Source organism: Epilithonimonas zeae, assembly GCF_900141765.1.
Lineage (GTDB): Bacteria > Bacteroidota > Bacteroidia > Flavobacteriales > Weeksellaceae > Epilithonimonas > Epilithonimonas zeae.
Window position 1 is genome coordinate 115,344 of sequence record NZ_FSRK01000002.1, and the last position, 57,671, is coordinate 173,014.

53 protein-coding genes and 2 tRNA genes (2 of these 55 cut by a window edge) are annotated in these 57,671 nt (G+C 35.9%); 25 read left to right on the forward strand and 30 right to left on the reverse strand.

Annotated elements, in window-relative coordinates; translation table 11 throughout:
- On the reverse strand, positions 1-1,666 hold the 5' portion of the coding sequence (locus BUR19_RS12300) for a DUF885 domain-containing protein (RefSeq protein WP_074236472.1). 131 nt of this gene lie to the left of the window's left edge; 1,666 of the gene's 1,797 nt are visible here — the first part of the coding sequence; the start codon lies at positions 1,664-1,666; its stop codon lies beyond the left edge, outside the window.
- Positions 1,667-1,881: 215 nt separating this feature from the next.
- On the opposite strand from BUR19_RS12300, the gene BUR19_RS12305 reads away from it, so the two are divergent.
- The 8 genes from BUR19_RS12305 to BUR19_RS12340 all read left to right on the forward strand — a co-directional run bounded on the left by BUR19_RS12305 (position 1,882) and on the right by BUR19_RS12340 (position 6,978).
- Positions 1,882-2,340 (forward strand): hypothetical protein, encoded by a 459-nt coding sequence (locus tag BUR19_RS12305; RefSeq protein WP_074235765.1) that lies wholly within the window; start codon positions 1,882-1,884, stop codon positions 2,338-2,340.
- A gap of 74 nt (positions 2,341-2,414) precedes the next feature.
- A complete protein-coding gene (locus tag BUR19_RS12310; RefSeq protein WP_245799077.1) occupies positions 2,415-3,344 on the forward strand; it encodes a ferric siderophore ABC transporter substrate-binding protein in 930 nt (309 codons plus the stop codon).
- 102 nt (positions 3,345-3,446) lie between these two features.
- Complete coding sequence (locus tag BUR19_RS12315; RefSeq protein WP_074235766.1) at positions 3,447-4,088, forward strand: MotA/TolQ/ExbB proton channel family protein; 642 nt, start codon at positions 3,447-3,449, stop codon at positions 4,086-4,088.
- 1 nt (position 4,089) lies between these two features.
- Positions 4,090-4,734, forward strand: coding sequence for a hypothetical protein (locus BUR19_RS12320; protein ID WP_074235767.1), 645 nt, complete (start codon positions 4,090-4,092; stop codon positions 4,732-4,734).
- A gap of 54 nt (positions 4,735-4,788) precedes the next feature.
- Entirely contained in the window at positions 4,789-6,021 is a 1,233-nt protein-coding gene (locus tag BUR19_RS12325) for a bifunctional folylpolyglutamate synthase/dihydrofolate synthase (RefSeq protein WP_074235768.1), read from the forward strand.
- Between the two features lie 50 nt (positions 6,022-6,071).
- Positions 6,072-6,146: transfer RNA gene (locus BUR19_RS12330), tRNA-Val, on the forward strand.
- 33 nt (positions 6,147-6,179) lie between these two features.
- Positions 6,180-6,254, forward strand: a tRNA-Val gene (locus BUR19_RS12335).
- Positions 6,255-6,525: 271 nt separating this feature from the next.
- Positions 6,526-6,978 (forward strand): VanZ family protein, encoded by a 453-nt coding sequence (locus BUR19_RS12340; RefSeq protein WP_083600778.1) that lies wholly within the window; start codon positions 6,526-6,528, stop codon positions 6,976-6,978.
- Here BUR19_RS12340 and BUR19_RS12345 read toward each other — a convergent pair.
- From BUR19_RS12345 to pepT, 4 genes are read right to left on the reverse strand one after another with little or no spacing between them, the layout of a single operon-like run.
- Positions 6,971-7,870, reverse strand: coding sequence for a glycosyltransferase family 2 protein (locus BUR19_RS12345; RefSeq protein WP_074235770.1), 900 nt, complete (start codon positions 7,868-7,870; stop codon positions 6,971-6,973). The two genes, BUR19_RS12340 and BUR19_RS12345, sit on opposite strands and share 8 nt — an antisense overlap.
- On the reverse strand, positions 7,867-8,832 hold the full coding sequence (locus BUR19_RS12350) for a glycosyltransferase family 9 protein (protein WP_245799078.1): 966 nt from the start codon (positions 8,830-8,832) through the stop codon (positions 7,867-7,869). The genes BUR19_RS12345 and BUR19_RS12350 overlap by 4 nt, the downstream gene beginning before the upstream one ends.
- The gene (locus BUR19_RS12355; protein ID WP_074235771.1) at positions 8,833-9,252 is read right to left on the reverse strand and encodes a SufE family protein; all 420 of its coding nucleotides are present in this window, start codon (positions 9,250-9,252) and stop codon (positions 8,833-8,835) included.
- Positions 9,253-9,279: 27 nt separating this feature from the next.
- Complete coding sequence (pepT, locus tag BUR19_RS12360) at positions 9,280-10,530, reverse strand: peptidase T (RefSeq protein ID WP_074235772.1); 1,251 nt, start codon at positions 10,528-10,530, stop codon at positions 9,280-9,282.
- Positions 10,531-10,785: 255 nt separating this feature from the next.
- Here pepT and BUR19_RS12365 point away from each other — a divergent pair, with 255 nt between their 5' ends.
- Both BUR19_RS12365 and BUR19_RS12370 read left to right on the forward strand, forming a co-directional pair.
- A complete protein-coding gene (locus tag BUR19_RS12365) occupies positions 10,786-11,634 on the forward strand; it encodes a beta/alpha barrel domain-containing protein (protein WP_074235773.1) in 849 nt (282 codons plus the stop codon).
- A gap of 117 nt (positions 11,635-11,751) precedes the next feature.
- Positions 11,752-12,156 carry an OsmC family protein gene (locus BUR19_RS12370; protein ID WP_074235774.1) on the forward strand — a complete coding sequence of 135 codons (405 nt, stop codon included), beginning with the start codon at positions 11,752-11,754 and terminating at the stop codon, positions 12,154-12,156.
- Between the two features lie 33 nt (positions 12,157-12,189).
- On the opposite strand, the gene BUR19_RS12375 is transcribed toward BUR19_RS12370, so the two are convergent.
- From BUR19_RS12375 to BUR19_RS12410, 8 genes are all read right to left on the reverse strand, one after another.
- Positions 12,190-12,516 (reverse strand): SUF system Fe-S cluster assembly protein, encoded by a 327-nt coding sequence (locus BUR19_RS12375; RefSeq protein WP_027383088.1) that lies wholly within the window; start codon positions 12,514-12,516, stop codon positions 12,190-12,192.
- Between the two features lies 1 nt (position 12,517).
- A complete protein-coding gene (locus BUR19_RS12380) occupies positions 12,518-13,213 on the reverse strand; it encodes a 3'-5' exonuclease (protein WP_074235775.1) in 696 nt (231 codons plus the stop codon).
- Between the two features lie 77 nt (positions 13,214-13,290).
- Complete coding sequence (locus BUR19_RS12385) at positions 13,291-14,625, reverse strand: quinol:cytochrome C oxidoreductase (RefSeq protein WP_074235776.1); 1,335 nt, start codon at positions 14,623-14,625, stop codon at positions 13,291-13,293.
- 12 nt (positions 14,626-14,637) lie between these two features.
- Positions 14,638-15,360, reverse strand: a complete 723-nt coding sequence (locus BUR19_RS12390; RefSeq protein ID WP_074235777.1) for a c-type cytochrome — start codon at positions 15,358-15,360, stop codon at positions 14,638-14,640.
- Positions 15,353-15,874 (reverse strand): DUF3341 domain-containing protein, encoded by a 522-nt coding sequence (locus BUR19_RS12395; protein ID WP_074235778.1) that lies wholly within the window; start codon positions 15,872-15,874, stop codon positions 15,353-15,355. Before BUR19_RS12395 ends, BUR19_RS12390 begins: the two co-directional genes overlap by 8 nt.
- The gene (gene nrfD / locus BUR19_RS12400; protein WP_074235779.1) at positions 15,861-17,258 is read right to left on the reverse strand and encodes an NrfD/PsrC family molybdoenzyme membrane anchor subunit; all 1,398 of its coding nucleotides are present in this window, start codon (positions 17,256-17,258) and stop codon (positions 15,861-15,863) included. The genes BUR19_RS12395 and nrfD overlap by 14 nt, the downstream gene beginning before the upstream one ends.
- Positions 17,259-17,265: 7 nt before the next feature.
- Positions 17,266-20,328 carry a TAT-variant-translocated molybdopterin oxidoreductase gene (locus BUR19_RS12405; protein ID WP_074235780.1) on the reverse strand — a complete coding sequence of 1,021 codons (3,063 nt, stop codon included), beginning with the start codon at positions 20,326-20,328 and terminating at the stop codon, positions 17,266-17,268.
- 20 nt (positions 20,329-20,348) lie between these two features.
- The gene (locus tag BUR19_RS12410) at positions 20,349-21,716 is read right to left on the reverse strand and encodes a c-type cytochrome (protein ID WP_074235781.1); all 1,368 of its coding nucleotides are present in this window, start codon (positions 21,714-21,716) and stop codon (positions 20,349-20,351) included.
- A gap of 187 nt (positions 21,717-21,903) precedes the next feature.
- Between BUR19_RS12410 and BUR19_RS12415 the strand changes: the two genes are divergently transcribed.
- Entirely contained in the window at positions 21,904-22,413 is a 510-nt protein-coding gene (locus tag BUR19_RS12415; protein ID WP_074235782.1) for a sporulation protein, read from the forward strand.
- Between the two features lie 54 nt (positions 22,414-22,467).
- Here BUR19_RS12415 and BUR19_RS12420 read toward each other — a convergent pair whose 3' ends face one another.
- The 5 genes from BUR19_RS12420 to BUR19_RS12440 form a co-directional block, all read right to left on the reverse strand.
- Complete coding sequence (locus BUR19_RS12420; RefSeq protein WP_245799079.1) at positions 22,468-23,745, reverse strand: DUF6080 domain-containing protein; 1,278 nt, start codon at positions 23,743-23,745, stop codon at positions 22,468-22,470.
- A 98-nt stretch (positions 23,746-23,843) separates the two neighbouring features.
- Entirely contained in the window at positions 23,844-25,379 is a 1,536-nt protein-coding gene (locus BUR19_RS12425) for a protein adenylyltransferase SelO (RefSeq protein ID WP_074235783.1), read from the reverse strand.
- A 33-nt stretch (positions 25,380-25,412) separates the two neighbouring features.
- Positions 25,413-27,770 (reverse strand): penicillin-binding protein 1A, encoded by a 2,358-nt coding sequence (locus BUR19_RS12430; RefSeq protein WP_074235784.1) that lies wholly within the window; start codon positions 27,768-27,770, stop codon positions 25,413-25,415.
- Between the two features lie 7 nt (positions 27,771-27,777).
- A complete protein-coding gene (locus tag BUR19_RS12435) occupies positions 27,778-28,239 on the reverse strand; it encodes a gliding motility lipoprotein GldH (protein ID WP_074236476.1) in 462 nt (153 codons plus the stop codon).
- Complete coding sequence (locus BUR19_RS12440; RefSeq protein ID WP_074235785.1) at positions 28,232-29,698, reverse strand: PSP1 domain-containing protein; 1,467 nt, start codon at positions 29,696-29,698, stop codon at positions 28,232-28,234. The genes BUR19_RS12435 and BUR19_RS12440 overlap by 8 nt, the downstream gene beginning before the upstream one ends.
- A 378-nt stretch (positions 29,699-30,076) precedes the next feature.
- Here BUR19_RS12440 and BUR19_RS12445 point away from each other — a divergent pair, with 378 nt between their 5' ends.
- From BUR19_RS12445 to BUR19_RS12460, 4 genes are all read left to right on the forward strand, one after another.
- On the forward strand, positions 30,077-31,315 hold the full coding sequence (locus tag BUR19_RS12445) for an OmpP1/FadL family transporter (protein WP_074235786.1): 1,239 nt from the start codon (positions 30,077-30,079) through the stop codon (positions 31,313-31,315).
- Positions 31,316-31,329: 14 nt separating this feature from the next.
- Complete coding sequence (locus BUR19_RS12450) at positions 31,330-32,877, forward strand: SGNH/GDSL hydrolase family protein (RefSeq protein WP_074235787.1); 1,548 nt, start codon at positions 31,330-31,332, stop codon at positions 32,875-32,877.
- Between the two features lie 101 nt (positions 32,878-32,978).
- A complete protein-coding gene (locus BUR19_RS12455; protein ID WP_074235788.1) occupies positions 32,979-33,404 on the forward strand; it encodes an RrF2 family transcriptional regulator in 426 nt (141 codons plus the stop codon).
- 4 nt (positions 33,405-33,408) lie between these two features.
- Entirely contained in the window at positions 33,409-33,840 is a 432-nt protein-coding gene (locus BUR19_RS12460) for a nucleoside deaminase (protein WP_074235789.1), read from the forward strand.
- Here BUR19_RS12460 and BUR19_RS12465 read toward each other — a convergent pair whose 3' ends face one another.
- The 3 genes from BUR19_RS12465 to BUR19_RS12475 all read right to left on the reverse strand — a co-directional run bounded on the left by BUR19_RS12465 (position 33,841) and on the right by BUR19_RS12475 (position 37,126).
- Positions 33,841-34,377 (reverse strand): GNAT family N-acetyltransferase, encoded by a 537-nt coding sequence (locus BUR19_RS12465; RefSeq protein ID WP_245799080.1) that lies wholly within the window; start codon positions 34,375-34,377, stop codon positions 33,841-33,843.
- A gap of 27 nt (positions 34,378-34,404) precedes the next feature.
- A complete protein-coding gene (locus BUR19_RS12470; protein WP_074235790.1) occupies positions 34,405-35,163 on the reverse strand; it encodes a type III pantothenate kinase in 759 nt (252 codons plus the stop codon).
- Between the two features lie 103 nt (positions 35,164-35,266).
- Positions 35,267-37,126 carry a M1 family metallopeptidase gene (locus BUR19_RS12475; protein ID WP_074235791.1) on the reverse strand — a complete coding sequence of 620 codons (1,860 nt, stop codon included), beginning with the start codon at positions 37,124-37,126 and terminating at the stop codon, positions 35,267-35,269.
- A gap of 139 nt (positions 37,127-37,265) precedes the next feature.
- On the opposite strand from BUR19_RS12475, the gene BUR19_RS12480 reads away from it, so the two are divergent.
- The 3 genes from BUR19_RS12480 to BUR19_RS12490 all read left to right on the forward strand — a co-directional run bounded on the left by BUR19_RS12480 (position 37,266) and on the right by BUR19_RS12490 (position 39,660).
- Positions 37,266-37,685, forward strand: coding sequence for a hypothetical protein (locus BUR19_RS12480; RefSeq protein ID WP_074235792.1), 420 nt, complete (start codon positions 37,266-37,268; stop codon positions 37,683-37,685).
- Positions 37,686-37,690: 5 nt separating this feature from the next.
- The gene (locus tag BUR19_RS12485) at positions 37,691-38,149 is read left to right on the forward strand and encodes a HEPN family nuclease (RefSeq protein ID WP_074235793.1); all 459 of its coding nucleotides are present in this window, start codon (positions 37,691-37,693) and stop codon (positions 38,147-38,149) included.
- A 383-nt stretch (positions 38,150-38,532) separates the two neighbouring features.
- The gene (locus BUR19_RS12490) at positions 38,533-39,660 is read left to right on the forward strand and encodes an endo-1,4-beta-xylanase (RefSeq protein WP_074235794.1); all 1,128 of its coding nucleotides are present in this window, start codon (positions 38,533-38,535) and stop codon (positions 39,658-39,660) included.
- Between the two features lie 110 nt (positions 39,661-39,770).
- Here the strand turns inward: BUR19_RS12490 and BUR19_RS12495 are convergent, their stop codons facing one another.
- The gene (locus BUR19_RS12495; RefSeq protein WP_074235795.1) at positions 39,771-41,483 is read right to left on the reverse strand and encodes a M14 family zinc carboxypeptidase; all 1,713 of its coding nucleotides are present in this window, start codon (positions 41,481-41,483) and stop codon (positions 39,771-39,773) included.
- Positions 41,484-41,580: 97 nt separating this feature from the next.
- Here BUR19_RS12495 and BUR19_RS12500 point away from each other — a divergent pair, with 97 nt between their 5' ends.
- Positions 41,581-42,336 carry a hypothetical protein gene (locus tag BUR19_RS12500; RefSeq protein WP_074235796.1) on the forward strand — a complete coding sequence of 252 codons (756 nt, stop codon included), beginning with the start codon at positions 41,581-41,583 and terminating at the stop codon, positions 42,334-42,336.
- A gap of 53 nt (positions 42,337-42,389) precedes the next feature.
- Positions 42,390-42,878: a YdeI/OmpD-associated family protein gene (locus BUR19_RS12505; protein WP_074235797.1), complete on the forward strand. Its 489-nt coding sequence runs from the start codon at positions 42,390-42,392 to the stop codon at positions 42,876-42,878.
- Positions 42,879-42,929: 51 nt separating this feature from the next.
- On the opposite strand, the gene lepA is transcribed toward BUR19_RS12505, so the two are convergent.
- On the reverse strand, positions 42,930-44,726 hold the full coding sequence (lepA, locus tag BUR19_RS12510) for a translation elongation factor 4 (RefSeq protein WP_074235798.1): 1,797 nt from the start codon (positions 44,724-44,726) through the stop codon (positions 42,930-42,932).
- A 214-nt stretch (positions 44,727-44,940) separates the two neighbouring features.
- Between lepA and bamD the strand changes: the two genes are divergently transcribed.
- From bamD to BUR19_RS12535, 5 genes are all read left to right on the forward strand, one after another.
- Positions 44,941-45,933 carry an outer membrane protein assembly factor BamD gene (gene bamD / locus BUR19_RS12515; protein ID WP_074235799.1) on the forward strand — a complete coding sequence of 331 codons (993 nt, stop codon included), beginning with the start codon at positions 44,941-44,943 and terminating at the stop codon, positions 45,931-45,933.
- Positions 45,934-45,971: 38 nt separating this feature from the next.
- Positions 45,972-46,295, forward strand: a complete 324-nt coding sequence (locus BUR19_RS12520) for a DNA-directed RNA polymerase subunit omega (protein WP_074235800.1) — start codon at positions 45,972-45,974, stop codon at positions 46,293-46,295.
- 102 nt (positions 46,296-46,397) lie between these two features.
- The gene (gene coaBC, locus BUR19_RS12525; protein ID WP_074236478.1) at positions 46,398-47,591 is read left to right on the forward strand and encodes a bifunctional phosphopantothenoylcysteine decarboxylase/phosphopantothenate--cysteine ligase CoaBC; all 1,194 of its coding nucleotides are present in this window, start codon (positions 46,398-46,400) and stop codon (positions 47,589-47,591) included.
- 92 nt (positions 47,592-47,683) lie between these two features.
- Positions 47,684-48,589: a type IX secretion system protein PorD gene (gene porD / locus BUR19_RS12530; RefSeq protein WP_074236479.1), complete on the forward strand. Its 906-nt coding sequence runs from the start codon at positions 47,684-47,686 to the stop codon at positions 48,587-48,589.
- Positions 48,590-48,624: 35 nt separating this feature from the next.
- The gene (locus BUR19_RS12535) at positions 48,625-50,274 is read left to right on the forward strand and encodes a DNA repair protein RecN (RefSeq protein WP_074235801.1); all 1,650 of its coding nucleotides are present in this window, start codon (positions 48,625-48,627) and stop codon (positions 50,272-50,274) included.
- A 1-nt stretch (position 50,275) separates the two neighbouring features.
- Here the strand turns inward: BUR19_RS12535 and BUR19_RS12540 are convergent, their stop codons facing one another.
- The 7 genes from BUR19_RS12540 to ftsA all read right to left on the reverse strand — a co-directional run.
- Positions 50,276-51,793 (reverse strand): GH3 auxin-responsive promoter family protein, encoded by a 1,518-nt coding sequence (locus BUR19_RS12540; protein WP_074235802.1) that lies wholly within the window; start codon positions 51,791-51,793, stop codon positions 50,276-50,278.
- A 110-nt stretch (positions 51,794-51,903) separates the two neighbouring features.
- Positions 51,904-52,545, reverse strand: coding sequence for a 50S ribosomal protein L25/general stress protein Ctc (locus BUR19_RS12545; RefSeq protein ID WP_074235803.1), 642 nt, complete (start codon positions 52,543-52,545; stop codon positions 51,904-51,906).
- A gap of 43 nt (positions 52,546-52,588) precedes the next feature.
- A complete protein-coding gene (locus BUR19_RS12550; protein WP_074235804.1) occupies positions 52,589-53,527 on the reverse strand; it encodes a ribose-phosphate pyrophosphokinase in 939 nt (312 codons plus the stop codon).
- Between the two features lie 193 nt (positions 53,528-53,720).
- Entirely contained in the window at positions 53,721-54,131 is a 411-nt protein-coding gene (locus BUR19_RS12555) for a BrxA/BrxB family bacilliredoxin (protein WP_074235805.1), read from the reverse strand.
- A gap of 265 nt (positions 54,132-54,396) precedes the next feature.
- Entirely contained in the window at positions 54,397-54,843 is a 447-nt protein-coding gene (locus BUR19_RS12560; RefSeq protein WP_074235806.1) for a GatB/YqeY domain-containing protein, read from the reverse strand.
- A gap of 95 nt (positions 54,844-54,938) precedes the next feature.
- Positions 54,939-56,810, reverse strand: coding sequence for a cell division protein FtsZ (gene ftsZ / locus BUR19_RS12565; RefSeq protein WP_074235807.1), 1,872 nt, complete (start codon positions 56,808-56,810; stop codon positions 54,939-54,941).
- Positions 56,811-56,916: 106 nt separating this feature from the next.
- Positions 56,917-57,671: the 3' portion of a cell division protein FtsA gene (ftsA, locus tag BUR19_RS12570; RefSeq protein WP_074235808.1), read on the reverse strand. 625 nt of this gene lie beyond the right edge of the window; only the last 755 of its 1,380 coding nucleotides appear in the window; its start codon lies off the right edge, out of view — the gene reads right to left on this strand; its stop codon occupies positions 56,917-56,919.

Here is a 57,671-nt window from a genome sequence, read left to right on the forward strand (position 1 = left end):
ACTCACGGATTTTCATTGCACCCGTTTTATAACTCAAAGCTTGTCCAGGCAAAGCCATATAACGCTCCACTTCTGCGGTTGCGCCTGCTTCATCATAAGCGACATTGCTCAAGAAATATTTAATCGCTTCTTCGCGAGACATTTGTCCTGTGTGAATTCCAGTATCAATCACGAGGCGAACTGCTCTCAGCATTTCATCACTCAAAGAACCCATTTTTTGATAAGGGTCGGTATAAAGTCCAAATTCTGAACCTAGCGATTCACAGTACAAAGCCCATCCTTCGCCGTAAGCACCGATCCAACCGAATCTCATAAACTTAGGCAACTTGGTATTTTCCTGTTGCAGAGAAACCTGATAATGATGTCCAGGAATCGCTTCGTGAAGGAAAAGAGATTCCATCCCGGAAGTCACATTGAATTTTGTTGGATCAGGAATCGGTATATAAAAAATCCCGGGACGTTTCCCGTCGGCACTTCCCTGAATGTATTCCGCACTGGCGCTGGCTTCACGGTATTTTTCGGTTTGACGAATTTCAAAAGGTGTTTTCGGCGTTACATTGAACATCGTTTTCAACTTCGGCGTGATTTTATCTAGGATGGATTGAAATCCTGCCAACACTTCTGCCGAAGTTTTATAAGGCATTGCTTTTGGGTCGGTTTTTACATAATTCAGGAAATCTTCCAAAGAACCTTTGAAGCCGACTTGAGCTTTCACTTTTTCCATATCATTTCTGAGTCTTTCAACTTCAGAAAGTCCGGTTTTATGGATTTCTTCTGGTGTTTTATTAGTTGTTGTCCAGCTTTTCACATAATAAGCATAGATATTATTTCCGTTTGGTAAAGCTCCATAACCATCTGTCGTTCTAGCTTTTGGCAAATATTCTTTTTCTAAGAAATCCGCCATTTTAAGATAAGCGGGAATCAATTTATTCTTAATCGCATCTTGGTAAAGCTTGGTATATTTGTTCGCAATAACAGGTTTGAAATCTTTCGGAAGGTTTTTTATAGGACCGTAGAAAATATTTTTATCGATTTCGAAAGTTGTGATTTCATCGGCTTTCATTTGTGGAATCATTTTTACAACCAAGGATTTTGGAAGAACAACATTATTTTTAATTCCTAACCTGAAATTCTGAATAGCAGAATCCATCCAAAGAGGAAATTCATCAACTCTTTTCAACCAATTATCATAATCTTTTTCGGTTTTAAAAGGCTGAATTCCGCTTCCACTTCCTAACATAGGAAAAGTCAGAGGCAAACCATCGAATTGTGTAAAAGGAATATATTCTGGATGATAAGCATAACGCTCTTGTTTGTCGATCAATGTATACTCAAGAACATCAAAAACTACTTTCCGATCATTATCCAAACTATTATAATCAATCGACTTTAATTGATTCTGAACCGAATTATAAAATGCAATTTCTTTTTTGATAAAATCCTGGCTCAGGTTATTCGGCAAAAGATCATTATATCTTTCGTCTCCTTGTGAAGTAGCTTCCAGAGGATATAATTTCAAATATTCTTCGTAATAATTAGCTGCGATAGAATCCAAATCAGAAGTACTGAATCCTTCATTCTTCACCATCGGAGAATCTCCTTTTTTACAGGATATAATATTGATAGACAATCCTATGAGCAGCAATATTTTGTAAAAAAATTTCATTTTGTCAATTTTGTAGTGTAAATATAATATTTTAAAGTCAGGAATCCACCCTCTCATTTGCAGGGCAAAGTCATCATATATTAACAAAACATCAACAGACACACCAATTCTTATGATTATTATCAAAAATAATTAATAAAAATTTTTCAAATTCATTCTATTTTTTATCTTTGTTCAGCACAATTAAAAATTTATAATAATCTATTATCCTTAAAATGAAAGGAATCTTAAAGATTTATCACCCAGAGGAAACTCTGAAATATTTCATCGATAGCACTTATTGCAAGTCCGTTTATATCAACTCGCAGAATTTTTTGGAAGTTGAGATTATCACAAACGACTCATTGGACCACGTGGACGATGATTCTTTACAATACAATTTCCCGCAATTATCTTTAGACATTATAGAATTTCCTGTTACAACATCTGAATTAGAAGGACAAACGTTCATTATTGAGGATACAGATGATGAAGTTTTCACAGAAGTTGACCTTTTTGATGATGAAGAGGCATTCTTGTTCGAGAATGAACTGAAGTTTGATAAAAATGAAACCGGTGACCTTCAGCTTTCTTGGACAGGACAAATCACTGATTTCTATACTGGTTCTGAAAACCCTATCCCTTTCAAATTAAAATGCCACTTCCGTCCGGATGAGATAGAAGTTGACGATTAATCCTTTCCGAAAATAATATTTATATTTACGAATCGTTATAAAAACAATATTATAACGCTAACAAGCCATTGCCAATGTATCAGGACCTGGATGATATTATTTTCGAAGAAAGACATAAAGCTTACGGCGCTTATGCATTCCGCAAACATTATGATTTTACGCTTACCAAGGCTTTGGTAGTCGGTATTTTCCTGTTCTCTGTTTTATTTTTTCTTCCGGCTTCTTTAATCAAAACTAAAAAAGCAACTGCTGTTAATAGTGAGAGTATTATTCCTGTAGAATTGACAGAAATGCGCATCAATTATGGCGATAACCGAAATGGAAAAGGTGCTGAAGAACCGAAAGAGGAAGAAGGAAGTCCAGCTCCAATCGTTGAAAAGAAAGAAGAAAAGGAAGTTGTAACAGAAGTTGCTAAAGCTTCAAAAGAAAAAGTAGAAAAAGACATTCCTGAAAATACAGTTCCTATCCCAACCAGAACCAAAAATCCACCGGTAGCAACTAAAAAAGCTAATGATAAGACCAACTCTCCTGCTGTTGCCAATTCTACGAAAACATTAACCGGAAAGACGAATACAAAAGGTGATATCAAAAAAGAAAATGCGACTGGAGACGGAAAAGGGAATGCTGCTATCGGGAATCTATTGAAAGGACGAGGAACAAAATCTGGCTCACAGGGCAACGGAACCGGACCTGGAAATTATGGCGACCCTCTTGGCGGAGACGGCGATGGAAATAGTTTAATCGGAATTGATAGAAAATTAACAGGTTTCATTCCTGGAACAATGGGAAGAGGCGGCGCACAACCAAATCACGATTGCTCTGCAAGTGGAAGTATTACAATTTCTTATACTGTCGACAAGTCCGGAAAAGTCACTTCCGCAAGGAGATTAAGCGGTGTTTCTGACCCTTGTGTAATGAATACGGCTGTAAGTTGGGTAAAACAATACGTGAAAGCCGAAGCGGCAAATGTCTCGTCCAAAGGAACTTATAAGATTACTTTTTAAAATTCCTATTAATAATCATTTTTCATAAATTCCTTCATAATCTATTCGGATTAATCATTAACTAATTCATAAATTTGAAACTATAAAATAACAGACAAAACTATGGCAAATCAAAATATTTCTATTTGGGAATTCCTTTTTGGTGGAGGCTTACTGAGCGTTTCTCTTATCATCATTTTAATGTTTTCGGGAATTGCAGCCATTGTTTTTTTTGGACAGAAATTATACGCTCTCAACAGAGAAAATCAAGTTGACCCTTATCTTCTGAAAAACGTCAATGATCTTCTGAATGATGGCAGAATCCAATCTGCTGTAGATTTTTGCAGAAGAGACAATTCGCCGGAATCCAGAAGTGTAGAAAAAGGACTTTCCAGATTGGGAAGACCTGTAAGCGAAATTGCCAACGCAATGGAAACACACGCTCAGATAGAACTTAACAAAGCAGAAAAGAATATCAATTATTTAGCAACACTCTCCGGTGCAGCACCAATGCTGGGACTTCTTGGTGGTGTTTTGATTTTGGCTTCGACTTTCGGAACTTTATCAAAAACTGAAGCTGTTATTGCTCAAAACCTTTTAGCTGCTGATTTTTACAAAGCTTTAGCGCCTTCTGTTGTTGGTCTTATCGTTGGATTTTTGTCTTATATTTTTCATAATATTTTGGTTGGAAAGGTTGATTATCTGTTGATGAAAATTCAGTATCACACCAATGAGTTTCTAGACATCATCAACAAACCTTCTTAAGATGAAATTCCGAAGAAGAACAAAAAAATTATCCGGTTTGCTAATTGCGTTTTACGTAGTTGCGCTCTTATTTTTTGTGCTTTTATTTTCATTCAATTCTCTTTATTACAAAGCTTCTGAGCAACCAAAATCTGTCATTATAGAAACTCCAAAACCAATAGAAGAACCGAAAGCAGATTCTGTTGCAGAACCAGAAATCTATGTTCCAGATGTGGAAGTTTTACCTCCCGATACAGTTGCTCTAGCAAAAGAAATACCTGCAGTAGTAAAAGAAGAAAAGAAGGAAACACCAAAAACTGAGAAAGAAGACAAGAAACTCGCCAAAAAAGACGAGAAAAAAGAGACTGCAACTCCAGATTCTAAGGATGATAAAATCACTAAAATAGGGAAAGACAGAATTCTTACAGGCTTCATTCCTGGAACAATGGGAAAAGCTGGAAAATTACCTTCTCACAATTGTAAAACCAAAGGTCAGTTGGTAATGTTCATCACGGTTGATAAAGCTGGAAATGTGACCAATGCAGGACGAAGCAGCGGAATCAAAGATGCTTGTAATATCACAGCCGCTGTGATTTGGACAAAACAATATGTGAAAGCCAAAAAATCTCAAAATATTTCTCAGGGAACTTACACTATTAATTTTTAGATTTTTATTCTTTTTAATTCTCCTTATTTTTAAATTTGTATTTCATTTTGAAATATGACTTCACAAGAATATCAGGAAGCTTTAGACTGGCTTTTTGTTCAGGTTCCAAACTACCAAATTGATGGCGAAAAAGCCTATAAACCAGGTCTGGATAACATCAAAAAGCTTTGTGATTTTTTCGGAAATCCACAGGATAAAATCAAAACAATCCATATTGGCGGAACCAATGGTAAAGGTTCAACGAGTAATATGCTGGCTTCGGTTCTTCAGGAATCTGGTTATAAAACCGGACTTTATAATTCGCCACATTTGATTGATTTCACAGAAAGAATCAAAATCAATGGAAAGAATTGTGATAAAAAATTTGTTTACGATTTTATCCTAAAACTTAAGCATTTACCAGAAGATATTCGGCCTTCTTTTTTTGAATTTACGACGATAATGGCTTTCGAATATTTTTATCAGCAAAATGTTGATTTTGCAATCATCGAAGTTGGCTTGGGCGGACGATTGGATTCTACAAACATCATCAAACCTTTGGTTTCAGCCATCACCAATGTTCAACTTGACCATCAGAATATTTTAGGCGACACGATTGAAAAAATTACTTTTGAGAAAGCTGGAATCATCAAAGAAAATATTGCAATAATTTCTGGAGATGAAAATCCCATTGTAAAGGAAATTATCCGACAAAAAGCAATTGAAGTCAAAGCTGATTTTATTGATGCAACAGAGATTAAAACAGATTTAGTTTCAGATTTAAAAGGTAACTATCAGAAGAAAAATATCAGAGTAGTTTTGGCTTTGGTTAATGAATTAAAGAAACAAGGACTTAACATTACTGATGAAAATCTAAAATCAGGACTTTTGAATGTTCATCAAAACACAAAATTCATCGGTCGTTGGTTTGAGTTTTCAAAACAACCTTTAACCATTTGTGATACAGGACACAATCAAGCTGGTTTGGAAGAAGTTTTCAAACAACTCAATGAATATTCACAACAAAAACATATTGTTTTAGGATTTGTGAATGACAAAAAAATCGATGAAGTCATTCCAATGTTGCCTTCGGAAGCTCGATTCTATTTTGTGAAACCAAGCGTTAGCAGAGGAAGACATCCAGAAGATTATGAAGATTTACTCAAAAAATCTAATTTGAATTATAAAATTTTCGATTCGGTTCAAACTGGCTATCTTGCTGCAAAACAGAATTGTAAAGAAGACGAAATGATTTTTGTAGGCGGAAGCAACTTTGTAGTGGGAGATTTTTTAGAAAAAAATTTGTGAATATAGTTATAAGTTGTATATTTGCACCACTCAAAACGGTAACACGTTGCGGGCTCTTAGCTCAGTTGGTTCAGAGCATCTGGTTTACACCCAGAGGGTCGGGGGTTCGAATCCCTCAGGGCCCACAAAAAGGAAACAACCTTTTTAAAAAAAATTAAGGGCTCTTAGCTCAGTTGGTTCAGAGCATCTGGTTTACACCCAGAGGGTCGGGGGTTCGAATCCCTCAGGGCCCACCCTTCAAAAGAAAATCTCAGAGAAATCTGAGATTTTTTTATTTATATCCTATTCTTCTTCAATTTCGATTTTTAAAAATCTTGTTCTTAAAATTTTGTTAATTTTCATTTTTCAGTTTAACGTAATGTTAAATTTCATATAAAAAGTTAATCAATCGTTTAATATTTAGATTTTGGAAAGATTTTTGATGAATACAGCAGATAAAATTGTTGCAACCTATTTTTCTGGTATAAAACTCTTTTAATTACTAATCCTCTCAAAAGGAAACCTATGAAAAGATATTATGCAGTGTTAATTCCCTTTTACACTATTTTTCTATTATATATGATGTTTTACGGTTGTGGACGTCATCCCGAATTTGGATTCTTACAGCTCAATCCGCTTCAAAGTATCACTTACTTTTTGCGATATAACAACTTCTTCTCAGAAAAATTTATGGTTAATATCGTTGGTAATATTTTGGTATTCATTCCATTCGGTGGACTTGGTTTATTAATCAGAAAACTCAATAATTTACCATTGTTATTCTTTTTATTTATCTGTGGAATTTCTACGATAGAACTTTTACAATATTACACAGCTAGAGGAACAGCCGATATTGATGATGTTTTCCTGAATACTTTTGGAATGCTGATTGGATATTTTGCTTTACAGGTAGCAAAATGGCTGAATATATCTGATATCAGACTAGAATTGAATTACGAAAAGCCACTTACTACTTAGACATATAATAAATAAGTTGCCCTAATTTATAAAAATCAAGAGCTTTTAGTGAGGCATTTCCTCCTAAAAGCTTTTTTTGTAAGTATGGTTTCGATAATTTATAAATCAATCTATAAAGAAAAATTCCGCCTGTTTTTTTCAATCTGGAATAAGCTTTTGCAAGCTTTATTTTAGAGATTCTTTCTATGTCTTTATCACTTTTAATCAATTGAGAAAGACTTTTTGCAGATTGGTCGGCTTTAGCAAGAAAAACCTCGTTGGTCTCAACATCATTATTGAAAATCGGATTATCGATATGGTCAATAAAAACTTTGTTTTTGAAAAGGTCTTTTGCAAAAATCAAATCTTCGTAACCATATTGCGTAATCGTTTCATTGAAAGGATTCTTTTCTAATACCGATTTTCTAACAATAAAATTATTAGTCTGAAAATCCAGATAAGGAGATTTCAAACGTTGTTTTAAAGGTAGATTCTCCCTTTCCACTGCGAATCTCCATCTAAGTCCATATTCCGCAGAAGGCTTTACATCACTCACTTTTCTGCCACCAAAAACGACGTCGGGATTTTTAGTATTAATAAAATCGATATAATTTTTGAGAAAATTCTGACTGATGATTTTTCCATCACAATCAAGAAAAAGTAAATATTCTGACTGAGTATATTTAAGAAATAGATTTCGGATTTTAGAACGTCCAATGTTTTTATTTAGGAAAATAAACCGACTGACAGTCTTTTCTAAATTTTTATTTTTATTAATAAATTCAGCTTTAGAAGCATCATCGATTATGATAATTTCAGCATTCAATTGATTTGAATTAATCTGATTCTGAAGGTCATTCACCAAATCATTCACATCGAAATTATAAACAGGAATACAAATACTGAGCTTCATACTTTGTCTATAATTTTCTGAATGTCTAATTCCTCAAGACAAGCATAATCGCCCCGGAAACATGCTTTATCACCAAAAACAGAGCAAGGTCTGCAGGACAAATCTTTAACGTGGACAATGTCATCTTCACTTTGTCCGTAGCCCAAAAAGCCTGCATAATGATGAGTAGAACCCCAAACGGAGATACATCTTGTTCCCATCAAACTGGCCAAATGCATATTCGCCGAGTCCATAGAAATCATCAATTCTAACTCGGATATTTTTTGCAATTCTTCCTTAAGTGTCAATTTCCCGGACAAGCTATGGGTGTTGGGAATTTGTTTTTCCCATTTTGTGAGAATTTCGTTTTCCTCTTTTCCACCACCAAAAAAATAGACTTTGTGAGTTCTTGCAAGAATTCTTGCCAATTCAAAAGATTTTTCTTCAGGCATCATTTTCCCTTTGTGTTGGGCAAAAGGTGCGAAACCAATATCTTTTTTATTATCAGATTGATTTCTTAGCTGATGAGATAATTCAACATTAAATCCCATTCTCCTGAAAACATCCGCATAACGTTCAACGGTTCTTTTCAAAGGAAATTTATCAAGATTCCAAACATCTGTCAGTCGCTCTTTCTCTTCCTTTCCTTTATCAATTTGAAAAATTTTGTAACCGTGCCTGAAGAAAATGGAATTAATCATTTTCGTTCTAATCACATCGTGAAGGTCGGCAACATAATCTGGATTAAATTGCTTGATTAAATGTTTTGTCAGTTTTCTGATTCCGAAAATACCTTTGTAGTCATCGAAACTGACTCCTTGGAATTTCAGTCGTGGATGTTTGTCAAAAAGGTCTTTGAAATTGTCCCTGCTGACGAATACAATTTCTACATCAGGATTCTGCTCTAGAAACTCCACACAGACAGGAACTGTCATTGCTACATCTCCGAATGCCGAAAAACGATATGCCAGAATTCTTTTCACCTATTTTTTTAGTTGAAATGCAACTGCGTAAAATTTGATTTGTTTCGTCATTGCCATCAAGCCATTCGCTCTTGACGGAGACAAAAATTCCTGTAACCCAATTTCTGAAATGAAATCAAAATCAGAATCCAAAATCTCTTGTGTAGAATGTCCGCTGTAGATTCTTACCAAAAGTGAAACAATTCCTTTTGGCAAAATCCCGTCAGAATCTGCATTGAAAAACAATTTCCCATCTGTAAATTCTGCATCAATCCAAACTTTGGATTGACAACCTCGGATAAGATTTTCATCTGTTTTTTTTTCCTCAGGAAGTCCTTTCAGCTCTTTCCCAAGGTCTATGATATATTCATATTTCTGCTCCCAATCGTCCAGAAAGGCGAATTCTTCTATTAATTCTTGTTGTTTTTCTTTGATTGTCATTCAGAATTGATTTGAATTAAAATTAAATTATTTTACCGATTGAGCAATATTTGCAATCACTTTAACAGCCGCCAACATACTTTCCAAAGGTACAAATTCGTAAGGTCCGTGGAAGTTATGTCCACCAGCAAAGATATTAGGACAAGGCAATCCCATATAAGATAGCTGCGCACCGTCTGTTCCCCCTCTAATTGCTTTGATTTTTGGCTCGATTCCGGAATCTTTCATTGCCTGTTCTGCAATATCTATAATGTGCATTTTGCCTTCGAACAGCTTTTTCATATTGAGATATTGCTGTTTGATTTCTATTTCAGCAGTCTTCTCGCCATACTTTTTGTTGATTGCTTCAACTTTTTCAGCAATCAGTTTTTTTCTGTCTTCAAATTTTTGGTCATCGTGGTCACGGATAATGTATTGAAGTTTAGCCTCTGAAACATCGCCTTCGAAATCTGTCAGATGGAAAAACCCTTCAAAACCTTTTGTCGTAGCAGGCGTTTCATTTTCTGGTAATGAATTGATGAACTCTGAAGCCACTAAACCAGCATTCAGCATTTTACCGAAAGAATAACCTGGATGAACAGACAATCCGTGGATTTTAACCACAGCTCCGGCAGCATTGAAGTTTTCATATTCCAATTCCCCAATTTCTCCGCCGTCCATTGTATATGCCCACTCAGCTCCAAATTTTTCTACATCAAAGTGATGTGCGCCTCTTCCAATCTCTTCATCCGGATTGAATCCAATAGATATTCTGCCGTGTTTGATTTGAGGATTTGTTAAAAGAAATTCGGCTGCTGTTACAATTTCTGCAACACCGGCTTTGTCATCAGCACTCAACAATGTTGTTCCGTCTGTTGTGATGATGGTTTGTCCGATATACTTTTTTAAGGATTCAAATTTGGTTGATGACAAAATGAATCCGGTTTCCTTATTCAGTAACAAGTCTTCGCCGTCATAATTTTCCCAAATCTGTGGATTCACATTCTCACCGTTGAAATCCGGAGACGAATCGTAATGTGCAATGAATCCAACTTGTGGAACTTTCTCTTCTTTATTAGAAGGAATAAATCCAAAAACGTATCCTTTTTCATCTATACTCACATCTTCCAATCCCAAATCCTGCAATTCTTTGTACAAGTAATTGGCAATATCCCACTGCCTTTCTGTAGAAGGTGTAGTCTCACTTTCTGCGTCGCTGGTTGAAAATATCTTAATGTATGTGATGAATCTGTTAAGGAGTTTTTCTCTCCAAATACCGTCTAATTGGATGTTTTCCATATAATTTGCTATATCTCCGCAAAGTTATATATTTATGCAGTGAACGACAAATAATATCTGATGATTGATAAGTTGTGAATTATCAAAGTCTTGAATGTTTGTTCGCGCGAGCGAAGCGAGCGCCGATGAGTATTACTGGAACGTCGAATCACAGCAGCCCGACTTGAGTGGAGCTCTTTTTCTTTTTATCAAAAAAGAAAAAAGCGGGAACGGAAGGCGGATAAAGCTGCCCAAATAATTATAAAAACGATACAAATGTTCTTAACCGAGTGTCCACGTGACGCGATGCAAGGCTGGGGAGAAATGATTCCCACGCAGAAAAAAATAGATTACATCAACCGCCTGATGGAAGTGCGTTTTGATGTCCTGGATTGCGGAAGCTTCGTGAATCCGAAAACTATGCCTCAAATGGCTGATTCCGGAATTGTGGTGGACGAAATTGACAAATCGCTTTCCAACACAAAACTGTCTGTTGTTGTTGCGAATCTTCGTGGTGCCGAAAAAGCCTTGAGCCATGAGCAAATCGATATTCTGGGTTTTCCTTTTTCCATCTCCGAAACTTTCCAACACAGAAATACCAATAAAAGCAGAGAAGAAGCTTTCACCGAAGTAGTGAATATCTTAGAACTTACAAAATCTCAAGGCAAACAACTGAATCTGTATTTTTCGATGGCTTTTGGAAACCCTTATGGGGAAAGCTGGAAATGGGAAGATGTGGACTTTTGGGCAAAACGTTTTGAAGAAATTGGAATCAAAGATGTTCTTTTATCCGACACTACTGGTGTTGGCAATGTGGAAAGGATTTCGCTTTTGTTTAATAAAATTCCTGCAAAATATCCCAGCATTAATTTCGGTGCTCATTTTCATAACCGATACGAGGATTCTTATATCAAACTGAAAGCAGCTTATGATGAAGGCTGCAGAAGATTTGACAGTGCCATAAAAGGAATCGGCGGTTGTCCGATGGCGAAAGATGATTTGGTGGGAAATATGCCGACTGAAAAGGTTTTTACATTTATGTCATCTGAGAAAATCGATATTCATCAGAATCTTCTTCATTTTGAAAGTGCTTACAATATGGCGAAAGATATTTTTCATTTTTAATTTACTGTCCAACATATATATTTTATCATATTTTAATAATTATTCATATTTGAAATTCAGGATTTCAAAAAAATGATGTAAATTTATTACAGAAAAAATAATTAAAAACTAGCAGTTATGACTTCAAAAACGACTTATGTAGGTGAGAATAGGATTGATTCTGTACACGAAAGCTCTGGAGATGTTTTCACTTCATATATTCCTACCAGTGACTTTAGTGTACGAGAACACTTTTCTCCAACAGATATTTTTGCAACTGCTTTGGCGCAAAGTGTTTTTGCACACCTAGTTGTGTTAGCAAAAGATAGACATATTGATATTACTGGTGCAACTTGCGACCTGAAAAAGACAATGTATTATGAGCCAAGAAGAATTGGTGAGATTTTCTGCGTTTTCAAATTCCCTAATTCTTACACTTTGGAAGAACAAGAATTTTTAGAAAATGCGGTGAGAAATAGTCCGGTTTATCTAAGTCTTAACGAAGACATCAAGAAAATTTTTCTTTTCGAATATAAAAACTAAAAAATGAATCCTGCTTTTTAGCAGGATTTATTTTTATAACATACCAAGTTCAAACTTGGCTTCTTCACTCATCATTTCTTTGGTCCAAGTTGGTTCAAATGTGAGTTCGATTTTTGCTGATTTCACACCTTCCACACCTCTTACTTTATCTTCTACTTCTACCGGAAGGGTTTCTGCAACCGGACAATTCGGAGAAGTTAATGTCATTATCACGAGAACTTCACCTTCATCAGAAATCTGTACATCGTAAACCAATCCTAATTCATAAATATCAACCGGAATTTCAGGGTCAAAAACCGTTTTAAGTTCTTTAATTATTTCTTCCCCAATATCAGCAATTTGGTCGTCTGTATATTTCATTTTAATCTAATCTTTTTAATAAATCTTCCTGACGCATCCGCCTGAAAATATTCGCCAAAGTTAAGACATCTTTTTCACAATAATGAATGATTCTGTCTATATCACCGTCTTTGTAGTATATATCGGCAACCATACTTCCATCGATATCGTCTTTTGGAGTAGGAATTCCGAAGATATGAGCTAATAATTCCAGCGAAACATAACTTTTCCAATCTCCAAATTTCCAGAGTTCCATCGTATCGATATGAGGAATTTCCCAAGGTTTTTTTCCAAACATTTGAAACGGGATTGGTGGTTGAATTCCATTAATTAAAAGCCTTCTTGCAATGTAAGGAAAATCAAATTCTTTTCCATTATGTGCACAAAGAATAACATTATTTAATCGAGGACTGTTGAATAACTCGCAGAATGAAATTAATAAATCCTTCTCTTCCCCAGAATAAGTTTTGATTTTAAGCTTTCCTGTATTGCTGTCAATCATTCCAATAGAAATACAGATAATCATTCCAAATTCAGCCATAATTCCTGCTCGTTGCTCATAGAATTCTGAAGCTTCGATTTCGTCTTTTCTCTGAGATTTAGTTTTCTTATCCCAAAGATATTGTGTTGTGGGATCGAGGTTATTCCAAGTGTCAATTTGTGGAACAGTTTCAATGTCGAGGAAAAGTATATTTTCGATTGGGATCTTATGAATCATTTGTCTTTTGTTTCTTTAAAATTAATAAAAAAACCCAACATTGCTGCTGGGTTTTATATGTTCTATTCTAAAATTAATTAGAAAGGATATTCGTAAATCTCTGATTCGTGGAAGAAAGGGTTTCCAGTAGGCATCAATTTTAGTTTTGATAAAGCTGTCATTACTGTGAACGTAAACAATCCAATCACAAATACAAATGAACCTAATACCAATAATGCGTTTGAAGCATTGTTCCAGTATGGACCAACTGTTCCCGGCATTACCATATTGAAGTAATCTACGGCGTGACCAATAATTACAACACAAGCCATAAATGTAACCACTTTGTAATTTCTCTTGATGCTACTACTTACTAAAACCAATAGCGGAGCCAAGAAATTGATAATCAACATTGGTAGGAATGTCGGTGCATAATATTCGAATCTACCAAAGAAGTAGTTAACCTCTTCTGGAACGTTAGCATACCAATAAAGCATAAACTGACAGAACCAAAGGTAAGACCACAACATACTTGTAGCAAATAAGAATTTACCAAGATCGTGAAGGTGGTTATTATTGAACTGAGGATAAACTCCTTTTTTCTTAAGATAAACACTGATGATAATCATTACAGCAATAGAAGTAGATAAACAACTAACCATTGAATACCAAATATAAAGCGTAGAATACCAGTGAGGGTCAATAGACATCAACCAATCCCAAGCCCAAGCTGCAGAAGCAAACCCGAAGAATGCGATATAACCAACGCTCCAGCTATATAAACTAGCGTAGATCTTTCTGTTTCCTTTGTTCTCATCTACTTTTTTAGAAACACTCTTTAATTTTAAAACAAAAAATGTTGCTCCTAATACATAAATAAGAGTTCTGATAGCATAAAAAGGAATATTAAGGAATCTTTTCTTTTCAAATAATATGACATCAAATTCTGGAGAATTTGGATCTGTCAATTCTGGATCCATCCAATGGAAAAGGTGTCCGTATCCTGAGATATTCAAAAGCATTATAATTACTAATAATGCTCCTCCGTAAGGAATGAATGAAGCAATCGCTTCCATTACTCTTGTTACAATAATAGACCAACCTGCGTGTGCTGCGTGCTGGATACTGTAAAAGAATAATGCACAACAGCTAATTCCAAATGCAAATACCGCAAATGTGTGAATAGCTGCCAAAGGCTGATTATGAATCTGATGTTTTGCGTGCTCCAGATGAGCATTGTGATCCTGAGGACCAACTAACTCACTGGAATGTGTAGGCGCTTCGTGACCTTTTGAGTGGACAGATTCCATCCAATGAGAAATTGCAGTATCATCCAATCCGTGGTTAAGTGCATAACCAATACCGAATAAAACAACTCCTACAACAATGAGTATAATTGAATATAATCTTAATTTAGGTGAAAAACTATACATTTTCTTCTTTTTTTATTTAGCATTGGTTTTAGCTTCAGCTGCTGCAGGAGCAGTAGAAGTTTTCTCTGTCGTAGCTGGAGCGGCGGCTGCCGGAGCTGCAGTTGCAGTTGGCGCTTTAAAAGTATTATAAACGTATAAAGCTACTCTCCATCTATCTCCCACATTCAGTTGTCCTGCGTAAGATCCCATTGCATTCCTACCATTAGTCAAAACATAATGTACAGATCCTATTGTGATATCTCTATCTGCATAGTTTGGAACTCCTGAATAAGCACCGCTTTGTACAATTGGTCCTTGTCCATCTCCACCTGTACCGTGACAAGCAGAACAAGTATGATCAAACAATACTTTTCCTCTTGCCAAATCTTTCTCAAGATTTTTAGGATCCAAAGGAGAAGCTGTAATCAATTTTGAAGCATCATATCCTGCATTATATTCATCTACATTTTTAGGCAGACTTTCTTCACTTACAATTCCGTCTCTGTTTTGTGCAACAGAACCTTCTACTGGTGAAAGACCTGTAGCGCCATTACGAGAAACAAAGGCAGGAATTTCATTTTCGTGGTCAGAATATGCATCCTTAGCTTTCATCAATGGATCGTAAGCTACCGGGAAATACATATCTGGAAAATATACCAAAGGTGGATTATCTTTTGGACCGCAAGAATTCAGTAACACAGTTGTTAAACCAAAGATTGCTGTCATTTTTAATATACTATTCTTCATCTTAGGCATCTTTAACAGTTATTTCTTCAACACCTGTATCAATCAACAGTTGTTTAATCGTTTCAACATCATCAGACACAAACTCCATCATAAACTTGTCATCCGTAGTTCTTGGATCTGGATTCTGAGGTTTTGCTCCAGGATACATTTTGTTTCTTACCAAGAAAGTCAATGACATCAAGTGAGCAGAACAGAATACCATCAATTCGAACATTGGATCCACGAAAGCCGGCATATTGTGCAACCAGTCAAATGATGGTTTACCACCAATATTCTGTGGCCAGTCGTGATTCATAATATATGCTGTCAAAGTGATACCGATGGTAACTCCATAACAAGCATAGATAAATGCTGCGTCAGAAATTCTAGTTTTCTTTAATCCAAGAGCTTTGTCAAGTCCGTGAACAGGGAATGGCGTATAAACTTCGTTTATAGATATTCCTTTATCAGTAAAGGCTTTAACGCCGTGCATCAAATCATCGTCGTCGCCGTAAAGTCCATATATAATCTTAGTGGTGCTCATCTCCTTCTTTTGCTTTATAAGTTTCACCGGAAATTTTCAAAATACTCTTCAATTCGGCCTGTGCAATTACAGGGAATGTTCTCGCATATAAAAGGAATAATACAGAGAAGAAACCGATTGTTCCAAGATATACACCAACGTCAATAACAGTTGGCTTAAACATCGTCCAAGAAGATGGTAAATAATCTCTAGACAAGTTGATAACGATAATATCAAAACGCTCAAACCACATACCGATGTTGATAATCAATGCGATGATGAATGTCCAGAAGATATTGGTTCTAACTTTTTTGAACCAGAACGCTGCCGGTACAACCAAGTTACAGATAATCAATGCCCAGAATGCCCACCAATAAGGCCCTACTGCTGCTCCTGGAGAAAGATAAGTAAAATCTTCAAATCTTGATCCAGAATACCATCCGATAAAATATTCAGTGGCGTAAGCTACAGTTACCATACCACCTGTTACAACGATTACGATATTCATAATCTCGATGTGGTACATAGTGATATAATCTTCAAGGTGACAAACTTTTCTTGCTACCAACAATAGTGTTTGTACCATTGCAAAGCCTGAGAAGATCGCACCAGCCACGAAATATGGAGGATAGATTGTTGAGTGCCATCCTTTGATTACCGACGTAGCAAAGTCAAATGATACGGTCGTGTGTACCGAGAATACAAGTGGCGTCGCTAAACCTGCAAGAACCAAAGATAGCTCTTCGAATCTTTGCCAGTGTTTTGCTTTTCCACCCCATCCAAAAGCAAGAAGTGTATAAATCTTTTTATTGAAAGGCGTTTTAGCTCTATCTCTAATCATTGCAAAGTCAGGAATCAATCCCATAAACCAGAATACCACTGATACAGAGAAATAAGTCGAGATTGCAAATACGTCCCAAAGTAACGGCGAGTTGAAGTTGGTCCAAAGTGTACCGAATTGGTTAGGCAAAGGGAAAACCCAATATCCAACCCAAACTCTACCCATGTGGATAACCGGGAAGATAGCCGCCTGACAAACCGCGAAGATAGTCATCGCTTCTGCAGAACGGTTAACAGACATTCTCCATCTTTGTCTAAATAATAGTAGTACAGCAGAGATCAATGTTCCGGCGTGACCGATACCTACCCACCATACGAAGTTAGTAATATCCCAACCCCAGTTGATAGTTCTGTTAAGTCCCCACGCACCGATACCTGTTCCCACAGTATAAGCGATACAACCGAATCCATAAACGAACAGAACTAAAGCCGCATACAATGATGCCCACCATAATTTTCCTGCACGTTCTTCGATAGGTCTTGCGATATCTTCTGTGATATCGTGATAAGTCTTATGACCAATAATTAAAGGTTCCCTTATCGGAGCTTCGTAATGTCCTGACATTTTTTACCTATTTATTATTTAAACTTTCTTTTCTGTTTCTGATTTTTGTGTGATAGAATACGTTTGGTTTTGTACCAATCTCTTCTAACAACGTGTATTTTCTGTTGCTATTGAACAAGCTACGAACTTCTGAATCTACATCATTCATATCTCCAAATTTCATAGCGCCGGTAGAACAAGCAGCAGCACAAGCACAAGAAGCCTGGAACTCTGCATCTGTTACTCTTCTGCCATCTTTTTTAGCATTCAGGATAGTCAACTGAGTTTCTTGGATACACAATGAACATTTCTCCATTACCCCTCTTGTTCTTGTAACAACGTCTGGGTTAAGAACCATTCTTCCAAGGTCATTATTCATATTGAAGTCAAACTTGTCATTCAATGCATAATTGAACCAGTTGAATCTTCTTACTTTATAAGGACAGTTGTTCGCACAATATCTAGTACCGATACATCTGTTGTAAGCCATTTGGTTTTGACCTTGCTTACCATGAGATGTTGCAGCAACCGGACAAACAGTCTCACAAGGAGCGTGGTTACAGTGCTGACACATTACCGGCTGGAAGATTACATCTGGATTCTCAGCCGCATTTTCCAATGCTCCCTCAATTCCTAAAAGGCTACTTCCGTAAAGTTCTGGCACTGCCATTCCTTCTTTAAGACCTTCGTAAACTTCAACTTTTTGTTCTGTAGAATAGTAACGGTCAATTCTTAACCAATACATATCTCTAGACATTCTGATTTCTTCTTTACCTACAACAGCAACATTGTTTTCAGCCTGACAAGCAATAACACAAGCACCACAACCAGTACACGAGTTAAGGTCAACTGATAAGTTGAAGTGAGGACCATCTGTATCATCAAAAGAATCCCAAAGGTCAATTTTACCAATTGGAAGTTCACCTCCAATTGTGTGCATTGCCAAAGGTTTGTTCCACTCATCTACTGGTTTGTTGATGAAATCGTCCAAGGTAACTTCTTTAGCGATCTCATAACGACCCATCAATGTATTTTGAAGCTGCATCCCTGCAAATTCATAATCTTCTCCTGTTTTTTCAATTTTTACATTCGTAAGAACTGTATTGTAACCATCGAATAATGGATAAGCATTAACACCTGTATCAGCTACTTTACCAGAATCTTTTTTACCATAACCAAGCGCCAATCCTAATGAACCCTCTGCCTGACCTGGCTGAATAAATACTGGAACATTCTCAAGAGTAACACCATTTACTGTTAATTTAACAGTATCTCCGTCCAACTGCATTCTCGCATTAAGCTTATTCTCAAGACCCAAAGCTTTTGCATCTTTTGGAGAAATCGTCAGGTAGTTATCCCAAGATAGTCTAGAGATTGGATCCGGCATTTCCATCAACCAAGGGTTGTTAGATTGTGTTCCGTCTCCTATTGCTGACTTAGTATAAAGTTGTAATTCTAATTGACCTGCTTTGAAAGCTGATAATTCAGCAACAGCTTGAGCTGCATTTCCACCAGAATAAGCTAATCCTGTAGAAATTCCACCTTCTGTAAAACCATTATAAAGTGTTTTATTGAAAGTTTTACCAGCATTAAGTGTTAAAGCATTAGCCTTAAGATAATCGTAGTAATTGTTAGCAGGACTATTTTTTCCGTTGATCCAAACTAAGATAGATTCTTCAAGCTGTCTGGATTTGTAGATTTTTTGGATTGTTGGCTGCATCAAAGAGTAAGCTCCAGTTTCCGGAGTGATATCTCCCCAAGATTCTAGCCAGTGTGCGAAAGGAATAACTGCTTTAGAAGCTTTATAGATATCATTTTTCTTATCTGTAATGGCTACAGAGTAAGAAACTTTTTCAATCGCTGCTTTTAAAGATTGTCCTTTTGCGTGAGAGTAGATTGGGTTGATATTATTAGTAATAAGAACACCAACTTGTCCTCCATTCAACCAAGATAAAAATTCATTGAATCTTGCGTTGTCATATTCTTTAAGGAAATTAGCTTTACCAGTGAAAGCTTTGGATCCTAATTTTTGATTGATTAAGTGAGCTAAAACATAAGCTGCTTTTGAACCATCTGCCAAAACAACTGCTTTATCTCCTTTTGCCTGAAGTTCTTTAACGATTTCAGAAGCTACTTTATCAGAAGGTCCTCCATTTAATCCATTATAAACTTCAACCAAAGTTTTGAAAACTGCACTTGGCTTCAATCTGTATCTTGAATCTGAGTTAGCACCAGTCAAACTAAGGTTTGATTCAACTTGAATATGCCTTAACATATCAGGACCTGGTTTTCTAGCTGCAGCATAAGAAACTTCTAAGCTAGAAGCATTATAATCTCCCAGGAAATCTGCATTGAAAGAAACAACTAACTGAGAAGTGCTAAGATCGTAAACCGGTAATGCTCTTTGTCCGAAAACTTCCTGAGCTGCATCTAATGCTGCTGCGTAAGGAATTGCATCATAAGTTACTAATTCAGCTGAAGGATATTTTGCTTTGAAATCTCCAAACAACTTTTTGAAAGTTGGACTTGGGAAAGAGTGAGATAATACTACAATCTTTTTTCCGCCAGCCTGAGATTCTGTTAAACCTTTTAGGATAAAATCATCAACTTTATTGAAATCTTCTTGCTCATCACCATTCAAAGCTGGTTTTTTCACTTTATCATTATCATAAAGAGAAAGAACACTTGCCTGAGCTCTTGCATTGGTTGTTCCAAGAGAACCCGCAGCAGGATTAGGATCGATTCTGATAGGACGACCTTCTCTTGTTTTAACTAAAACGCTAGAGAAATCGAAACCATCAAAATAGGAAGACGCATAGAAATTAGGAATCCCTGGAATAATATCGTGTGGTTTAACCACATAAGGAATTGTTTTGATAACCGGAGCTTCACAAGCTGCCAAAGTTACAGCAGCTGTAGAGAATCCCAGCAACTTAAGAAAATCTCTACGAGAAGTTCCTTCTTTACTAGAATCGTCTAAGAATTCTTCAACCGGAATTTCATTCTGGAACTCTTTAGCAGCCAACTTTCCATTCAAAGTTGGATCTTTTAGTTCGTGAATACTTCTGAATTGTATTTTATTTGAAGCCATTTATACTTCTAATTTTGTTATTAATAATGACATTTACCACACTCAAGACCTCCAATTGCATCTACAGTGATCTTGCTTCCTTCACCATATTGTTTTTTCAACTTATCATGCAAATTTTTGAAGTATTCTTTATTATAACCGTTGTTCATATCTACTTCTGTAGTTCTGTGACAATCGATACACCAACCCATTGTGAAGTTGTTAGCCATCTGAACCACGTTCATTGTATCAATTTTACCGTGACAAGCTTTACAAACGACATCAATTTTGTTTGAGGCATCTTTTTGCTTAGCGTTGAAGCTATTGATAATTGCCTGCTCACCAGCTACAACGTGTTGTGAGTGATTGAAATATACGAAGTCTGGCATATTGTGAATTCTTGTCCACTCTACCGGTTCTGTTTTACCAGTATAAGCTTGTTTAGACTCATCCCAACCTACGTGTGCGTAAAGCGTTTTGATTTGACTTGTGTAGAATTCTCTGTCTTTTCCTGGCTCGATGTATTTACCTTTATACTCAGAAATAGATCTGTGACAGTTCATACAAACGTTAAGAGAAGGAATCTCGGAAACTTTACCATACTTAGCACCTGAGTGACAAAGCTGACAGTCGATTTTATTTTCTCCGGCGTGGATCTTGTGAGAGAAGTAAATTGGTTGTTCAGGAGCGTATCCTTTATAAACACCAACCCACATCAACCAGTTCCAAACACCATAAGCAGCGAATAACGCTAGCAAACCAACGATACCTTTTCCTACAAAACTATACTTCTCATATAAAGCAGAGAAAGAAACAACTCTTGTAGAATTAAGTTCTGATAACTCTGGAGACTGTTGGATTTTTACTAATTGACGAATTTTAAGCAACAACCAGAACAATAATCCTGCGATTGCGATCAGTGCAGCAATCATAATTTTAGAATTCAATTGTTGAGCTTTTGCCGCTTCGATAGATGCAGTAGTATCTACTGCTGTTGCGCCCTCAGCTTCTGCTGCCGGCTCTTCTTTTGGAGGATTGGTGGTGTATTCTAAGATATCATCGATATCCTGATCAGAAAGTTTCCCTTCGAATACCTGCATCGCAACCTTTCCATTTTCTTCATAGATTTTGTTTGCGTATGCATCACCAGATGCTCTAAGCTTCTCATTATTGCTGATCCATTTATGAAGCCAATCAACATCCTGACCGTCTTTTTTAACTTTTTCAACAACACCGCCAAGTGCAGGTCCTACAACTTTTTTGTCCAATGCGTGACAAGCAGTACAGTTTGCCTTGAAAAGCTCCTGTCCCTTTTTCGGATCACCTTGTGCATAAACGGAAGCGCCGGTTGACAACAATAGACCAATTGCTATCAGACCCTTTTTGTAATGCTTTCTCCAACTAATCATTTATATAATCTTGGGTTAGTAAAATTTATTGAGTTTACATTCAATTCCGCAAAAATAGCACTTTAACAAAAATTAAGACGACCTTATCGGATGGTTTTTGTCAATTCTAATTAATTTGTAAACGTTCTAAATAACAGAGTTTGCGTTTCATTCAATTTATTCTAAATTTGTAAAAAATAATTTTTAAATGAACCATCTGCTTAAGCTTTTCATCTTCTCAGCTCTATTTTGTTTTTACCAAATTGATGCTCAATATGTTGTAAAAAAAGATACTTTATCGGGAACTGAACTTTCTTTCTCACTGGATGAACGTGTAAATGATGCTTTGGAAAAGATAGAGGACAAATGCGACCGTAATGTAGGTGCTCCTGTAAAAACTCCGACAAAAGTTCTTGTCGCTAGCAGAGAACTTACAAATGCTGAGATTTGCAGAAAGAATCCAAAAATTATGGGTTTCAAAATCCAGGTGGTAATTGTAAAAAGTAATGATGAAGCCAGAAAAATTGCTACAGAATTCCGAGGTAACTTTAGAAATCTAAAAGTAGAAACAGATGCTTCTTTAAGACCTAATTATAAAATACTGGCAGGAAGTTATTTCTCGACACAAAGCGCATCCGACGATCTTCGGAATATAAAAAAGGTTTATCCTTCCGCAAGAGTCATTCCTTACGCCGTCTTTTGTGTGGAAGCTAAATAAAAATAAATTAGATAAAAAATAACAAAATCGCCTTCGGATTTCCGAAGGCGATTTTTATCTGTAGTAAGTTTCCAGAAATTGGTAAAACTCTGTGATTCGATAAAAATTATTGACGCCAATGTAAACGGTCATTATCAAAAGCATTCCGAAAATTAAACTCGTTATCATTGCTTTTTCCCTAAAACTAAAGAACAGCCAACCGAGCAAAAGTGGATATACAAACACGAAATGCCCACCATAAATATAAGACGTATGAAGTCCGAATTTCAAAATGCAATGAACCAAAACATCAAATAAAAATGTAATTACAAGAATCCAAACCAATTTGTTTTTATAGTTTTTGAAAACACTCCAAGTCATCATTACTAAAACAAGCGCTATGAAAATATATGGAACCGCTGATGTATAAACATCCATAAACAAAGCTTTGTAATAAAACGTTTTGTCTTTGTTATGATAGTCTCGGATTTCGTAATTCGAAAACAAAATATTCCCGCCAAAAAACCAAGAGTAAATCATATCCCAAAGTGGTGTCACTTTTGGCTGAGAGAATTTGTCATATTGTTCTTCGGTTTTGTTGAGGAAATTCTGGAAGTTAAAATTCAGTCTCAGCATAAAAAGGAATACAAAAACAACAACTGAAGTCGCAATTTTCGCCACCGCCATTCCGATTTTTTTCCAGTTCCAGAAGATTTTTTTCTCAAACAAGAACGGAATATAAACTTTAATAATATTGGTAATCGTCAATCCACCGATGAAAACAGAACCGAAAATCGTTGCTCCAAATGAAATTGCTTTTTCTTCCTGAATTTTTCTTGCTGAATAATAATTGAAAATTGAAAGAAACAATAAAGTGTAAGTATAAGTTTCTGGCGTGAAACTCAACAAAATATTCGTCACAAACAATCCGTAAAAAGCCAAAATCAACAAGCTGATTTTCAATGGAAGTTGAATAATATTATTGAGATATTTGAAGATTTGAACATTGGCAAGAGAAATCACAACGGTTGAAAATAATGACAAAACAAGCCTAAAAACAGAATCATATCGATTTCCGGAAATCCATAACGCAAAATCTCTGATGCAATCGAAAAAATAATTGGATAATGGATGTCTTTCAAAACCACCTCCAGTCTGCACAATCGCTCTATTATCAAAACTGAAATACCCATCCCATGGAATTCTGTCATCATAAACGATTCGGAAATTCTCCGCAATGAACCACGCATTTGCGCCATAAAGAATGACAAAAAATAGGAAAATCAACAATTCTGCTTTAGTTGAAGGAAAAATGATTTTCAGAATGGATAGAATTTTATTCAGGATTTTCAAGTTTGCAATATTTCTGCAAAAATAAAGAAAACCCTTTCAGAGTTTGAAACTCTGAAAGGGTTTTTTATGAATTATCAAACATTTATACAAAATATAGATTAGGAACTACAAGACAATTGACTACAACCTGTTTGATTATCATATTTTGAAGGACGTTTCTGATTGAACTCCGGAAAGAGGTTTTCATAAGGATTTCGTAAAGCTTCTTTGAGTTTGAAAAACATTTTGTAATCGCCATTTTCCGCATCTTGAATCGCTTCGAATAACAGATAATTTCTTAAAATAAATTTCGGATTTGTTTTGGACATCAATGCTAAAGATTCTCTTTCTGAGATTTTATTTTTGAGTTTTCTTTCCTGATATTTTTCGATAAAATTAGAAAGTCTTTTCAGTTCATTTTCATTTAGATTTCGGTAAAAAGAATTTGAGAAATCATCAGTTTTAATTTCTGAAGCTGGTTTCTCAAGACTTTGGAAAAATAAAGTATAATCCAAATTCAAATCCTGCATCAGTTGTTGCCATCCGGTAAAAAACCGTTCATCTTCCTGCAAAACCTCATCGAAACCAAATTTGTCAGCTAACATTTTATCATGTTCTGTCCAGAAGCGTTTTCCGTAATCGTCCAGGATTTTTTCCAGAATTTCAGAATCATTAATCAAAGGAAAAATAGCGTTCGCTAAAGCGGCCAAATTCCAATGAGAAATCTGCCCTTGTTTTCCAAAAGCATATCTTTTTCCTGGCAAGTCTGTTGTATTCGGCGTGAATTCCAAATCATAACCATCCATCATAGAGTAAGGTCCATAATCAATCGTCAATCCTAGAATCGACATATTATCGGTATTCATCACGCCGTGAACAAACCCGACGCGATACCAATTGATTATCATATTCAAAGTTCTGTCGCAAATTGCCTGAAACCAATCAATATATTTATTTGAATTATTTTCTGAATTGATTTCTGGATAAAAATTTTCAATTGTATAATCAGCCAATTCTTTTAATAAGTCAGTTTGATTTCTCGCCGATAGCAATTCAAAATGTCCGAAACGGAGAAACGACTCAGCTGTTCTTACCACAACAGCACCTTGTTCTTTCTGCGGGTTTCCGGAATATTGTATATCACGAATCACATCTTCACCAGTTTTCGAAAGGCTCAAAGCCCTTGTTGTAGGAACACCAAGATGAAACATCGCTTCACTCATCAGATATTCCCGAATCGAGGAACGCAAAACTGCCCTTCCGTCTGCGTGTCTGGAATAAGGTGTTGCTCCTGCTCCTTTCCATTGGATTTCGGTTTGATGATTTCCGTTTTGAATTTCGCCAGCATAGATTGCTCTTCCATCTCCCAATTGACCTGCCCAATTTCCAAACTGATGACCTGCATAAGCTGTTGCATAGGATCTAACATTATCCGGAAGATTTTGCGCTGCTAAGAAATCTTTATCATTTTCTAAATTTCCCAAACCAATTTCGAAAGACAGTTCTTCATTAAAATCAATTAACTCAGTTTGATCAAAATCAGCAGGTTCTACTGTACAGAACATTACATCTGGTGTTTGTCTCTGCATGGGATTTCCAGAAAAATCTCCTGAAAAAACTTTAGTGAATTTTTGGGTAATATTTTTTATATTCATTTATCAAAAATCCCGCAATGCTGCGGGATTTATTTATTTGTTAAAATCAATATCTTCTCCTGAGTTCAAAGCCTCATTAGAATGATCTTCTTTTTTCACTGGCTTGTCAGGAACTTCTCTGACAGGATTTTTCAGTTCATCAATGGTTTGCAATCCGCCATCATCACCATAACCATTTCTGAGATTATTGAGATCGGAACAACTTCCGGTCCAATTGGTCGGTTTGATGAATTTATCTTCTGGCAGGATATTCAAAGCTTTATTTGCAAAAACCTTCTTCATATAAATGGCCCAAATCGGAAGTCCCATTTTAGCCCCTTGCCCTTCACCTGTACTCCAGAAGTGTGTTGCTCTGTCTTCCCAGCCAACCCAAACTCCGGTTGCCAGTTTTGGAACAATTCCCATAAACCAACCATCAGAGTTTTTCTGCGTTGTACCTGTTTTACCAGCAATTTCTACACTTGCAGGAATTCCTCTTCTTCTCAATTCTCCAGAAGCTGTACCGAATTCTGCCACACCTTTCATCAAGTCGATCATTGTGTAAGCGTACATTTCGTTCATTACTTCCTTCACAACAGGCTTCACTTCTTTGATTACTCGTCCGTTGGCATCCTCGATCCTCCAAATCATTTCCGGTTTTGTATAATTTCCAAAATTCGCAAATGTACTGTAAGCACCTAACATCTCGTAAATCGTAATATCCGAAGTACCGAGAGCCATTGGTAAACTTTTATCAATTGGATCTGTTACTCCCAAGTCTCTTGCTAATTGGATGACATTTTCCGTTCCGGACATTTCAGCTAAACGGATTGCCACAGGGTTTAAGGATTTTGCAATCGCTTCTTTGATGGTAACCGTTCCGCCTCCACCTTTTACGTGCCAGCTTCCTTTGGAATAAGATGCGTTGGAAACTGTAGAACAAGGCGTCATCCCAAGGTGCATAATTGCAGTGGCATATACGAAAGGTTTGAAAGTAGATCCTACCTGACGTTTCCCTTGTTTCACGTGATCATACTGGAAATGTTGCCAGTTAATCCCTCCAACCCAAGCTTTGATATCACCGGTTGCAGGTTCCATAGACATCAATCCAGCCTGTGCAATTTGTTTGTGATAACGGATAGAATCCCAAGGCGACATTTCTACCTCCTCTTCGCCTTCCCAAGTAAACCTTGTCATTTTTGTAGGCTGATGGAAATCCATCATGATAGAATCTTCCGGCATACCTTCAGCTTTCAATTGCTTGTAGCGTCCGGTTCTTTTAACTGCGGACATCATCAAGCCATTGATTTGGCTTTTGGAAAGATTATAATAAGGACGATTTGGATTACGTTTCATCTCGCCGTCAAAACTTTTCTGAAGATTGGTCAAATGTTCTTTGATAGCTTCCTCTGCATATTTTTGCATTCTGGAATCCAAAGTCACATAGATTTTCAATCCATTTTTATAAAGATTCAGTTCTTTGCCAGTTTCTTTTTCGTAAGATTCTAAGTACTGCTGAATCTCTTTTCTTAAGTAAAATTTGTAATAAGAAGAAAATCCTTCTTCAACTGTTTTGATCTCGTGGAAATCTACTACAACCGGAGTTGCTACAGCCTGCTCATAAGTAGATTGATCGATGTAACCAGTCTCAACCATTTGCTTCAGAACAACATCTCTTCTGGTTTTTGCTCTTTCAGGATTTCTGTATGGGTTGTTTCTTCTCGGCGCTTCTAACATTGCTACAAAAGTTGCAGCTTCTGGTAAAGTCAATTGATTAACAGATTTGTTGAAATAAACTCTGGAAGCCATCTCAATCCCTTTCGCATTGAAAAGGAAATCCATTTTGTTAAAGTATAGAGCAACAATTTCTTCTTTCGTATAACGCTTTTCAAGACTTACCGCAACACACCATTCTTTCAGCTTTTGAAATGCTCTTTCTATTTTATTCTGAGAAGCATTTCCTGTAAACAATAATTTCGCCAACTGTTGTGTAATGGTAGAACCTCCACCTCTTTCTCCACCAAATCTTACCGCTCTAAGAATTGATTTCAAATCTATACCAGAATGTTCTTTAAAACGTTCATCTTCTTTAGCTTGCAGTGCATAAACCAAATATGGAGGCAACTGTTTATAAGTTACCGGCTTAGTTTTTTCTTTCTCGAATTTTCCTAACAAAACATTATCGGAAGAATAAATTTCCGAAGCAACATAAATATCAGGATTTTCCAACTCCTTTACATCCGGCATATCTCCTACGAAACCTTGAGAAACGGCGAAGAATAAACCCGATATACCCAACACAGCTGCTAAAAATCCTATCCAAATGAATTTGATCCATTTTCGGATTCCCGATTTAGCTTTTCTCTTGTCTGGCAGAGGGAAAGTTTTATTTTCAGCTTTTTTATTTTCCATTAATAAATTATGGCTTTAAATTTTGAATTTTAATACCTAAATCTTCTATTCCCGGTAAGATATTTTTCCTCATTGCCTGCACCACTTTCACAGAATAATTACCGTTTTGAGGGAATTTGTAATTAAGCTTATATTGAAATAATGTCTCCTTTGTATCTCCAAATCCTGTTCCCAGCCACTCACCGTTTGGCTTTGCCAAAACATAGTTGAGTGTATCTGTTGCAATTGCTTTTTTGTTGTGTTCAACAGTCGCAATCAATCTAAGATTGCTGTAAGGATAATCATTATTATTACGAACAACAAATGTGATATTTTTCTGATTCTGAGCATCTTTTACATCAAAATCAAACTGTTGAACTTTCTTTTTATTCCATTGGTTACCAACATCATTAATCAACACTTTATCATCTCCGTTCTCGCAAGCAAAGAGTGAAATCAATAGAACAAAAGCAAAAAGTGATCTAAGCATTCCCTTCATTTTTAGGAGGTGTTTTCTTTTTCGGTTTTTTGAACGGTTTTTTATGCGTTTTATATTCCTGAGGTTGATTATTATCGGTTGCTTGGACATTCGGAGCCACCGATTTGTTTTCTACCGGCTTTTGCCCATTCTGGCGGTTTTTGTTATGATTCTGCTTCGGATTTTTATTGTCTGAGGCTTGCTGATTATCAGTCGTCTGACCCTTTGGAGCAACAGATTTGTTTTCTACAGGCTTTTGTTCGTTAGAGCGACTTCTGTTTTCTGGCTGACGAGGATTTTTATTATCCTGCGATTTCGCCGGTCTGTTATCACCTTGTTTCGGATTTCTGTCTCTGTTGTTTTGACCGCTTCTTGGTTTTTTGAATTTTTTCTCAAAACGATCCACACTATTTTCTTGTATCAAATCCGAAGTTACCAAAGGATTTTCAACAACTTTCAGATCTTCCAAAGCAGGTGCCTTTTCACCATTTTTATTGATGGCAATCAACTTCTTCACTTCATAAATATCCAAATCATACCAAGCCATAGAATTCTCTACATAGGCAAACCACATTTTCTTTTTGAAAACATCGATTTTGATACAAAAAGCTCTTCCTTTCTCAGTATTCAGAACTGTGCTAGATGACGGAAAATCTCTAAGAACATCCAGATAACTATCCAATTCGTAATTGAGACAACATTTCAGTTTACCACATTGTCCAGCCAATTTCTGAGGATTGATGCTCAACTGCTGATATCTTGCCGCATTGGTATTCACAGAACGGAAGTCGGTAAGCCACGATGAACAGCACAATTCTCTTCCACAAGACCCAATTCCACCGACTTTTGCAGACTCCTGACGGAATCCAATCTGCTTCATATCAATCTTCGTACGAAAATTGGATGCATATTCTTTTATCAACTGGCGGAAATCGATCCTGTTATCCGCTGTATAATAAAAAGTGACCTTAGATCCGTCTCCTTGGTATTCTACATCTGTTATTTTCATTTCAAGGTTGAGTCCATAAGCAATTTTACGTGCATCAATCTTGATATTATTTTCTTTTTTTCTAAGTTCTTGCCAGGTTTCAATATCTTTTTGATTGGCAAGTCTATAAATTTTCAGGGTGTGCTCTTCTGGAACATTCTTTTTTTTCATTTGGATTTTCACCAATTCTCCAGCAAGACTTACTACACCTATATCGTGACCCGGACTAGATTCTACAGCAATGATGCTACCAATATGTAAAGGGAGGTTGTTGACGTTTTTATAATAGAATTTACGATCGTTTTTAAAACGAACTTCCACATATTCAGAACTTTTTGATTTTGAAGGATCAATATCAGAAAGCCAGTCAAAAACACTTAATTTATAACTATTCCCGCAGGTATCTACACTACTACACCCATTAGCGGACTTGGTGCCGCAAGAATGGGAAGAATCGCCGGATGTTTTACATCCACAACTCATATTTTATTTTTTTATGTCTGATTGCAAAGTTAATATAATTTTTATTTAAGCTTAACGATAATATCTTTTAAAAATATTTTTTTGTTAATTTTAAGTTAATACTCAATTAATATTAACAATTAATCAAAAAAACGAGCCTATCATTAATATATAATCAAATTACAATTTAGTGATTTATTATGATTTACACTGCATTGTTTAAAGTTAAACTAAATTTATAAAAAACACTGAAAACAATTTAATCATCTAATTTTCAAATATATAAAATACACATTAACTTAAACAATTATTCTACGAATAGCAATGTTTAACATTTTTTATGTTTTTTTTCAATTGTTATTAAAATAATTATAAATTTGGAACATTAATAATAATTATATGAAACGAATTTTAATATCAATGGCACTAGCAGCCGGAGTAATGACATACGCAGGAGGTTTCCGAGTATCTCTACAGGGTGTTAAACAGCTGGCGATGGCTCACACCAGTGCTCACGCAGAGGATGCAAGTGTTGCGTTCTTCAACCCAGCAGGGATTTCTTTCATTCCTTCAAAACTGAGTGTAGTAGCAGGAGGTTTTGGAGTATCAAATCAGATTACATATCAAAATACTAGTACTCTGCAACAAACCGAAACAGATAATCCATTGGGAACACCCATTTATGCAGCAATTGCATACAAAGTTCTTGACAATGTCTCTGTAGGTTTTAGTTTATCAACCCCTTTTGGAAGTACTATCGAATGGCCAAGCAGCTGGGAAGGAAAAGAAATGGTTCAGAAACTGGAATTGAAAAGTTTCTTCTGGCAACCAATGGTTTCTGTAAAGCTTGCACCTTGGGCATCTTTTGGAGCGAGTTATATCTATGCAACAGGAAAAGTAGATTGGACAAAAGCTTTAACGGCTTATGGTGGTCAATTAAACTTATTAGACGACGAGGCAAAAGGTCATGGATTTGGATTTGGATTCTATTTTCAACCCGATAATAAATGGGATGTAAGTGTCGCTTATCGTTCTCCCGTTGACATGAAAGCTAAGAAAGGAAAAGCAACATTTATGGTTCCTTCATCTCTTTACTCAAATTTAAATTTAGTAAGTACTGGCGGCGTTGACAATTTTAAGGCGACTCTACCTTTGGTTGATGAATATACAGTTGGTTTAACCTATAAGGTTACTCCAAAATGGTCATTGTCTGCAGATTATAACTATCACGGATGGGAAAGATACAGCAAGCTAACATTAGATTTCGAGAATGCACCTGCTGGTAATCAGCCCAACGATCCAACAATCAATGTAACACCTAAGAACTTTAAAAATACATCAAGTGTACGTGTAGGAACACAATATGCATTCAATGATATGATTGCAGGAAGATTAGGCTGGTACTATGATCAGTCTCCTTATGCAGATAAGGATTTCATCCCAGAAACACCATCTTTTGACAATTATGTTATTACTGGAGGTATTGGTCTAAAATTCAACAAACTTGGAGTAGACATTTCAGGAGCTTATGCAATGCCGAAAAGCAGAACTTTTAATAATAAATATTACAACTTTGCAGGACAAGCAAAAGCTGATGTATTCTATTTTGGGCTAGGATTATCTTACAACGCATTTTAAAAATTGAATCTATTATGAAAAAATTATATATATCAACCTTAGCAGCAACGCTTTTATTTGCGGTAAGTTGTCAGTCAGATTTTGAAAATAGTACAGAAGATATTGTTATTACTTCTGGTGAAGCTGATTTCTCAAAATATGTTTCTTTAGGTAATTCTCTCACGTCCGGATACAGAGATGGCGCACTATACATTGATGGACAAAATGAATCTTACCCAAGTATGTTGGCAGCTCAAATGAAACTTGCAGGTGGTGGTGAGTTTAAACAACCTATGATGCCAAATAACACAGGAGGATTTGTTGGTCTGCCTGGATTTGGAGGAAAATACACATTAAAAGTTGTAAATGGAGCGCTATCTCCAGAACAATCCGATGCAGCAGCAGCGCTAGATAATATTTCATCAGGTGGACCTTATCAAAACATGGGCGTTCCTGGGGCAAAATCATTTCATTTGGTTGCTCCTGGCTACGGAAGTGCAGCGAACTTACAAGTTGGTGCAGCAAACCCTTATTTTGTAAGATTTGCTTCATCAGCAACAACGTCAGTTTTAGCAGATGCAATGGCTCAAAAGCCGACATTTTTCTCTCTGTGGATTGGAGCAAATGATATACTTTCTTATGCTACAAATGGAGGTATGAATTCTTCTACCGTAGGTAATGTAGTAACATACACTCCAGCAGTCGTTCAGCCTGCAACTGCAAATCCTGCAACTTATAAGGCAAATGACATTACAAATCCAGCTGTTTTACAACAAGCTATAAAAGGGGTGCTCGATGGTCTTAAAAGTGTAGGAAGTACAAAAGGGGCAATTGGAAACATTCCTGATGTAACATCCATTCCTTACTTTACTAGAATACCTTATAATACAATTGCATTAGATGCAACTAAGGTTCAAGCTTTGAACGCCAGTTTATACAAATTACTTAATACCGTTGCACCCTCCAGATTTAACTTAGCAAAAGTAGGGCAAAATCCTGTGATAATAATTGACAATACTTTAACTGATCTTTCACCATATTATACTGCTGGATTTGCTGCCAACAATATCCCTGCAACTCAAGCAGCAATTCTAGGAAATGCTTTTGGTAAAGCTAGACAGGCAAAAGAGGGAGAACTGATTTTATTACCAGCTTCCAAAGTTTTAGGGTTAGACGCTTTTACTAATGCGGCTCCAACAGCAACATCTCAATTTATTTACGGAGCTTCTTTCCCATTACAAGATCAATTTTCTTTAACTGCTACGGAAGTAACAAACATATCTACCGCAACAACAGCTTACAATACTGCTATAAAAGGATTTGCTGATTCTTACGGACTTGCTTTCATAGACGCAAGAGCTAAAATGATTGAATTAAATTCTGCATCTGGAATCCAATGGGATGGTGTAAAGTACAATGCTACATTTGTAACAGGTGGCGCATTCTCTCTAGATGGTGTACACCCAACTGGAAGAGGGTACGGAATTATTGCTAATGAATTTTTAAAAGCAATCAATACTAAATACAAATCTAATCTACCCATGATTAGTCCAAATTCTTATTCTGGAGTTACATTTCCTTAATCAGGATTATAAAATTTATACAAACCGTCTCATTAGTGAGGCGGTTTTTTATTGATGATAAATATATTTTCAAAATATAAAATTTTGATTATTTTTACAAAATGCTTTCAAAAAGAGTCAAATACGCTATCAAAACTTTGCTTTTCCTCAACAGGACAAACAATGCTTCATTATTTTCCGCTAAAAAAATATCGGAGAACGAACGTATTCCGCTCAAATTTTTGGAACAAATCCTGCGTGAACTGAAGCAAAACAAAATCCTCAAAAGCGAAAGAGGAGCTGAAGGTGGTTACACTTTTATGAAAGACCCTGCTGATATAAAAGTTCTTGATGTCATCAGAATCGTTGACGGACCAGTAGCAATGTTACCTTGTGCATCATTGAATTTTTATGAAAAATGTGCAGACTGCACAGATGAGGGAACTTGTGGAATCCGTAAATTATTGATTAATGTCCGCGACAGTATGCTACCAATTTTGGATACAAGCATCGCTGATATGACCAAATCTGAAAAATTCCCTATCTAAAAAAATGTTTGCCGACGAATATTTTATGAAAATGGCTTTCCAGGAAGCTCAATTAGCTTTGGAAAAAGACGAAGTTCCAATTGGATGTGTTATTGTTTCGAATGACAGAGTGATTGCCAAATCTCATAATCTCACAGAAACGCTTACTGATGTTACGGCTCACGCAGAAATGCAAGCCATAACTTCTGCAGCTAATTTTCTGGGTGGCAAATATCTTCAGAATTGTACTTTATATGTAACTTTGGAACCCTGTGTGATGTGTTCCGGAGCTTTAGCCTGGTCTCAAATTTCAAAAGTGGTGATTGGCGCAAGAGATGAACAAAGAGGTTTTATCAATAAAGGTTTGTCACTTCATCCAAAAACTGAAATTGTAACGGGAATTTTGGAGAATGAATGCTCTGCAATCGTAAAATATTTTTTTAATTCTAAACGTTAATTAAACCTTATTCCTAAAAATAGAATACATTGGAATATCATAATATTCCGAATCTTTTTTCAGATGTTGTTTTAAAACAGCTTCCAATTTCATTCCGATTTTTCTCATTATTTTTCCAGAAGCTGGGTTGTTTGGAAAATGAACAGCGAAAATCTTATTAAGTTCTAATTCATTAAAACCAAAATCAACAATAGCTTTTGCGGCTTCCGTAACATAACCTTTCCCCCAAAATATTTTTGCCAGCCAATATCCCATTTCTGCTTTATCCGAACCTTGATCGTGAAGACCAATTGCTCCAATAATTTCTTCTTCTTTATCACGAATTGCAAACGTAAATCCTTTTTTTGACTCAAAAGCTTCTTGCGTCATTTTCAACCAAAAATTAGCTTCTTCTTTTCCGTACGGATGAGGAATACTAGACATATATTCTGAAAATTCTCTATCCTGAAGATACTCTATAACTAATGGTAAATCGCCTTCTTTCAATTCAGAAAGAATCAATCTTTCGGTTTCTATTCTTGGAAAATTCTTCATCATTATTACCTTTAATACAAATACTCCAATCTACAAATCTTTCCCCAGAAAATACAAACCTTTCAAAGTATGTAATCTGTCGCCAATATTGATTTTATCCGTCAAAGGTTTATAAACGTGGCTCACTCCGCCGGTTGCAATCACAAAGCAATTATCTTTAACCTCATCGTTAATCCGGTCAATAAAGCCTTCTACCATTCCAAGGAAACCGTAAACCATCCCGCTTTGCATACAACTTATCGTATCCAATCCCAGAACAGATTTTGGTTTTACCAATTCGATTTCCGGTAATTGTGCCGTTCCTTTTATCAGACTATTAAGCGAAGTTACAATTCCTGGCGCAATGATAACACCTAGAGTTTCTCCATTTTCATCAAGGCAGCTTGCCGTAAGTGCCGTTCCGAAATCGAGAATAATTTTCTTCTGTGCAGGATAAAGATTATGAGCCGCTACAAGATTAGCGTAGATATCCGTTCCCATTTGTTTAGATTTCGGGATAACGCCGGATGGTGTATTCCTGTCCACTATCACTGGGATTTTATTATGAATTTTCTTAATTGCGCTTGCAACAACTTTCGTCAATTGGGGAACCACAGAACCAATGATGATTTTTTCAATTTTCTCAACATCAATTTTATAGGTTTGATAAAGCATTAAAATCTGAACATACAGCTCATCCGTTGTTTTGTAAGGTTTTGTATTGATGACCCAAGAGATGTCACAATTGTCATCATCAAACAATCCGAAACGGATATTGGTATTTCCTATATTGATTACAATAGAATTCATTTTTTTAATTTACCAATTTATAAATGTAACAGTTTACCAATATTTAAAAATCTTAGATTCGTTTGTCATTGATACATTGTTAAATTATTACACTGTTACATTATTACTTTACTTCCAGATAATTATCATCCGGGTTAACATCGGCCAATCTTTGACTGAAATCAATTCCCATTGCGGACAATTGAGATTTGGTATAAGGAATTGTAAAGCTGTATTCCTGTTGCGTCCAAGCCCAGAATGGCAAAGTCTGAATATTACCATAGATATCTTTCGTTTTCCAAACTCTGGTCAGATTCAATGGAATGTTATAATTGATGACCTTTTTATCTTTTGTCAGAATACTGAAATCAATCGGCATTGGAACTCCTCCTTTATTTACCAAAGTGATTGTTGTTGATTGTGGGTCATATTTCACATTCTTGATGCCGTAATCGATGGTTTTTGTGGTATTAATCCAATAATGCTGAAACCATTTCAAATCCATTCCGGAAACCAACTGTGCAATATGAATGAAATCTCTTTCCGTCGGATGTTTCATTGCCCATTCGTCATAATATTTGAGCATAATCTTGTTCAGATTTTCTTCTCCAACAATGTATCCTAATTCTACCAAGAACGTTTCTCCTTTGATGTAACTTGCATAAGTATAAGCCGTTCCGTTGTCGTGATGGTCGCCCAACCAAACTGCAGGCTCTTCTTTCCCCGATTTTGTGAAATTAACATAAGCTTTGATTGCGCCTACAAATGGATTGGGTTGCGATTCTTTTGGCGGGAATAATCTGTAAGACACAAAATCTTCTGCATATTGTGTAAAACCTTCATCCATCCAAGGTCTTACACTTTCGTTGGTCGCCAACATCTGCTGAAACCAAGAGTGCGCGCCTTCGTGGAACATCAAACCTGAAAGTCCTTCCACAGAGTTTGCTTCACCCAAAATCATAGTACACATTCCGTATTCCATACCGCCATCGCCTCCTTGTATGAATGAGTAACTTGGCCATTTGTAACGTCCGAAAGTCGCATTCATCAACTGGTAATATTTTGTGATATATGGTTTCATCTCTGACCAATATTTTGTCTTTTCTGATTTTTGGTACACCAAGTAAACTTTTGGTCCATCCAAAATCGGAAAACTCTCCACCGAATAATCTCTGTCAGCCGCCCAAGCAAAATCCAGAATATTTTTCGCTGTCCATTTCCAAGTTACTTTCTTGGAAATGTCTTCTTTAATAGTTGCACTGCTGTCATAACCTTTTACTTCAGTTGGATTTTCAAGATTTCCTCCAGCTCCGATGACATAATCTTTATCGATTTTGATATTCACTTCATAATCAGAAAATGGTGCGTGAAATTCTCTTCCGACATAATCAAATGCTGCCCAACCGTCATAATCATATTCAGCGATTTTCGGATACCATTGAGTCATTGTCATATCAACACCTTCGCGATTATTTCTTCCGGCTCTTCGGATTTGCATCGGGATATTGGCGTCCCATTCCATTGTGAAAGTGGTGGAAGAATTTGGTTTAATTGCTTCTGACAAGAAAACTTTCATCACAGTTCCCTGAATCTCGAATTTCAAATCTTTTCCGTTCTGCTTTATCCAACGGATATTCTGTGCGCCTTCTTCATTTTTAGGAATTTCTGACAATCTTGAAATCACCGTATTTCCAACTCTTTTTGCCAGTCTTCCGTCTGCATTCACACCTTGAGACTGCACACGCTGGTCCATCATAGAACCTGCTTTGAAAGCGTTCCAATACAAATGAAAATAAGCGACTTTCAATTCATCCGGCGAATTGTTTCTATAATCCAAAGTTTGTTTCCCTTGGTAAGTGAAATTGGCAGCATCCACATCAATATCCATTTTGTATTTAGCATATTGCTGATAATATGGAGTTTGCTGAGCCGACAAGATGAGAGAAAAAAGAATTGAGAATAAAGAGAATTTCAGTTTTTTCATAGACTTATGATTAAACCTAAAAGGTTTGTTAAAATAATTTTACCAAAAATACTAAGTTTTTGGTTAATGACAAGTTGTATAGAGTTTAAGATTTCATCTGTAGAAAAATGAATATATTTACTTTTTTCAAAAAAATTAAATGAAGTTCAATTTTATAAGTGAAAAAAATGGAGTTTTTTATAATCTGATAGCAGAATATAATTATGATTTTAATGAAGATTACGAATCTAATGTTTATGTTTTCAAAATATATGAAATTGAGAGAGGTAATGAAGATTATTTCAGTCTAATATTAAAAGAAATGGATAATAGTGATTTAAAAGTGGTAGACCTTTATCCTGATTCAAAGAATTATTATCTAGGAAAGGGAATCTCTATAAATATTTTATTAAAATTAAAAGAGTTATTAAAGAAAAGAATTATTTCCAGTAGTAATATACACAAAACAGAATTATGTGAATTTAACTCTCCAGAAGCAATTGAAAAAATCTGGGATAGGCTTGTTAGTGGAGGATTTGCTAAATATTCATTAACTGATGGCTTTTATTATTTAATTTGAATCAAATGAGTTACTATACACAACAAGAATATGATTTCGTACAAAGGACGAAGATAATATTAGAACAATATCAAAAGCTAAAAATTAGTGCTAATGAAAAATATGAGATTACACTTCTGATAAACTGTTTTACAGGCTTATTAATTCTCCCTCAACAATATTGGTTTGATAATTTACCTAACGAAATCATTTCTGAAAAAGAATGGGGAATAAAAACTGAATATATAAATATAATTGCAGGAAATAATAAAAGTGTAAAAGAGATAGTTAGACATTTACGAAATTCTGTTGCACATTACAAGTTTGAAGTTTTTGAAAATCAAAAGAAAGAAATTAAGAGTATAAAATTTAAAGATTATACAACAAATGGGGTTATTACTTTCGAAGGAGAAGTCCCTGTAAAAAACCTAAATATTTTTTTAAACAAATTCTCTAATTGGTTTCTAGAAGAAATGAAAAAGTAGAATTTAAAGCATAGAATCCGCAGCCCGACTTGAGCGGAAATCCTTTTTTGCTTGTTCTTTAGTTCTATTAAGACTGAAATCTTGTGCAAAAAAGATTGGGAGCGGAAGGCGGATTAAGCTGCCCAATAAAATTCTTTATTATAAAGACTTACCATAAATTTCAGCAATTAAAATCAATTCAAGCTCAACTTTAGTAGACTTCAACTCGAAAATTAATTCGTCTATAATGATGATTTTTGGAATTTGAAAATATTCTATAAATTTTTCAAAAACCTCTGAAGATTGTTTGTGTAAGCATCATCAGCCATTCAAAACATTGAAATAAATATCAATTTCCCGTTTATTTAATTTTTCTATATTTAGATAAATCAATCTTTGAGTTTATGAGACAGTGCCTTATCATATTTAGTGTTTTAATTTCTTCCGTTAGTTTTTCTCAGAATGTGAAATTCAAAGATGCTTATTCCAAAGCGTTCAAAATCGGAACTGCTGTGAACCACGACATCGTGAGCGGAAAAGACAAAAAACAGCAGGCTATTGTTTTGGAACATTTCAACACGATAACGCCGGAAAACTGTATGAAAGCCGAAGTTGTGAATCCGCTTCCTAACAAATTCGATTTTTCGCAGGCGGATGCTTTTGTGGAGTTTGGTTTGAAAAATAAGATGTTTATCGTTGGTCATACTTTGGTCTGGAAAAATCAAACGCCTGACTGGTTCTTTAAAAACGAAGATGGAACTCAAAAAACCAAAGAGCAAACCAAAGAGCGTCTGCACGACCATATCAAACTGGTTGCAAGCCGATACGCAGGGAAATTGCAAGCTTGGGACGTTGTGAATGAAGTGATTGATGACGATGGCAGCTACCGTAACGAAGGATGGGTAAAAGGCATTGGTGATGGCGATGAACTGATGAGATTGTCTTTCCAATATGCAGCAAAATATTCTCCCAATACAGAATTATATTACAACGACTTCAATGCGTGGCGACCAGAAAAAGTGAAAGGTATCGTACGAATGGTAAAAATGCTTCAAGCGTCCGGAATCCGAATTGACGACATCGGCATCCAAGGTCATTGGGGATTGGACTATCCTAAAAATCAATATATTGAAGATGCGATTGATGCTTATTCAGCTTGCGGCATCAAAGTGATGATTACGGAAATCGATGTGGATGTTTTGCCTGTGACGAAGGAAGGACAAATCATTGGTCAGGCTTTCTTGCACAAACAGTTTCAGAATGAGGAATTCAAAACTTATCTTGACCCTTACATCAACGGATTGCCAAAAGACGTGGATGAGCAATTAGCCAATCGGTATGCTGAATTGTTCCAAATATTCTACAAAAAAAGAGAGAAGTTGGACCGTGTTACAACGTGGGGAATGAAGGACGAAATGTCTTGGAAAAACGATTATCCAATTCCAGGAAGAACCAATTATCCCTTGCTTTGGGACAGAAATGGAAATCCTAAAAAAGCATTGCAAAAAGTGATTGACGTTCCTAAGAATTAGATTTCGTTTATGAATTTAACTCTCGCTGATTTGGCAGATTGAGCAGATTTTTAACAATTTAATCTGCCAAATCAGCTTAATCTGCGAGAGACTTATCCTATTTTTCAAATTTAATTAATCCTAAAAATCGGATAAAGACGATGCGTTTTCTCGTAATATTCCGAATGTTTATAAACCCAATCCAATTGTGCTTGTCCATCTTCTACAAATTTTGGATTAATCGATTTTTCCATTTCAAAAGCAACTTTCAGAGCTTTGTTATCTTTCAGAAGTTTACTCGCTGTATCTTCGAAAACATAAGGCGAATAATATTCTTTCTGACCGAGAATCGCATCAAAGAAATTCCAGTTGAAATAAGAATCAACCGCTTCCGGCTCCAAAGTTTCTAATAAAAACTTCACGCCGTCCTGATTTAATGGAACTATAAAATCGCCTTTCCTAAATTTGGTTTTATCCGATTCCTTGGTCAGAAATGTGTCGTAATGCAGATAATGGCCTTCGTAAGGATTCGGAACAGTTTTGAAATCTTTGATTCGGTATTGCTCAACCATAATTGTAGAATCCTGTTTTATCGGAATCATTTTTATTTGGTTGAGTTTCAGCAAATCGATGATTTTCCATTCGGATTGTGGAATGACGTAATATTTGGGAATCGTGATTTCTTTTGCCGGAACATAAGTATTGTAGAACTTGACAGGCTTTGAAAACTTAGAATTCCTGTCGTACCAAAGTCTGGTTTTTCCGGAAATGTCGCTCGGTTTGTATTTGGCTTCAAAACCTTTGAAATCGATATTTTCATATTTTGTAGAATCGACCTTCCAAGCCAAAGCATATCGGTTTCCGACTTTGTATTGTTTCAGGTTTTCAGCTCGTTTTTGCTGAATGGTTTTGTAATTTTCATCAATATAATTAATGTTATCTACCATATAATCATAAGTCACTTTCACACGGTCTTTGTAAGGTTTCAGCATATGCGTTTCCACAACCGTCCCGATGGAATTGAACAAAGTCGTGTAACCCGTCGCATATCTCGGTGAATCCACAAAAGCAGGAAAACCACCGTCCGGAACATCGCCGTGAATATTGACATAAGGAACAGAAATGACACCTTTTTTCTCCATATTTTTCAGAAGCGTTCTCTGCATTTCGTCATTGAAATAATTTCCTAAAACAGTTCCTAACCGTTCTTTGTTAGTCGAAATATAAGTGAAAGTATATTGATAATCTGCGCCGTTGCTCACGTGATTGTCTATGAAAACATCAGGCTTCAGCCATTGAAAAATCTGCTGGAAACTTCTGGAATTTTTAGAATCTGTTTTGATGAAATCTCTGTTCAAATCATAATTTCGAGCATTTCCGCGGAAACCATATTCTTCCGGACCATTTTGATTGGCTCTGGAAAAACTGCCTCGGTTTATTATTCCGCTGATGTTGTAACTTGCGATGGCTGTTAAAATTACATTTTTTGGTGCTTTGATTTTTCCGATTGCTAAATCTCGCATTAACATCATCGTTGCATCAATTCCGTCTGGTTCGCCTGGATGAATTCCGTTATTTATAAACAAAACCGATTTCCCTTTTCTGGCTTCTTCGAAACTTTGTTTTGTCGGATTGAAAATTACGACGTCGATTGGAGCTCCGTTGTCATCTTCGCCTTTTGTCTCGTAACTGATTGATGGATATTGTTTTGCTAAATCCTGATAGAATTTTCGCATCTCATCAAAAGTCGTGGTTTGATTGCCGTTGCCTTTTTCGTAAGGTGTCAGGATTTGAGAATAAGCAAAAGTCGAAATGAAGATGAATAGGATTGAGAGATTTTTCATAGTACAAATGTAGAAAATCGGATGATTAATTTTATTAAATTTGAGGGAAGCTATTATGACAAAGATTTTTTATTTTCTATTGATTTCGTTTATAATAATGAGTTGTGCAAAAGAAAAAACTTTTGCGGATGACATTGTGTTGACTTTTCCGAAAGATACCAAAATGAAAACTCAAGAATTCAATGAAGACAGTAATGAAGGCGGAGAAAATTTGATTTATAATGGAAAAATCAAGTCCAATATTGATGTTAAATATTATGAGAATCTTCTCTCTCCACCTCCGCCACCGCGTGATAAATTTGAATCGGAAAAAGAATATTCAAGCCGGATAAAAAAACTGGAAGACTCTTTGCTAAAAGAAAAAAATACCTTTTTCAGAAATGAAGAATTTCCTTTCTCATACTCAAAAAACAATGATTCAGATTCATTATCAAATAAAAATCTTCAAATTGTTGTAAAAGAAAATGACACGATTCCTCTTTACAAAAAAGATTTTAACACAAAAATCATTAAGAAATATTATGCTTTCCCTGTTTTCATTAAAAACATTTCTGATAAAATTTTAAGAATTCCGACCGAATCAAAAAGTACAGCTTTATATATTTATGATGACAATTTGGATAAGTTCTATTTTGCAAGGAACAGCAACTATATGATTTGTGGAATAGTTGGAGGTATTTATTCTTACATTGAACTCAAGCCAAATGAGATTCTAATTTATTCTTATCCGTATTTCAAATCGGGAACAAAACGAAAAGCAAAAATGAAATTTTATAAAGCTTATTCTAAAGAGTTTCAAATTTCAATCGATGAAAAAATTCTTAAAAATCAGTACAATAAATATTATGAATAAAAAATCCACAGAAAATTCTGTGGATTATAAATTTCATTAAATTAGAAGTCTAAATGGATAATAAAAAATTTTCTGCAAAACTTGATCTTATTGGAATCAATCCGTTTGTATATGTTCCGGAAAATATTTTGGCCAAAATATTTGAAGTTTCTGGAAAAAACAAAAGTCCAATTTCCGTTAAAGGGAAAGTAAATGGTGTTGGCTTTACTCAAACTCTTGTGAAGTATTCCGGAGAATGGAGATTGTATATCAATTTGAAAATGCTTGAAAACTCACCCAAAAGAATTGGGGAAATTATTGAGGTTGAAATAGTATTTGACGAATCCGAAAGACTGGATCTTATTCACCCGAAATTGGAGAAAGCCATTTATGACAATCCCATTACCTCAAAAAACTTTGAAAATCTGAATCCTTCCCACAAAAAAGAATTGATTCGTTATATTAACAACTTAAAAACAGAAAAAAGTATTGACAATAATATTACAAAAATCATTCGTCATCTAAATGGTGAAATCACTTTTTTTGGAAGGAAAATCAAATAAAAAAATCCACAGAAAATTCTGTGGATTATATTTTAAAATGAATTCGGATAATTAGTCATTTAGCTTCAAAACCGCCATAAATGCAGACTGTGGAACCTCAACTCTACCAATCTGCTTCATCTTTTTCTTACCTTCTTTTTGCTTTTCAAGAAGTTTACGTTTTCTGGAAATATCACCTCCATAACATTTTGCGGTAACGTCTTTTCTTAACGCTTTGATAGTTTCTCTCGCAATAACTTTTGTTCCGAGAGCTGCCTGAACCGCGATATCAAACTGCTGTCTCGGAATCAATTCACGAAGTTTTTCACACATTTTTTTACCAATGTGATAAGCGTTGGAATCGTGAATCAATGAAGATAAAGCATCTACCATATCTCCGTTGATTAGGATATCCATTTTTACCAACTTCGAAGCCCTAAATCCAATTGGATGATAATCGAAGGACGCATAACCTTTGGAAATAGATTTCAGTCTGTCATAAAAATCGAAAACAACTTCAGCTAATGGCATATTAAAGATTAATTCAACTCTTTCAGAAGTCAAATAACTTTGGTTAACAATCTCTCCACGTTTTTCGATACAAAGTGTCATTACAGAACCTACGAAATCAGATTTTGTAATAATAGAAGCCTTAATAAAAGGTTCTTCCACACGATCCATTGTGGTTGGATCCATCATTTCGGAAGGGTTGTTGATTAATATTATATCTTCCGGATCTTTTTTGGTAAATCCGTGATAAGAAACGTTAGGAACTGTTGTGATTACATTCATATTGAATTCTCTGTCCAAACGTTCCTGAACAATTTCCATATGCAACATTCCCAAGAATCCGCAACGGAAACCAAAACCAAGCGCTGCAGAGCTTTCCGGTTCGAAAACCAAAGAAGCATCATTCAGTCTTAATTTTTCTAATGAGAATCTTAATTCTTCAAAATCCTCAGAATCAATCGGATAAATACCCGCGAAAACCATTGGCTTTACTTCCTCAAAACCTTCAATTGGTCCAGCAGCAGGTTTGTTAAAAGAAGTGATTGTATCTCCAACTTTTACTTCACGAGCATCTTTGATACCGGAAACCAAATAACCTACATCTCCACATTCAACTGACTTTTTTGGAACTTGTTTTAATTTTAAAGTTCCTACTTCATCAGCGCCATATTCTTTTCCTGTTGCGAAAAATTTAATTTTCTCATTTTTAGTAATGCTTCCGTTAACAACTTTAAAATAAGCTTCAATTCCTCTAAACGGGTTGTAAACAGAATCAAAAATCAAAGCTTGAAGCGGCGCATCTGGATCTCCAACCGGCGCAGGAATTCTTTCAACAATTTGTTCCAGTAAATGATGAACACCTTCGCCTGTTTTTCCAGATACTCTCAAAACATCCTCATATTCGCAACCGATAAGATTCATAATTTCGTCGGTTACTTCTTCAGGATTTGCAGAAGGAAGATCAATTTTATTCAGAATTGGAATAATCGTTAAATCATTTTCCAAAGCCAAATATAAATTACTAATTGTCTGTGCCTGGATACTTTGTGCCGCATCAACAATCAAAAGTGCTCCTTCGCAAGCTGCGATAGAACGGGAAACTTCGTAAGAAAAGTCCACGTGTCCTGGTGTATCAATTAGATTAAGAACAAATTTTTCTCCTTTATATTCGTAATCCATTTGGATTGCGTGAGACTTGATTGTGATTCCACGTTCTTTCTCAAGATCCATATCGTCCAAGGTTTGCGACTGCAATTCCCTTTGACTAACAGTATTTGTATATTCTAAAAGACGATCTGCCAATGTACTCTTACCGTGGTCGATATGTGCAATGATGCAGAAATTCCTGATATTTTTCATTTAAAATCCTTGTAATTTGCAAAAATACATTATTTATTAATAGTCTAAAAATTAGAATCACAATTGACACCAAAGTTTCTGAATATGGGAGGGATTATTAAATAATTTTGAACGAAAAACGTTAATCTTTCATAAAAAAAAAGTTTTGGGAAAAAAAGTTTTATTTTTGCAAATTAATTAGAATCAAGTAAGCAGATTTATTCTGTGCGGAATTATGAAGAAATATATCAGTTTAGTAGTATTATCTATGTTTTTGCTGTCTTGCAAAACTGAAATGGATCAGGCGATGAAGAGTGCCGACAAAGATTTTATCTTAAAAGTTGCAAACGAAAAATTTGCGAAAAAAAAGTGGGCAGATGCTTTAGCTTTATATGACAGATTACCAAACCTTGTGGCAGGAACGGATGATGCTCCAAACGTGGTTTTCAACTCTGCATATGCCAATTATTATGACAAAAACTACAGATTAGCGGCTAATCAATTCAAAAATTTTGCTATAAGTTTCCCTCAGGATCCTAGAAAAGAAGAAGCGGCTTACTTATCTGCACTTTGTTATTATGAAGGATCTTTACAGTATAACTTAGATCAAAGTAATACCGAATCTGCCATTACAGAATTACAAGGTTTCATTAATGACTATCCGGATTCTGAACGTTCCAAAAACATCAATCAACTAATTGATGAGCTAAGCTATAAATTGGAATTCAAAGCGTTTGAAAATGCTAAACAGTATTTCAAAATGGGAGAATACAAAGCAGCTTCTGTAGCGTTCGAAAATGTTTTGGAAGATTTCCCGGCGACAAAATTGAAATCAAAAATTTATGATATTTCTTTAAAATCTAAATATGAATTGGCTATCAACTCCATCTATGATTTGAAAAAAGAAAGATTGGATGCTGCTGCTGCTTATGCAAAAAGAGTAAGCACAGAGTTTCCTAACTCAGAATATTCTAAAACTGCAGATGATCTTTACACAAAATTGGAAAATGAAAAAGTAAAATTCGCTAAACTCCAAGAAGAAGTAGAAAAAAGAAAAGCAGAATATGAAGCTAGAGTAAAAAATGCTGAGGCTAAAGAAAACGAGAAAAAAGATCTGGCACAGGAGAAAAACCAGCTAGAAATGCAGAAGGCTGCAGAGCAGACAAGAAGAGACAGTGCAAAGATCAATTCGCCTGAGCCTCAAGCTACTTTTAAGTTTAAAAGATAATTACTATATTTGCATTCTCAAAAATATTTCCAGTCCAAATGAGTATTAAAGATACAAAAGCTGAAGTAAGTACAATTACTTACGACAAAGATAAAATCGAAGAAAAAGTAGGTAGCATCTATGAGGCTATCGTAATCATGGGTAAAAGAGCAGAGCAAATCAATGCTGAGATCCGTTCTGAACTTCATGGAAAATTGGATGAGTTTGCTGTTCACAACTCTACTTTGGAAGAAGTTTTTGAAAACAGAGAACAAATCGAAATCTCTAAACATTACGAAAAACTTCCAAAACCAACGTCTATCGCGTTGAGAGAATGGCTGGATGACGAAATCTACTTCAGAAAAACTGAAGAAAAGAAATAATCTTTCAGATTAAAGATATCAAAACCGTCTCGTATAATTATGCGAGACGGTTTTTTTGTTAATAAAATTATTAATACTTTCGTTAATAAAAATCAAAGCAAAATGAGCTTGCAAGGCAAAAAACTGATTCTTGGGATTACCGGCGGAATTGCTGCTTACAAAATGAATTATCTCGTTCGGGATTTTGTAAAAGCTGGCGCAAAAGTCAAAGTTATTATGACTAAATCTGCAGAAGATTTCGTTTCACCATTGACTTTTTCTACGCTTTCAAAAAATAAAGTTTACACCGATTTTTATGATGACAACAAAACCTGGAACAACCACGTTGAGTTGGCACTTTGGGCAGATCTGATTTTGATTGCACCTTGCACGGCTAATACTTTAGCAAAAATAACCAATGGACTTTGTGACAATTTTCTGATGGCAGTTTATATGTCTGCAAAATGTCCTGTAGTCATAGCGCCGGCAATGGATTTGGATATGTATGTACATCCTACGGTGACGAAAAATCTACAAACTGCCGAAAGCTTTGGTCATCAAATTATTCCTGCAGAATTTGGGGAATTGGCAAGTGGACTTGTTGGACAAGGGCGATTAGCAGAACCTGAAACCATTTTCAAATTTGTTGAAAGTCAATTTTCTGATTCCGAGAAAAAATTAACTGGAAAAAGATTCTTGATCACTGCTGGTCCAACTTACGAAAACATTGATCCGGTAAGATTTATCGGAAATCATTCTTCAGGGAAAATGGGATTTGATTTGGCAAAAGAAGCGGCGAAAAGAGGCGCAGAAGTCATTCTAATTTCCGGACCATCTTCTCAGAAAGTGGATGATAAGAATATTACACTTCACAGAGTAACTTCGGCACAGGAAATGTTTGATGAAGTTTTCAAATATTACGAAAATACAGATGTAGCCATAATGAGTGCTGCAGTCGCTGATTATACTCCGAAAGTTAAAGCCACAGAAAAAATCAAGAAAAACGACAACGAATTAACGATAGAACTGGTTAAAAACAAAGACATTCTCAGAACAATGGGCGAACAAAAAAAGAATCAATTTTTGGTTGGCTTTGCTTTGGAAACTCAGAATGAAGAAGAAAATGCCAAAGGAAAATTAGTCAAAAAAAATCTGGACTTGATTGTTCTTAACTCTCTTCGGGATGAAGGTGCAGGCTTTGCGAATGCTACCAACAAAGTCAAATTTTTTACACCAACCGAGGAACAATCTTTTTCCTTAAAATCAAAAGAAGATGTAGCAAAAGACATCCTGAATTTTATTGAACAGAAATTGTAAGAAAGTCCCGAGTTTTTCGTTATTATTTTATCCTTGTTTCAGATTATTTTCTTTGACAAAGATTGCTTATTTTTACAAACCTATTTATGAGAATGAAAAAACTACTTTATATAATTTGTGCTTTATTTTTTGCCCAAACGGCTTACTCACAAGAGCTTTTAGCAACAGTACAAATCAACAACCAACAAATCGCAGGAAGTAACACGCAGGTTTTCAGAACACTGGAAAAATCATTGCGTGACTTCATCAATAATACAAGCTGGACGGGGAAAAAACTTCAGAACTTCGAAAAAATCAAATGTAATTTTGCAGTGGTTATTTCCGAACGTCCTTCCAACAACAGCTTCAAAGGTTCTATTGTGGTTCAGGCAACCAGACCTGTTTTCAATTCTCAATATGAAACCCCTTTGATGAACATTAATGATACTAATTTTACTTTCGAGTATAATGAAAATGAGAATCTAGTATTTAACGAGAGACAATTTTCAGGAAAAAACCTCATCGACGTTATTAGTTTTTACATTTATGTAATCCTTGGTTATGATGGTGACAGCTACCAATTGAAAGGCGGACAAGCAGCGTTTGACAAAGCCTTCAAAATTGCACAAAACTCGCAGAATCAAAACTATGACGGATGGAATCAGATAGAAAGCCAAAGAAACAGAGGCTCTTTAATTTCCGGACTTCAAAACGAAAATACATCTACATTAAGAACAGTTTATTATAGCTATCACAGATCAGGTTTGGATAATTTGGCAAAACAGGATCAGAATCCAGCTAAAAAAATCATTGCAGAATCTTTGATGCAACTGAAGTTTTATGAAAATAATTTCCAGATGAATTATCCGTTCAGTGTTTTTCTGGAAACCAAAAGCACAGAGATTTTCAACATTTTCAACAGTGGACCTAATACTTCTGTGAATATCAGCGAACTGAAAACGTTGATGAGTACATTCTCTCCGAAAGACATTGATACCAAATGGGATAAATGGAAATAATTATTAATTAATAATCGACAATTAATAATTAAAAAATGCTTTCTAGAATTTTTATTCAAAATTTTGCTCTAATCGATAAATTAGAAATCGATTTAAAAAACGGATTACAAGTCATCACCGGAGAAACTGGTGCCGGAAAATCTATTATTCTTGGCGCACTCCGATTGATAATGGGCGAAAGAGCCGACGTGAAGTCTTTTGCTAAATCTGATGCCAAAAGTATTGTAGAAACCGAGTTCCGAATCACTGAAAACTTCAAAGATTTTTTTGAAGAAAATGATCTGGATTATGAAGAGCAATCCATCATCCGAAGAGAGATTCTGCCAAACGGAAAATCACGCGCTTTTATAAATGACGTTCCTGTAACACTTGATATTCTGAAAGAATTGTCATCAAAACTGATAGACATCCATTCTCAATTCGAAACTTCTAATCTTTTTACAGAACAATTTCAATTCAGAATTCTGGACGGATTGGCAAAAAATAAAACGTTATTAACTGATTATCAAAGTCAATATTTCGGTTATCAAAATACAAAACGAGAAATTGAGCAACTGAAATCTGCACTGGCTGAGAATAATAAGGAATCTGATTATAAAAACTTTTTGCTTGCGGAATTAGAAGAAGCCCAACTTGAAAATATTGATTTTGAGGAATTGCAAAATCAGCTGAATACTCAGGAAAATGCAGAACAAATCAGTGAGCAACTTTCTCAAAGCCTTTCAAAACTGAATCAGGAAGATTTTGGAATTTTGACAAGCTTGTTTGATGTTAAAAATAAGATGCAGAAACTCTCTGAATTATCTTCTGAATATGAAGAAATCAGCAAACGTTTGGAAGCGTCTTATCTTGAACTAAAGGATATTAATTCCGAAATAGAATCCAAAGCTGAAAATCTCGAGATAGATCCAGCTTTGCTTCAACAATTGTTGACATCCGTTAATAAAATCAATGCATTATTTCTGAAACATCAGGTTGATAGTGTTGAAAATTTACTTAAGATAAAAGAAGAATTATCTTCCAGTCAAAGTTCACTAGAAACAATTGAAATTCAAATCGAAGAAAAAGAAAATCAACTTAAACTCATCGAAATTCAACTGGCTTCTCTGAGTAAAAAACTCTCTGAAAACCGAACTAAGTTTTCCGGCAATTTAGAAAATAAAGCCAAAGAAATCTTCGCTCAATTAGGTTTGGAAAAAGCCATTTTAAAGATTGATTTGTCTGATTCAGCGACTTACAATCTTCACGGAAAAAATAATATCCAGATTTTGTTTCAGGCCAATTCCGGTTTTCCTTTGAAACCTATTCAAGGTGCTGTTTCTGGCGGAGAACGTTCCAGAGTAATGCTTGCCATCAAAAAGATAATGGCTGAGAATAATGCGCTTCCAACGTTAATCCTTGATGAAATTGACACTGGTGTTTCCGGAAGAATTGCCGAAGAAATGGGAAAACTGATGAAGGAAATGTCACAGGATCTGCAACTCATCGTCATTACGCATCTTGCGCAAGTTGCAGCCAAAGGAAATGAGAATTACAAAGTGGTGAAATTTGATGAAAATGCGGTAACCAAAACTACGATTGTAAAACTTTCAGAAGACGAAAAACTGAATGAAATTGCACAGTTGATTTCCGGTTCTAAGATTACCGAAGCAGCAATTTCTCAAGCTAAAGAATTGATTGGATAATTTATTGCTGATTAAGCTCTAATAAAGGATCTATATATTCTCTATCGTTGCTTAATCTTGGAACTTTATTTTGTCCACCTAATTTTCCGCGACTTGCCATCCATTCATAAAACAGATTAGGTTTTGCAGAGTGAATGATAGGTTTTCTCAACGTAATATCATTGTAACGTTTCGCCTCGTAATCGGAATTCAAGGTTTTTAATGTTTGATCAAATACGTTGGTAAATTCATCAATACAGCTTGGCTGTTTGGTAAATTCGAAAATCCATTCGTGGCAACCTTTGCTATTGTTGGTCATAAAAACCGGAGCGCCAGTATAGTCAGAAATACTCGCATTGAGGTTCTCACAAGCTATCTTAAGAGCCGTTTCTACATTATCAATCATCAATTCCTCTCCAAAAGCATTGATGTAATGTTTGGTTCTGCCGGAAACTTTGATTCTGTAAGGTTTGATGGATGTAAACTTCACAGTATCACCAATCAAATAACGCCAAAGCCCGCCGTTGGTTGTGATGACAACAGCGTAGTTTTTATTTATCTCTACTTCAGAAATTGGAATAGCGTTTCTACTCCCTGAGTAATACTCATCCATCGGAATGAACTCGTAGAAGATTCCGTAGTCTAACATCAGCAACATCTCATCGCTCCCAGCCTGATCTTGTATTCCAAAAAAACCTTCTGAAGCATTATAGATCTCATAATACCGAATATCTTTCCCAATGATATCCTTGTATTGATTCTTGTATGGTTTAAAACTAATTCCGCCGTGGAAGAACACTTCCAAATTAGGCCAAAGTTCTCCGATGTTATTTTTGCCTGTTTCTTGCAATGTTCTTTGTAAAAGCACCATCATCCAGCTTGGAACGCCCGTCAAACTCCCGACATCTTCATTTTTCACTTCACCAATGATTGCTTTCATCTTGCTTTCCCATTCGGACATCAAAGACGTTTTTTTACTCGGTGTATTGATAATCTCAACCCAAAAAGGAAGATTTTCAATGAGAATAGCAGACAAATCCCCAAATTTCGTATTGAAGTCCTGATAGATCTCCGCACTTCCACCCAATCTAAGATTTTTGTGTTGGAACAGTTCACTTTCAGGATGATTGTTCACATAAAGTGCCACCATATCTTTCCCAGCCTTGTAATGACAGTCCTCAAGACTCTCTGTAGTAATTGGAATGTATTTACTTTTGGCATTGGTTGTTCCGGAAGATTTTGCAAACTGCTTTATCACGCCGGGCCAGAAAACATCTTTGTGTCCTTGCCTTGCTCTTTCTATATAAGGTTCAAAATCCTCATAACAAACAATCGGGACTTTTTTCTGAAAATCTTTATAATTGGCAATGGTACTGAAGCCATACTTCTGCCCATATTCTGTTTCTTCTGCATGGAAAAGCTGAGAAAACAAAAGACCTTCCTGTGTTTCCACGGGATACTTTATAAAATGTTCAATCTGATCCATCCTTTGAAGAATAAACCAATTGACTACTGAATTAAAAAGTGCTTTCGTTGCCATTCTTCACAAATATAATAAATTTTGAGAATGAAAATACTTTGTTTAAAGAAAACAAAAAAGCCATAGAAATTTTCTACGGCTTTTATATTTTATAATAATTAATTTAATTATTATTCTGCAGAAGCTTCTGGAGTTGCATCAGCTGCACCTTCTACTGCTACTTCTTCTTCATCCTCATCATCTTGTCCTGCAGCAGCATTTTTGCTAGCATTTCTAGACATCTTAACAGCAACTACTACTGCGTTGTCTGGATGCATGAAAGAATATTTGTCATTTTTAAGACTTTCTACATAGAATTTGTTTCCAATCTTAAGAGCTGTAATATCCACAACAATCTCGTCTGGCAAGTTAGCCGGGATCGCTTTTACTTTTAATTTTCTGTAAGTTTGTCTAAGAACACCACCAGCAACAACACCTTTGGAACGACCAGTAATTCTTACAGGAACTTCCATGATAACTGGTTTGTCATCAGATAACTGATAAAAATCAGCATGGATGATTCTGTCTGTAAGTGGGTGGAATTGAATGTCCTGAAGAACAGCAGGGATTGTTTTTCCGTCAACTTCCAAAGATACCGTGTGTGCTTCAGGAGTATAAACCAAACCTTTGAAAGCTTTCTCTTCCGCAGAGAAATTCAATGGCTCACCACCTCCGTAAACAACACAAGGAACTAATTCAGCATCACGTAAAGCTTTAGTAGACTTTTTGCCCACGCTTTCTCTTTTTGTACCTTGAATTGTAATAGATTTCATTTTGTATAAAATTATTTTAAGGGTGCAAAGATATTAATTTTTTTTAAATAATAAACTTCTCACTTATAGATTTGTGCTCGTGTACCATATTCATCACATCAGCAAATAATTCTGCGCAAGAAAGCACTCTTATTTTTGAAGATTTCTCTGTTTGTTGTGGAATAGAATCTGTGACAATCACTTCCAAAAGTTGAGAATTCTCGATATTTTCAAAAGCTTTGCCAGAAAGAACGCCGTGCGTTGCCATTGCTCTCACAGATTTTGCTCCTTTTTCCATTAGAATATCAGCCGCTTTACAAAGTGTTCCGGCCGTATCAATCATATCATCAATAAGAATTACGTTCTTATCTTTAACATCACCAATCAGGAACATTTCTTCTACAACATTGGCCTTTTTTCTTTCTTTATAACAGATTACAACGTCTGCGCCAAGATGTCCAGCATAATTTTTCGCTCTTTTTGCACCACCCATATCTGGCGAAGCAATCGTCAAATTATCAAGCGCAAGGGATTGAATATACTTTACAAAAATCGTAGATGCGTACAAATGGTCAACCGGAATCTCAAAGAATCCTTGGATCTGGTCTGCGTGCAAATCCATTGTCATAATTCTGGTTGCTCCCGCAGCAGTCAAAAGATTGGCTACCAATTTGGCTCCTATAGGCGCTCTTGGCTTGTCTTTTCTGTCTTGTCTTGCCAAACCGTAGTAAGGAATTACGACAGTAATGTTTTTGGCAGACGCTCTTTTCGCTGCGTCAATCATTAATAACAATTCCAACAAATTATCCGCTGGTGGAAAGGTAGAAGCAATGAGGAAAACACGTGCGCCTCTAACAGATTGTTCCAAGACCGGCTCAAATTCTCCGTCGCTGAAATGCTGAATATTAATTTGCCCTAAAGGCTGCCCATAAGCCTGAGCGATTTTTTCTGCCAACTCGTGGCTGGTTCTGGTAGAAAACAAATAACTTGCTTGATCTGACATTTTTACTTTTTTGCAAATTTAAAAAATAATGAAAAGTCTGAAAGCCTATTTCCGAACTTTTCATCAATCTATTTTTATTATTTATTAGAAATGATATGCTATTGCTTGCTATCATTGGATTCTCAAAACAACCCCAAGAATGATTTCATAAAAAAAGACCAAAACATTTCTATTTTGGTCTTTTATATTTTTCTTAGCAATACTCATCAAAAGCTGCCTGAAGATTCGCAGCAATGGCGCCCGCAGGATTACCTTCGATATGGTGTCTTTCTAACATATGCACCAACTCTCCATCCTTGAAAAGTGCCACAGCTGGCGAACTTGGAGGGAAAGGCGCTAGCAATCTTCTAGCTTCTGCAACGGCATCAGTATCAAATCCTGCAAAGGCTGTTACCAAATGGTCAGGCTTCTTCTCGCCTGTTAAAGAGTACAAAACGCCTGGTCTTGCCGCTCCCGCAGCACATCCGCAAACGGAATTGATTACTAATAATGTTGTCCCGCTTTGTTTAAGCGCTTCGTCAACTTGTGCCGGTGTTGTAAGGTCTGCAAACCCTTTATCTGTAAGTTCTGCCTTCATTGGCAATACTAAATCTGCTGGATACATATTAAAATATATTTTAGGTTAATTTCTGAATTGCAAATTTAATCAAATAAAACTTTGATTGTCTTATTTATCATTCTATTAAAATCATTCCGAAAATCTATTGAGACATTTTGACTGATTTTCATTATTTACATCAAAACAAAAAACCCAAAATCCGAAGATTCTGGGTTTAATCAAATCGATATGCATATTAAGTATATCCGTAGAAAATAAATGATAAAATATTAATTATAAATAATTATCAATTATCGTTTAGCATTTATAATTAGGAAAGTAACTTTTTAACCATTGCGGAAATGCTCTTTCCGTCAGATTTTCCGGACAATGCTTTGGAAGCAACGCCCATTACTTTTCCTAAATCTTTAATAGACTGCGCTCCGGTTTCAGAAATAATTTTCTTGATTTCTGATTCCAATTCTTCGGCAGACAATTGTTTTGGAAGAAACTTTTCAATCACTTTGGATTGCGCTTCTTCCACTTCAGCAAGGTCGGTTCTTCCCTGAGCCGTAAATTGGTCATAAGAATCCTTTCTTTGCTTAATCATTCTTTGCAAAATTGCAATTTCCTGTTCTGCGGAAACTTCTGCGCCTCTCGCTTCAGTTTGCAACAAAATAATCTGCGCTTTTACAGCACGAAGAGAATCCAGAGCGACTCTGTCTTTCTCTCTCATTGCAGTTTTTATTGCTTCGCTTATCGTACTTTCTAAACTCATAATTTTTGCTTTTGGCGAATAGCTTTTGGCAGTTGGCTTTTAAAATGCATTCCAATTGGAAAGCTAAAAGCTAGATGCAATAAGCCAATCGCAAATTAATCTACATCTTTATTAAGGAAACGGTTTTCTCTCAGTTGCATACTTCCATTGTTGTCAGACAAATAAGTGTTGATATTTTGGTCAGATGCATTTGAACCATCGATATTGATGTTCTTTCTCTTGAAAGCCGGAACTGTTTCGAAAACATTTTCATTGTCCAATTGCTGGTAACGAGAATTGAATTCTTTCAACTTGTTTCTTCTTTCCATAGCTTTTGAAGTATCAGGCGTTTTGTTGAAGAAAGTGAATCCGCCTTCAGTTTCCTGAACTGGTTCAGGTTTTTTTTCTTCTACAATTTCTTCCTTAGTTTCTACAGCGAAAGAAAATTTGGTTGGTTCTTCAACTTTTTCCTCGATGATTTCGTTAACGATTTCTTCCTTTACTTCAGCAACAATTTCTTTTTCAATTACAGGAAATTCTTCTTCAACAGCCGGTTCATTGATTGTAAAAGTTACTTCAACCGGTTTTTCGATTTCCTCTTCTTTGAAAGACGCTTTTGGCTTATCCTCAACTTCAAAAGTAAAAGACTGCGCCTCTAAATCTATCTCTTCGTAGCTTTCTTCTTCGAAAGTGAAAAGGTTGTATTCCTGTTTTGCGTTGTTATAATCATTTGAGAAATCTTGGATTTCCTCATTTTCGATGATTTGAGTTTCAGTTTCAACTTCTTCTACAAGACTTTCTGCAACTGAGTTAGTTGGAAAATTTGAAGTTCCGAAATCGTCCTCATCTTCTAAGCGAAAAAAATTTTTCCCAGATTCTGTCTGTGATTTTGCTTCTTCCTGAGCTCTGCTTTTGAACGGAGATTCTCTGTGTCTGGATGATGGATTTGGTCTGTCTTCCAAAGAATATTTAATGGTTTCAGTAGCTCCAGAATGTTTTTTGTCATCATTAGAAAAACCTGTAGCAATCACCAAAACGCTTACTGCGTCGCCCAATTCTTCATCTGTTCCAACTCCAAAAATGATATCAGCCGTATTTCCAGCTTCTTTCTGAATGTAGTCCATAATTACTCCGATTTCGTCCATCGTAACCTCGGAAACACCACTTCTGATTAGCAAAAGCACATTCTTTGCACCGGTGATTTTGTTATCATTCAACAATGGGGAATCCAATGCTTTTTTCACAGCTTCTTCCGCTTTTTTCTCGCCGGTTGCAACACCAGTTGACATCAACGCTGTTCCGGAATTTGCCAAAACAGATTTCGCATCACGGAAGTCAATATTAACATCGAAATAGCCAGTAATAACCTCTGCCATTCCTTTGGCCGCATTGGTCAAAACTTCATCGGCTTTTGAGAATCCCTGCTTGAAACCAAGGTTTCCGAATTGTTGTCTCAATTTATCATTATTAATAACAATCAAAGAATCAACGTTATTTCTTAATTTATCAAGTCCTAAGTTCGCTTGGTCCAATCTTCTTTTTCCTTCAAAACTAAAAGGCACGGTTACGATTCCAACTGTCAGAATTCCCATTTCCTTAGCTACTTTTGCAATCACAGGCGCAGCACCAGTTCCGGTTCCACCGCCCATTCCGGCAGTTATGAAAACCATTTTGGTGTTTTGTCCCATTGCCGCTTTGATTTCGTCGATACTTTCGATGGCCGCTTTTTCGCCAACTTCTGGGTCAGCTCCTGCTCCCAAACCTTCCGTCATAGAAATTCCTAGCTGAACTTTATTAGAAACCGGATTGTTATCCAAAGTCTGGGCATCTGTATTACAAATCACGAAATCTACACCGTAAATCCCTTTTTCGTACATATGCTTCAAAGCGTTGTTTCCACCGCCCCCAACACCAATCACTTTGATGATGGAGGAATTCCCTTTTGGAAGGTCAAATGAAAATCCTTGTGTATTAGTTATATTGTCCATAGTATGTTATTTTTTCAATTTTGTTAAATCGTTAAATCGTTGATTTGCAAAATTGTCTATTTGCTAGTTTTACGATTCCACGATTCCGCGATTTTACAATTAATAGTTACTCTTCTACTTCTTCAAAGAATTTTTTTACTTTATCCATAAGAGATTGTCCGAAAGTAGGTTTGCTTCTTCTGTTCTCTTCTTTTGGTTTTGCAGCTTCTTCAATGCGCTGAACTGGTTGAGGTTTCTCAGCTTCTGCAGTTGGTTGTGCAACTGGTTCTGCTTTGGCTACAGCTTCTTCGATAATTTCCTCTTCGGTTGGAAGGACTCTTTTATCTCTGATTTTAAGACTTTCCATTAACAAACCGATTGACGTTGCAAATTCTGGTCCTTTCAGATATTGGTTTTTATCGTTCGCCACATATTCGTTAGCGAAGCCAATTCTGCTGTCGAAACCGGTTGTATAATTCGCCAATTGACGAAGGTTTCTCAAGTTGGAACCACCTCCAGTCAAAACGATTCCTGCAATCAGTTTTTTCTTTTGCTCGAAAGCGCCGTAAGCTTTCAACTCCGTATTTACCATTTCAAGAATTTCTTCAACTCTTGCATTGATAATCTGAGCCAAAACTTTCAACGAAATCTCCTTATCCGGACGGCCGTGCAATCCCGGGATTGTCACATAAGTACTGTCTTTTTCCAATTCCGGAACAGACGAACCGAACTTCACTTTCAATTGTTCTGCGTGTTTCTCGATGATTGAACATCCTTCCTTTATATCATCGGTGATAATTCCACCACCGTAAGGAATCACACAAGTATGACGAATGATGTTATCTTTAAAAATCGCGATATCCGTAGTTCCTCCACCGATAT

Excerpts from the sequence above, each read along its gene's own strand:
- BUR19_RS12305 (WP_074235765.1), top strand. The coding sequence starts at position 1,882 with ATGAAAGGAATCTTAAAGATTTATCACCCAGAGGAAACTCTGAAATAT.
- BUR19_RS12310 (WP_245799077.1), top strand. The coding sequence starts at position 2,415 with ATGTATCAGGACCTGGATGATATTATTTTCGAAGAAAGACATAAAGCT.
- BUR19_RS12315 (WP_074235766.1), top strand. The coding sequence starts at position 3,447 with ATGGCAAATCAAAATATTTCTATTTGGGAATTCCTTTTTGGTGGAGGC.
- BUR19_RS12320 (WP_074235767.1), top strand. The coding sequence starts at position 4,090 with ATGAAATTCCGAAGAAGAACAAAAAAATTATCCGGTTTGCTAATTGCG.
- BUR19_RS12325 (WP_074235768.1), top strand. The coding sequence starts at position 4,789 with ATGACTTCACAAGAATATCAGGAAGCTTTAGACTGGCTTTTTGTTCAG.
- BUR19_RS12340 (WP_083600778.1), top strand. The coding sequence starts at position 6,526 with ATGAAAAGATATTATGCAGTGTTAATTCCCTTTTACACTATTTTTCTA.
- BUR19_RS12345 (WP_074235770.1), bottom strand. The coding sequence starts at position 7,870 with ATGAAGCTCAGTATTTGTATTCCTGTTTATAATTTCGATGTGAATGAT.
- BUR19_RS12355 (WP_074235771.1), bottom strand. The coding sequence starts at position 9,252 with ATGACAATCAAAGAAAAACAACAAGAATTAATAGAAGAATTCGCCTTT.
- pepT (WP_074235772.1), bottom strand. The coding sequence starts at position 10,530 with ATGGAAAACATCCAATTAGACGGTATTTGGAGAGAAAAACTCCTTAAC.
- BUR19_RS12365 (WP_074235773.1), top strand. The coding sequence starts at position 10,786 with ATGTTCTTAACCGAGTGTCCACGTGACGCGATGCAAGGCTGGGGAGAA.
- BUR19_RS12370 (WP_074235774.1), top strand. The coding sequence starts at position 11,752 with ATGACTTCAAAAACGACTTATGTAGGTGAGAATAGGATTGATTCTGTA.
- BUR19_RS12375 (WP_027383088.1), bottom strand. The coding sequence starts at position 12,516 with ATGAAATATACAGACGACCAAATTGCTGATATTGGGGAAGAAATAATT.
- BUR19_RS12380 (WP_074235775.1), bottom strand. The coding sequence starts at position 13,213 with ATGATTCATAAGATCCCAATCGAAAATATACTTTTCCTCGACATTGAA.
- BUR19_RS12385 (WP_074235776.1), bottom strand. The coding sequence starts at position 14,625 with ATGTATAGTTTTTCACCTAAATTAAGATTATATTCAATTATACTCATT.
- BUR19_RS12390 (WP_074235777.1), bottom strand. The coding sequence starts at position 15,360 with ATGCCTAAGATGAAGAATAGTATATTAAAAATGACAGCAATCTTTGGT.
- BUR19_RS12395 (WP_074235778.1), bottom strand. The coding sequence starts at position 15,874 with ATGAGCACCACTAAGATTATATATGGACTTTACGGCGACGACGATGAT.
- nrfD (WP_074235779.1), bottom strand. The coding sequence starts at position 17,258 with ATGTCAGGACATTACGAAGCTCCGATAAGGGAACCTTTAATTATTGGT.
- BUR19_RS12405 (WP_074235780.1), bottom strand. The coding sequence starts at position 20,328 with ATGGCTTCAAATAAAATACAATTCAGAAGTATTCACGAACTAAAAGAT.
- BUR19_RS12410 (WP_074235781.1), bottom strand. The coding sequence starts at position 21,716 with ATGATTAGTTGGAGAAAGCATTACAAAAAGGGTCTGATAGCAATTGGT.
- BUR19_RS12415 (WP_074235782.1), top strand. The coding sequence starts at position 21,904 with ATGAACCATCTGCTTAAGCTTTTCATCTTCTCAGCTCTATTTTGTTTT.
- BUR19_RS12425 (WP_074235783.1), bottom strand. The coding sequence starts at position 25,379 with ATGAATATAAAAAATATTACCCAAAAATTCACTAAAGTTTTTTCAGGA.
- BUR19_RS12430 (WP_074235784.1), bottom strand. The coding sequence starts at position 27,770 with ATGGAAAATAAAAAAGCTGAAAATAAAACTTTCCCTCTGCCAGACAAG.
- BUR19_RS12435 (WP_074236476.1), bottom strand. The coding sequence starts at position 28,239 with ATGCTTAGATCACTTTTTGCTTTTGTTCTATTGATTTCACTCTTTGCT.
- BUR19_RS12440 (WP_074235785.1), bottom strand. The coding sequence starts at position 29,698 with ATGAGTTGTGGATGTAAAACATCCGGCGATTCTTCCCATTCTTGCGGC.
- BUR19_RS12445 (WP_074235786.1), top strand. The coding sequence starts at position 30,077 with ATGAAACGAATTTTAATATCAATGGCACTAGCAGCCGGAGTAATGACA.
- BUR19_RS12450 (WP_074235787.1), top strand. The coding sequence starts at position 31,330 with ATGAAAAAATTATATATATCAACCTTAGCAGCAACGCTTTTATTTGCG.
- BUR19_RS12455 (WP_074235788.1), top strand. The coding sequence starts at position 32,979 with ATGCTTTCAAAAAGAGTCAAATACGCTATCAAAACTTTGCTTTTCCTC.
- BUR19_RS12460 (WP_074235789.1), top strand. The coding sequence starts at position 33,409 with ATGTTTGCCGACGAATATTTTATGAAAATGGCTTTCCAGGAAGCTCAA.
- BUR19_RS12465 (WP_245799080.1), bottom strand. The coding sequence starts at position 34,377 with ATGATGAAGAATTTTCCAAGAATAGAAACCGAAAGATTGATTCTTTCT.
- BUR19_RS12470 (WP_074235790.1), bottom strand. The coding sequence starts at position 35,163 with ATGAATTCTATTGTAATCAATATAGGAAATACCAATATCCGTTTCGGA.
- BUR19_RS12475 (WP_074235791.1), bottom strand. The coding sequence starts at position 37,126 with ATGAAAAAACTGAAATTCTCTTTATTCTCAATTCTTTTTTCTCTCATC.
- BUR19_RS12480 (WP_074235792.1), top strand. The coding sequence starts at position 37,266 with ATGAAGTTCAATTTTATAAGTGAAAAAAATGGAGTTTTTTATAATCTG.
- BUR19_RS12485 (WP_074235793.1), top strand. The coding sequence starts at position 37,691 with ATGAGTTACTATACACAACAAGAATATGATTTCGTACAAAGGACGAAG.
- BUR19_RS12490 (WP_074235794.1), top strand. The coding sequence starts at position 38,533 with ATGAGACAGTGCCTTATCATATTTAGTGTTTTAATTTCTTCCGTTAGT.
- BUR19_RS12495 (WP_074235795.1), bottom strand. The coding sequence starts at position 41,483 with ATGAAAAATCTCTCAATCCTATTCATCTTCATTTCGACTTTTGCTTAT.
- BUR19_RS12500 (WP_074235796.1), top strand. The coding sequence starts at position 41,581 with ATGAGTTGTGCAAAAGAAAAAACTTTTGCGGATGACATTGTGTTGACT.
- BUR19_RS12505 (WP_074235797.1), top strand. The coding sequence starts at position 42,390 with ATGGATAATAAAAAATTTTCTGCAAAACTTGATCTTATTGGAATCAAT.
- lepA (WP_074235798.1), bottom strand. The coding sequence starts at position 44,726 with ATGAAAAATATCAGGAATTTCTGCATCATTGCACATATCGACCACGGT.
- bamD (WP_074235799.1), top strand. The coding sequence starts at position 44,941 with ATGAAGAAATATATCAGTTTAGTAGTATTATCTATGTTTTTGCTGTCT.
- BUR19_RS12520 (WP_074235800.1), top strand. The coding sequence starts at position 45,972 with ATGAGTATTAAAGATACAAAAGCTGAAGTAAGTACAATTACTTACGAC.
- coaBC (WP_074236478.1), top strand. The coding sequence starts at position 46,398 with ATGAGCTTGCAAGGCAAAAAACTGATTCTTGGGATTACCGGCGGAATT.
- porD (WP_074236479.1), top strand. The coding sequence starts at position 47,684 with ATGAAAAAACTACTTTATATAATTTGTGCTTTATTTTTTGCCCAAACG.
- BUR19_RS12535 (WP_074235801.1), top strand. The coding sequence starts at position 48,625 with ATGCTTTCTAGAATTTTTATTCAAAATTTTGCTCTAATCGATAAATTA.
- BUR19_RS12540 (WP_074235802.1), bottom strand. The coding sequence starts at position 51,793 with ATGGCAACGAAAGCACTTTTTAATTCAGTAGTCAATTGGTTTATTCTT.
- BUR19_RS12545 (WP_074235803.1), bottom strand. The coding sequence starts at position 52,545 with ATGAAATCTATTACAATTCAAGGTACAAAAAGAGAAAGCGTGGGCAAA.
- BUR19_RS12550 (WP_074235804.1), bottom strand. The coding sequence starts at position 53,527 with ATGTCAGATCAAGCAAGTTATTTGTTTTCTACCAGAACCAGCCACGAG.
- BUR19_RS12555 (WP_074235805.1), bottom strand. The coding sequence starts at position 54,131 with ATGTATCCAGCAGATTTAGTATTGCCAATGAAGGCAGAACTTACAGAT.
- BUR19_RS12560 (WP_074235806.1), bottom strand. The coding sequence starts at position 54,843 with ATGAGTTTAGAAAGTACGATAAGCGAAGCAATAAAAACTGCAATGAGA.
- ftsZ (WP_074235807.1), bottom strand. The coding sequence starts at position 56,810 with ATGGACAATATAACTAATACACAAGGATTTTCATTTGACCTTCCAAAA.